Origin of the sequence: Sphingomonas populi, from assembly GCF_004208535.1 — a bacterium.
Classification (GTDB): domain Bacteria; phylum Pseudomonadota; class Alphaproteobacteria; order Sphingomonadales; family Sphingomonadaceae; genus Sphingomonas; species Sphingomonas populi.
Genome location: NZ_SGIS01000029.1, coordinates 1 through 56,306, shown reverse-complemented (window position 1 = coordinate 56,306; position 56,306 = coordinate 1). Strand labels below are relative to the sequence as shown.

Here is a 56,306-nt window from a genome sequence, read left to right as displayed (position 1 = left end):
GATGTCGGTGAAGGTGCCGCCGATGTCGGCGCCGATCCGGGCGCGGGGTCGCTCAGCCATAGATTTTGTGCGGGTTCATGGACAATTTCTCGTAAAAGCGCGCGAGATGATCGGCGACGCGCACGGGGGCGTAACGCGGCCCCTCGCCGACCAATTCGGGCAGCGGCGCGATCGTCACGCAACGATCGGGATTGGCGAAATACGGCACGGAAAAGCGCTCGACACCGCCACGATTGCGGACGCGGTGCAGGTTGGAGAGGAAGCGCCCATTGGACCACCACATCATCATATCGCCGACGTTGATGGTGAAGGCGCCCGGTATCGGCGGCGCCTCGATCCAGACTCCGTCGCGGCGTTTGACCTCAAGCCCACCGTTTGTATCCTGCGCGAGGATGGTGAACGGCCCCTCGTCGGTATGCGCGACCATATTCGACACGTCGTCCGCTGCGGCGTGCGGCAGTGCCGGATAATAGTTGAGGCTGAGCTGCGAAGGCGGATGGCGGAACCACGTATCGAAGCGGCTCTCCTCCAGCCCGAGGCCGAGCGCGAAGGCGCGTAACAGATCTCGCGACAGGGCGAGCATCGCGTCGAGATAAGCGTCGACCGCCGGCCGGAACGTCGGCAACGCGGCAGGCCAGCGGTTGGGATGGTCGAAGATCGCCGCATGCTCGGCATCCTCTGGATCGGCCGGCCATTCGGGTTGCAAGCGATATTGCTCAAACAAGCGCGTGTTGCGCGACAACGGCTGCGCCTCTGGCATGGGGATATAGCCGCGATACCAGTCCGCCGTCGCCATCGCCTCCGCCCGCGCATCGGCCGGCAGGCCGAAGAAGCCGCGCGCTGCGGCGAACACGTCGTCCACGCGGTCCTGGTCGATCCCGTGGCCGGCGAGATAGAAGAAACCGATCTCCTCGCAGGCCGCGGCGATCGCATCGCCAACCGCCCAACGGTCGGATGCGTCGCCGGTGCGGAACCGGGTGAAGTCGATGACCGGGACCGAGGTGAGCGCGACGCGCTCGGCTCTGGTCGTGTCGTCGGCGCTGCCGTCACTGCGGCTCATGTCGTGCACCTTTCCGGCGTGACGGAATTCACGCCTCTCCGTCAAGCCAATATCGCAACACCAAACGCCTTTCCGATGCTTTTTTCGCGTACACCCGTCGCCTAATCATCACCAAGGTTCGCGCCGCCGTCTGGTAGACGAGACCGCGAGGAGGACCGCACGAGCGTGATCGAAGGACGGACGGCATTGGTGACCGGAGGCACCCGCGGGCTAGGACTGGCATTGGCGCGCGCGCTGGTGGAAGCCGGCGCGTCGGTGGCGCTGGTGGGCCGCGATGCGGAAACCGCGCGCGCGGCTGCGGCTGCGCTCGGCCCGCGCACGCTCGGCTTGGCAGCCGACGTGACGGATGCAGCCGGGCTCGAGGCGGCGGCCGCCGCCACCCGCGATGCGTTCGGTGCGATCGACATACTGGTGTGCGCCGCCGGCATCGGCGCGCCCCGCGCGCCGGTCTGGGAAAGCGATCCGGATGCGTTCCGGGCCTGTTACGACACCAACGTACTTGGTGTGCTGCTGGCGATGAAAGCGGTGATGCCGGCGATGATTGCGGCGCGCACTGGCCGCGTCGTAGTGATCGGCGGCACCTACGGCCACAAGGGCGTTGCCGGTTTCGGCCTCTATGGATCGAGCAAATGGGCATTGCGGGGAATCGTGAAATCGGCGGCGCTTGATGCGGCACCCTACCGCGTCTCCGTCAACATGATCTCGCCCGGTGGCGTCGATGGCGAACGCCTGCAGCGGCTGTTTCGTGAGAGCGCCGCGCGCAATGGCGAGCCTGCCGACGCGCCGCTCACCCGGTTCACCGCCAGCACCGCGCTGCGTCGGCTGGTCGGGGAGGACGATATCGCCGCAACCCTGCGCCACCTGCTCGGCCCCGGCGGGCGTATGATCACCGGCCAGGACATCATCGTCGATTCGGGTACCATCCTCTAGGAGCCGCCGCTTGACCGCCGACCTTTCCACCTTCCACCGCGACACCCAGATCCTGCACGCCGGGCGCGATCCGGCGCGCCATCACGGCGTCGTCAACCCACCGGTCTATCACTGCTCGACGGTGCTGTTTTCGTCGGTCGACGAGCTGCTGGAAACCCGTCGCGATCGCGCGTCCGGCGCCTATGTCGGCTTCACCTACGGGCGCGAAGGCACGGAAACCACGCGCGCCTTCGAGGATGCGGTTACGCTGCTGGAGGGCGGTTACCGTGCCGTCACCACCTCATGCGGGCTTGGCGCGATCTGCGCGTCGCTCACCGCCTTCCTGTCAGCGGGCGACCATCTGCTGATCCTCGATAGCCTTTATGGACCGGCACGTGCGTTCTGCGAGGACTTCCTGCGCAAGTTCGGCGTCGAGATCACCTATTACCGTCCGTCGATCGGCGCCGAAATCGCCGAGCTTATTCAGCCAAACACGCGTGTCGTGTACCTCGAATCGCCCGGCTCGCTGACCTTCGAGATCACCGACGTGCCCGCGATCACCAAGCTCTGCCGCGCGCGCGGGATCGTCACGATCATGGACAATACCTGGGGCTCGCCGGTCTGCTTCCGACCGCTGGCGCACGGCGTCGATGTGTCGATCAATGCCGCCACCAAATATATCTCGGGCCATTCCGACTTGATGCTCGGCATCGCGGTCTGCACCGAAGCGGCGTTCATACCCGTCAAGAAAACCGCGTCCGGCTCGGGCTATTGTGGCGGCCCCGACGACATCTACATGGCGCTACGCGGTCTGCGGACGCTGTCGCTGCGCATGAAGCGCCATCAGGAATCGGCGCTACGCGTGGCGACGTGGCTGCAAGGGCGGCCCGAAGTTGCGCGCGTGATGTACCCCGCTCTCCCCGGTGACCCCAGTCACGCATTATGGCAGCGCGACTTCGACGGCGCGTCCGGGCTGTTCGGCATCGTGCTGAACGCCTGCAGCGATCGCCAGTTCGCGGCGATGCTCGACCATATGGACCTGTTCAAGCTCGGCTATTCCTGGGGTGGCTACGAGAGTCTGGTCGTGCCGACCTATCCGTCCGATCTGCGCTCTGCCGTCGAATGGGATGCGCCGGGGCCGTCGCTGCGCCTGCACGTCGGGCTGGAGGACGTGGATGATCTGATCGCCGATCTGGAGCGCGGTTTCGCGCGCCTCGCGGCCGCCGCCTGAGGATAAAGCATGACTCTGCTCGACATCACCGCTGGACCGTTCACGTTCGTGGCACGGCTTGAGGAAGACCTCGCGCCCGTCACCTGTGCGAGATTTCGCAGCCTCTTGCCTTACGAGGATTCGCTGATTCACGTGCGCTGGAGCGGCGAAGGCTGTTGGATACCGATGGGCGACACCCCTTTCGATTTGCCGTGGGAGAACCCAACGCGTCACCCGGCGCCCGGGCAGTTCATCTTCTATCCCGGCGGCTATAGCGAAACCGAAATCCTGCTCGCCTATGGCGCGGTCGCTTTCGCCAGCAAGCTCGGGCAACTCGCCGGCATCCATTTCCTGACGATCATCGAAGGACTGGAACAGCTTCCCGAACTCGGCCGCAGCACGCTTTGGAATGGCGCCCAACGGATTGCGTTCAAGGTGCGGGCATGACCCCGGCCGTCGCGCTCGCCGCCGCGCCACGCCAGTTGCTGATCGGCGGTCGTTGGGAGGACGCCGCCGCTGGCGGCACCTTCGAAAGCCGCAACCCCGCCACCGGTGACCTGCTCGCGACGCTCGCCGAAGGGCGCGCCGAAGACATCGACCGCGCGGTCGCCGCAGCGCGGGCGGCCTTCGAGGGCGGCCCGTGGCCGCGCTTCTCACCAAGCGACCGCCAGCGCGTGCTGCTACGCCTCGCCGACCTGCTCGAACGCGATGCCGAGATCTTCGCGACGCTCGACACGCTCGACATGGGCGCCCCGATCCGCCGCACGCGCGGCGGCGTCGCCATGCTGGTCGATCTGCTGCGGTATTACGCCGGCATGGCGCGCAGCATCCAGGGCGAAACGGCGACCCCGTCCGATCCGGCGATGTTCGCCTGCACCGTGCGCGAGCCGGTCGGCGTATGCGGCGCGATCATCCCGTGGAACGGACCGCTGTGGGCAACCGTCCTGAAGCTTGGTCCCGTGCTCGCCACCGGTTGCACGCTGGTGCTGAAGCCGGCGGAAGATGCCTCGCTAGCACCACTCGCGTTCGGCCGGCTGGTCGAGGAGGCGGGCGTGCCGCCGGGGGTGTTCAACATCGTCACCGGCCTCGGCCGCGTGGCGGGCGCCGCGCTCGCCGCGCATGCCGGCGTCGACAAGCTTGCCTTCACCGGATCGGATGCGACCGGGCGCACGATCGTGGCTGCCTCCGCCGGCAACCTCAAGCGCCTGTCGCTGGAGCTTGGCGGCAAATCGCCGCACATCGTCTTCGCCGACGCCGATATCGAAAAGGCAGCCGCGACCGCGGCGATCGCCGCGTTCGGCAACACCGGGCAGGTGTGCAGCGCTGGCACGCGGTTGTTCGTCGCGCGCGCGACCGAAGCCGACTTCGCACAGGCCGTCGCGGCAGCCGGCGCGAAACTGAAGATCGGCAACGGCCTCGACGAAACGACCGATCTTGGCCCGCTGGTTTCGGCGCGGCAGTTGGAACGGGTCTGCGGCCACATGGACGATGCGCGTGCCGCTGGCGCGACGCCGTTATCGGGTGGCGCACGGCTCGGCGGCGGCGACTATGACGCCGGCTTTTTCTTCCCGCCAACCGTGCTGGCGGGCGCGACCGACACGATGCGCGCGGTGCGCGAGGAGATTTTCGGCCCGGTCGTCGCCATCCTCCCGTTCGATGACGAGGCAGAGGTGATCGCCCGCGCCAACGACACGCCCTACGGCCTCGGTGCAGGGCTATGGACCCGGGATATCGGCCGCGCACACCGGCTCGGTCGCGCGCTCCAGGCGGGGTCGGTCTGGGTCAATTGCTATAACGCCATCGATCCGGCCGTGCCCTCGGGCGGGATCAAGACCAGCGGGTTCGGTCGCGAATATGGGCCGAACCATCTTGAGGAGCATCTTCAGGTCAAGTCGCTGTGGATCGCGACCGACTGATCACATCCATTTGGGGACGACGGGTTTGGTGAAGTGGCGCAGCCGATCGATCAGACACGACGGATCGGCCTCCACGACGATGCCGTCGCGATGCTGCTCGGGCAGGAAGCGGTTGGCGATCATCGTGTCCACAAAACCCATGAAGCTGTCATAGAACCCCGCGACGTTGAGCAACCCGACCGGCTTGTCGATGTCGCCAAGCTGGTTGAGCGTCCACGCTTCCATGAATTCCTCGGTCGTGCCGATGCCGCCGGGCAGCGCAATGCACGCATCGGCCAGCCCCAGCATCCGCGCCTTGCGCGCGCCCATCCCCTCGACCACTTCGTGCAGCGACAGACCGGGATGGAGGTGATCCTTGTCGAACAGCCGCTGCGTGATGACGCCGTGGACCATGCCACCCTCGGCGAGAGCGGCATCCGCCAGCACGCCCATCAGCCCCTTGTGCGTGCCGCCGTAAACGATGCCGATGCCGGCCTGCGCAAGCGCGCGACCGAGACCGGCGGCAGCATCGGTAAAGGTGCTGCCCGCGCCGGTGTTCGAACCGCAAAACACCGCGACGGCGCGGAGATGACGTTTGGTGGCAGGTTCGGTCATCGTGCGCTCCATGCTGGATGCGTGTCGCGATATCGCAAGGCGCCCGCAGCGGCAACGTCCGCCGCATCGCCGTGGCCGCAACGGCCGGCGCCGTTTTTGGCAACACCACAGCACCCCCCGCATCGCTAAAAGCAACATGGACGATGGTATTTTCCGCCCGGCGATACTCTTCGAAAAGGCCAAGATCGGATGACCCCGAAGCAGAACGACCAGATAACGCTCTCCGGCAAGGGGACGCCGCTCGGCGCCTTGCTCCGCACATACTGGCAGCCGATCGCGCTGGTCGGGGAACTGGATGGGCCGCGTGCGTTGAAGGCGGTGCAGGTGCTGGGCCAGCATCTCGTGCTGTTCCGCGACGAAGCCGGACGGCTCGGTCTGATCGATCGCGACTGCCCGCATCGGGGCGCGGATCTCGCCTTCGGACGGCTCGAGGACGGCGGGGTGCGGTGTCTGTTCCATGGCTGGCTGTTCGACGTCGATGGCAAATGCCTGGAGACGCCGGGCGAGCCGTCCGACAGCAAACTGTGCGCGCGCATCCGTCAGGGCGCGTATCCGGTCGAAACGGTGGGCGGCATCATCTTCGGCTATCTCGGCGACGGCCCCGCGCCCGCGCGCCCGGCGCTCGATTGCTTTCGGGCGCCCGACAGCCACGTCTTCGCGTTCAAGGGCTTCCTCGACTGCAACTGGCTGCAGGCGCTCGAAGTCGGCATCGATCCCGCGCATGCGAGCTTTCTTCACCGTTTCTTCGAGGACGAAGACGCCGCCGCCAATTACGGACGCCAGTTTCGCGCCACCTCGGCTGACAGCGATATGACGATGACGCAGGTGCTGCGTGAATATGAAAATCCGGAAATTCGCATCGATCCGACCGATCTTGGCTTCCGGCTGACCGCTTTGCGCCCGCTCGGCGAGGATGTGACGCATGTCCGCGTCACCAACCTGTTCTTCCCGCAGGCGTTCGTCATTCCGCTGTCCGAAACGATGACAATCACCCAATGGCACGTGCCGGTCGATGACCATAGCTGCTATTGGTATGCGATCTTCACCAGCTTCGACGAAGCGGTGGACAAGGCGGAGATGCGGCGCCAGCGGCTGCAACTCTACGCATTGCCCGATTACAAGCCGCGCCTCGGCCGCCACAATGATTACGGCTATGACGTGGTCGAGCAGCGCAGCCGGACCTATACCGGCATGGGCGAGGACATCAACGTCCACGACCAATGGGCGGTCGAAAGCCAGGGCCGCATCCAGGATCGTACCCGCGAGCATCTCGGCACCACCGACAAGGGCATCGTCGCCTATCGCAAGCTGTTGCTCAAGCAGATCAGCAAGGTCGAGGCCGGCGAACGCCCGCTGCTGCACCTGACGCCTGAGGAAGCCGGGGCGATCACCGGGCCGGCGACGATCGACGGCGTGACGGGGCCGGGCGAGGACATCGTGCACTATTGGCAGCGTGCCGACGCGCGCCGCCGAAACGCCGCAAGCTGGACGAAGGTCTCCGCCGGGAAGCCCGCGTGAGCGGCTTCATCGCCGCGCATGGGCTCTGGAGCGGTGCGCAGGCCGACGCCGCGCGCGGCGTGTCTGACCAGATCGCCGGCGACACGGTCGAAACGGTGCGCCTCTCCTTCCCTGACCTGCATGGGCTGCTGCGCGGCAAGGTGCTGGTGGCGGATGCGATGCCGGGCGTGTTCGAGGATGGCTGCGCGATAACCTCGACGTTGCTGCTCAAGGACACGGCGCATCGCACCGTCGCGCCGATCTTCGCCGCCGGCGCCGGCATCGGCGATCCCGATCTTCAAGGCGGTCGCGACATGGTGATGGTGCCGGACCCGCTGACCTTTCGCATGCTACCCTGGGCACCGGGCACCGGCTGGATGCTGTGCGACCTTTATTATACCGATGGCCGACCCGTGCCATCGGCGCCGCGCCGGCTCGCGCAGGACGCGATGGCACGGCTGGCGGCGCAAGGATTCGAGTACGTTAGCGGGCTTGAGGTGGAGTTCCACCTGATGCGGCTCGCCGATCCGCGGTTGATGCCCGAGGATGCCGGACAGCCCGGCACCCCGCCCGATGTGACGTTGCTGCATCAGGGTTACGCCTATCTCACCGAGCAGCGTTTCGACCGGATCGAGCCGATCGTCGAGATCCTGCGCCGCGAATGCGTTGCGCTGGATTTGCCGCTCCATTCATTGGAGATAGAATTCGGCCCGAGCCAGTGCGAATTCGTGTTCAAACCGCGCCGTGGCATCGCGCCCGCCGACGACATGATCCTGTTTCGCAACATGGTGAAGCAGGTCAGCCGTCGCCACGGCTACCACGCAACCTTCATGTGCCGCCCGCAGCTCCCGGACGCGATGTCGAGCGGATGGCATCTCCACCAGTCGCTCGCGTGCCGGGACGGCAGCGGAAACGCCTTCGCGCGCGCAGATGGCGCGCCCGGCCTGTCGGATATCGGCCGCTTCTTCCTTGCCGGCCTCCTCGACGCGGCGGCGGCATCGACGGCACTGACGACGCCGACGATCAACGGTTACAAGCGATACCGCGCCAACTCGCTCGCGCCGGACCGGATCGCCTGGGGCGAGGACAATCGCGGCGCGCTGCTGCGCGTGTTGGCGCGCGGTGCCCCCGGGGCGACCCGGATCGAAAACCGCGTCGGCGAACCTGCCGCCAATCCCTATCTCTACCTCGCGTCGCAGGTGGTGGCTGGCCTCGCCGGCATCGCTGCTGGTGCCGAGCCACCGCCGGCGGTGGATACGCCCTATGCCGCCGAAGCGCCGCTGCTTCCCACCAGCCTGGAAGCGGCACTGCCGCTGCTCGACGCAAGCACAGTGCTGCGCGACGGTTTCGGCGACGCATTCATCGATCATTTCCTGCTCATCAAACGCGCCGAGGTCGCCCGCTACAATGCGACCGTGACCGACTGGGAGCAGCGCGAATATTTCGATCTGTTCTGATGACCGGCGCGCGCTCGGTCAGAGCGTCGCGCCGCCATCGACAACGATTTCCTGGCCGGTGATATTGCGGCCGCCCGGCCCGATCAGGAACATTACTTGCGCGACCACGTCGGCCGGTTCGCTTGGCCGACCGAGTGGGATACCCATGTTGGCGACATAGCGCGCCAGCGCTTCTTCCTCGCCGATCCCGTCACGATCGGCATTGGCCCGCCAAGCGGCCTTCATCCGCGGCACCGCGACCGGGCCGGGCGCGACGTAATTGACCGTCACGTTATCGGGTCCGGCTTCAAGCGCAGCACTGCGCGTCAGCCCGCGCAGCCCCCATTTCGACGCACTGTAGCTCGATCGCCCGGCGCGCCCACGCATCCCGTGGTTGCCGCCGATATTGACGATACGCCCGCTCCTGGCGGCGCGCATAACCGGCAATAGCCGGCTGAGCACGATGAACGGCGCGCGTAGGTTGGTGGCGATCACATCGTCGAATGCCACGACGTCGAACCCGCCGATCGGCGGGGACAGCGGTCCGGTCGTGCCGGCGGCATTGACTACGACATCGACTCGCCCCCCCGACCAGCCGAGAAAAGCGTCCAGCGCGTTCTCGAGCGCTACGGCATCACGGACATCCGCCTCCAGAACTAGCGCTGGCGCGCCACCCTCGCGCAGTTCGGCCGCCAATGCGTCAAGCGCATCGCGGCGTCGCCCCAGCACCGCCACCGCATACCCCTCAGCCGCCAGCGCGCGGGCGATCTCGGTGCCCGTGCCCGCGCTCGCGCCGGTGAGGAAGGCGACCGGGCACCCTGCCGTCGTCTCGCTCACTGTGCGTCCGCGAAATACTTGATCTTCGCCGCCTGCTGGATCTTGTAAATCGAGCTTCCCGCCCGCGACGGGAACGGCAGCTTGATCGGATTCGGTTCGCACCGCACCTCGGAGGTCGAAGGCCCGGCGACGATGCGCGAATCATATTCGTCCCAATCGACCTTGTAGAACAACGGGAAAGCGTCGCTCGCCGCATATTCGTAGAACAGAATACGCCGCGCCGCGCCGGAGCGGTTGATGCTGGAGCCGTGGATGGTGAGCGGATGATGGAAGCTGACCGTTCCGGGCGGCCCTCCCAGAAGGGCCGCGCTGCCGACATCGAACGCCGCCGGATCGGTCGCGCCGACGAAGAAGCCCTCGTCGTCATGATGATCGAGCAACGGGCCGAGATGGCTGCCGGGGATCACCTGCATCGCGCCATTCTCCGCGCTCGCGCCGTCGATCATGATCGAGGCCACGATCGTGCCCATGTGGGTATGCGGCGCGAACGCCCAATCCTGGTGCCACTCCAGCGCGGCGCCGCCATTGGCCGCCTTCATATTGATCTTGGTATGGTTGAGCCGGATCGCCGGGCCGATCAGCCGCTCGGCCACCGCCAGAATCGCCGGATGCGCGGCAAGCGCGGCGTAAAACGGATCGATGCGGTTCGGCTTCTTGATGCGCTGGATGATGCGGTTGCCGGCAGTATCGGTGTCGAAGGCGAACACCTCGTCCTCTTGCGTGACATGCTCGGCGCGCGCCTCGACCGCGTTGGTCAAGTGCTGGAGCCGATCGAGTTCGCCGGCGGAGAGGAGGCCGGGCACCGTCACGTAACCGTTCGCGGTATAGTGTTCGATCAGGTCTTCGATGGTCATATGTCACCTGCTGGAAGCGGCAGATCGGTCACGATCATATGTGCCTTGTGATGGGTGATGCAGATCGGCAACTGCGCTTCGCGCGCCGCGATCTGGCCGGTCGCGCCGCACGGCCAGAACACCGGCAGTTCGCCGGGCTGCAAGCGCGTGAGGCCATGACCGCCGTAGCTTTCCGCGAGATCCGCGATACCGAGATCCGCCGGCAAGCCGAGCGACACAGGCGGGCCGTGGAATTGCGGATAGCGCGCGGAAACCAGCGTTGCGCGGATCGCATCGGCGGGCGTCAGCGCGCGCATCGACACGACCAGCTTGCCGCAGAACGGGCCGACCGGAACCGTATCGCGATCGGTCACGTACATCGCGGAGACATCGTTCTCGTCGAGATGGCGAAGCCGCACGCCGTTCGCCTGCAGGATCGCCTCGAACGAAAACGAGCAGCCGAGCACGAAGGCGACCAGATCGTCGCGCCAGACCGCACGCGCGTCGCGCGGTGTCTCGACCGGAACGCCGTCCCGGAACACGGTATAGCCGCCGGCATCGCGGGCGAGGTCGATATCTTCGGCGATCGCCGGGAGCGTCCGCTCGCCCGGTGCGCTGATGCCGAGAATCGGCAGTGCGGCGGCATTGGCGCGGCAATAGGCCTCGAATGCGGCGGCGTGCTCGGCCGGCACGGCAACGAGATTGCCTTGCACATATCCGCGCGCGACTTGGTTGGTGAAGCCGGTGAACCGCCCGTCGCGGATCGCGCGGCGCACCGCGCGGGGGTCATCGCGATCGAAATTGTCTGCGGGAACGGTCATGACCGCTCTTTAGCAGGGCGGCGTTGACGAAGCTGTGCCCTTTCGGCTGCCGGGCGTTGCAATCCCGTCATCGCGCGGGCGATGCGTCGGCGCGGCGCGGCGTCGGCAGCGCGACGAGACTGATGAGCGAGCCGCCGATCGCCAGCGCGACGAAGCCGGTCCAGCCGGAGATGGCGAAGTAGAGTGCCGGCGTGAGGAACGAAACGATCGAGATCGCCTGATTGACGAACCCCGCCAACGCACCGCCCTTGAGATCGCCCTGCGCGAGCGCCGGCATCATCGCCATGCACACGCCGCACTGGCCACCGAACGAAAAAAGCCACAACATCAGCCCCGCCACCGCAAGCGGCAGCGGACTCGCCGGGAGGTACAGCAGCACCTGCGCCACGATCCCGCTCACGATGACCGCGACGAAGAGGCGGCGCGGCGGAAGATTGCGGGCGAGCAACGCCCCGATCACGGTGCCGCCGAACACGATGGCGGCGATCTTTGCCGCCGCAACCGTGGTCGCGGACGCCGCCAACGAGACATTGTGCATCCGCGACAGATAGCCGACCGCGCTGAGGCTGGTGCCGTAGGAGATCATGTTGGGCATCGCCGTGGCCAGCGCCAGCCGCACCGCCGCCGGTTCCCGTACGGCACGGAACAGGCGCGACAGCCGCACCGCCGCGCTTTCCTGCGCGCCACTCTCCGGCTGCACCGCCATCGCCGGCAACAGCAGCCCCGCAGCCACCAGCACGACCGCGACGAGCCCGGCGTGGATCAGGAAGGCGATGCGCCAGTCGATCGCGCCGGTGAACGGCACCGCGAGCAACAGCCCGGCCGAAAATCCGGCCGGCGCGTGCGTCGACCAGAACGCCATCGCGCGGGCGCGGATCGCGCCGTCGAGCGTATTCATCAACGCCGCCGGCACCGCGACCACCAGCCCGACATAGCCGAACCCCGCGACCAGCATGGCGATATCGGTCAGCCAGATCGACGGACTCATCGCCAGCATCAGATCGGTGGCGACGAGAAGCAGGGGCGCGACCATCAGGACGCGCCGTGGCCCGATCCGGTCGATCACCGATCCGCCAAACGTCGCGATGATCGCGGGCGGCAGCGAAAACAGCGCGATGGTCAGCCCGATCGCCTCTTTTGGCGCGCCGAGCGCGGCGGTCACCCGCCCCGCGAGTGGCGACAGCACCCCGACGAGCGACATGCCGAGCAGGCCGAAGGCGTATAGCACCGCCACCATCGCCCAGGGCATTCGCGCCGCTCGCTCCATCGCCGAACCTTTCTATATGCCAGATCACTTTCCGTCACGAGGCCGACGGAAGCGAGTGCCATCATTGGCGCCGCGCCGTTCAAAAAAAGCAACGTGCGTGAGCGTTGCCCAAGCGGCAACGCCGGGGTGACGCCTTTACGGGTGCCCCGGATCGCGCGCGTCGATAGCCTGCGGTGCCATGAGACAGATCCTCGCCGCCCTGATGATCCTTCTGACCGCAGCCTCGGCAGCGCCGGGGCCGGTGGCGGAACAGGTCGATGGCGATGGCGGCACGTCGCCTTTCTATCGATGGACCGCGCCCGTTCCCGCAGCAGGACGCATGCTACGCGAGGAACCCGCCCCGGAGCAGGCGTTGCCGGAAGCGGCCCCGGTGCGCCGCATCCTCTACAGTTCGACCAGCGGCGTCGAACGCGGCGCGATCGCGGTATCGGGATTGCTCTATCTGCCCAAGGGACGCGCACCTGCCGGCGGTTGGCCGGTCGTCGCCTGGTCGCACGGCACCGTCGGCGTGGCGGACGTCTGCGCACCGTCATGGGCCGGACCTTCGACACGCGATGCCGCCTATCTCGGCCGCTGGCTGGGCGCGGGCTTCGCCGTCGTCGCGACCGATTACGAAGGCCTCGGCACGCCGGGCATGCACCCCTATCTGCTCTGGCGCTCGGAAGGCCGCTCGGTGCTCGACGCAGCGCGCGCGGCGATCGCCGCGCGGCCCGGCGCGATCGCCAATCGCGTGCTGATCGTCGGCCAGTCGCAGGGGTCCGGCGCCGCGATCGGCGCCACATATCTGGCGCCAAGCTATGCGCCCGACCTGCATGTTCTCGGCACCGTCGCGACCGGGCTGGTGATGACGATCGCCGAACGGAAGGGCACCGGCTATCTCGGCAAGGATGCCGCCCTCACCGATCCCACCAAAATGGACGGTGCCTTCGCGATGCTGCGGGTCGGCGGCATCGACCGCGCGCTGCACCCCGACATCGACCCCGCAACCATCGTCACGCCCAAGGGCCGGCCGATGCTGACCGCCGCGCGCACGGCTTGCCTGCACGACATGTTCGCGCTCGCCAAACAGCGGGGCATCACCGGCGCGAACAGCTTCACCGCTGGCGTGAAAGCATATGACGCGGATATGGAGCCGGCCTTTCAGATTCCCGCCGCCGCGCTCACCGTGCCGGTCCTCGCCGGCACTGGCCTTGCCGATTCGATGGCGGGCACCTCCGGGCAATATGATGCGGTGAAGGCGCTGTGCGCGGCCGGCAGCCGCATCCAGTGGCATACCTATCCGGGGCTAAGCCACGGCGGTGCGGTGAACGGGTCGCTGGTCGATTCGCTGCCGTTCGCCCGCGCGCTGCTTGCCGGCAGGCCGGTTGCGGATAGCTGCAAGACCCTCCAGCCCCCCGGCCCCGTCCAGACGCCGCGCGCGGGGGTGCCGTTCCAATGAACCAGGCCGAGGCTGCGCTGGCGCGGTTGCGCAGCCACGGCACGGTTCGCCTGAGCGTCGCCGCGCGTGGCGGCAAGACGGTAGTGCGCGAGGCGTATCAGCAAGGTTGCCTGCGCGCCCGGATGCCGCGCACCACGACCGGCCCGGCCGAGCTGATCCTCATGAACACGGCCGGCGGACTCGCTTGTGGCGACCGGCTCGATCAAACGCTGGGCTGGGAAGCGGAAGCACGCCTGACGGTGACCACCCAGGCCGCCGAGCGCGTCTACCGCGCGATCGGCGAACCCGCGACGATCGCAACCTCCCTGACGATCGGTCCGCGCGCCACCGCCGAGTGGCTGCCGCAGGAGACGATCCTGTTCGACGGCGCCCGGCTGAGGCGCACACTGGAGATCGACATGGCCGGCGACGCCCGGCTGCTCGTGCTGGAGGGCATCGTGCTCGGCCGCGCCGCGATGGGCGAGACGGTGGCGACGGGCGAATTCGACGATCGCTGGCGCGTTCGGCGCGACGGTCGCCTGATCTATGCCGATGCGCTGCGGCTCGACGGCGATATCGCCGCGCTGATGCGGCGCCCCGCACTTGGCGCCGGGCATGGCGCCTTCGCCACCATCCTGCATGTCGCACACGATGCGCGTGCGGCGCTCGACCCGGTCCGCACGGTGCTGCCGGCGGGTCGTGGCGCTGCCAGCGCGTGGGACGGGATGCTCGCGGTACGTCTCCTCGCCGGTGACGGCGCAATCCTGCGTGCCGATCTGCTGCGCGCACTGGCGGTGCTCCGGCAGACGCCAATGCCCCGCGTCTGGAGTTGCTGAGCTATGCGTCTGACCCCGCGCGAGAAGGACAAGCTGCTGATCGCCACTGCGGCGATGGTCGCGCGGCGGCGGCTGGAGCGCGGGGTGAAGCTCAATTACCCCGAAGCGATCGCGCTCATCAGCGATTTCGTCACGGAGGGTGCGCGCGACGGCCGTTCGGTCGCCGACCTGATGGAGGCGGGCGCGCATGTCATCACCCGCGCGCAAGTGATGGAGGGTATCGCCGAGATGATCCACGACGTCCAGGTCGAGACAACCTTCCCCGACGGCACCAAATTGGTGACCGTCCACCATCCCATCCGGTGAGCGAGGCTGCGCGCATGATTCCCGGCGAAATCCTCACCGCTCCCGGCGAGCACGTGCTGAACGCGGGTCTGCCCGTCACGACGCTCACCGTCGCCAACACCGGCGATCGGCCCGTCCAGGTCGGCAGCCACTATCATTTCGCCGAAGCCAATCCGGCGCTCGCGTTCGATCGGGCGCTGGCGCGTGGCCAGCGGCTCGACGTTCCGGCGGGCAGTGCGGTGCGCTTCGAACCCGGCCAGAGCCGCGAGGTCGCCCTCGTTCCGCTGCGCGGCGCGCGCATCGTGCAGGGTTTTCGCGGCGCGGTGATGGGAGCACTCGACTGATGGCTTACCGGATGCCACGCGCCGCCTATGCCGAGATGTTCGGCCCAACTGTCGGGGATCGCGTGCGGCTGGGCGATACCGCGCTGCTTATCGAGATCGAGCGCGACTCCACCATTTTGGGGGAGGAAGTGAAATTCGGCGGTGGCAAGGTGATCCGCGACGGCATGGGTCAGAGCCAGGCGAGCCGGGCCGAGGGCGCGGCCGATACCGTTATCACCAACGCCGTCATCCTCGATCATGCCGGCGTCTGGAAGGCCGACATCGCGATCACCGGCGGCCGCATATCCGGGATCGGCAAGGCCGGTAACCCAGACATCCAGCCGGGCGTCGAGATCGTCATCGGCCCGGGCACTGAGATCATCGCCGGCGAGGGCAAGATCGTCACCGCAGGCGGGATCGACGCGCATATCCATTTCATCTGCCCGCAGCAGGTGGAGGAAGCGTTCGCCTCTGGCATCACCACCATGATCGGCGGCGGCACTGGCCCTGCCACCGGCACCAACGCCACAACCTGCACGCCCGGCCCGTGGCATATCGAGCGCATGCTGATGGCGGCGGAGGGCCTTCCCGTGAACCTGGCCTTTGCCGGCAAGGGCAATGCCAGCCGGCCGGAGGCGCTGATCGAGCAAATCGTCGCGGGCGCGGCCTGCCTGAAACTGCACGAGGATTGGGGGACGACACCGGCCGCGATCGACTGCTGCCTGACCGTCGCCGACACGTATGACGTTCAGGTGATGATCCACACCGACACGCTAAACGAGAGCGGCTTTGTCGATGATACGATCGCCGCCTTCAAGGGCCGGACCATCCACGCCTTCCATACCGAGGGCGCGGGCGGCGGCCATGCGCCCGACATCATCAAGGTGGCGGGGCTGGCCAATGTCATCCCCTCCTCCACCAACCCGACGATGCCGTTCACGGTCAATACCGTCGACGAGCATCTCGACATGCTGATGGTGTGCCATCACCTCGACCCCGGCATCGCCGAGGATCTCGCCTTCGCGGACAGCCGCATCCGCAAGGAGACGATCGCAGCGGAAGACGTGTTGCACGATCTCGGCGCGCTTTCGATACTGTCTTCGGACAGCCAGGCGATGGGCCGCGTCGGCGAAGTCGTCACCCGCACCTGGCAGACCGCGCACAAGATGAAGCTGCAACGCGGGGCGTTGGCGGGCGAAACCGGCGACAACGACAATCTGCGCGCGCGCCGCTATGTCGCCAAATACACGATAAACCCCGCTATCGCTCACGGCATCGCGCATGAGGTCGGCTCGGTGGAGGTCGGCAAGCTCGCCGATCTCGTGCTGTGGGACCCCGCTTTCTTCGGCGCCAAGCCCGATCTGGTGGTCAAGGGCGGCATGATCGCGGTCGCGATGATGGGCGACCCCAATGCGTCGATCCCGACGCCGCAACCCGTCCATGCGCGCCCGATGTTCGGCGGATTCGGACTCGCCATGCCCGCATCGTGCATCACCTTCGTCTCACGCGCCGCCGCCGAGGCCGGAGTCGCCGAGCGGCTCGGGCTGCGTCGCACCGTTTTGCCGGTTAAGGGCACACGCGGCATCGGCAAGGCGGATATGAAGCTCAACGACGCGCTGCCCGTGATCGAGGTCGATCCCGAAACCTATGAAGTGCGGGCCGATGGAGAGTTGCTCACCTGCGAACCCGCGACTGAGTTGCCGCTGGCGCAGCGCTATTTCCTGTTTTGAACGAAAGGCCGGACATGGTTCGTATTGCAGCGGTCGAAGCTGGGCGCGGTAGCACCGCCGACGACAGTATCACGCTCGATTTCGATCATCGCAACCGACGGCGAATCGTCTTGCACAGCGACCGCGGCACGGCGATGCTGCTCGACATGCCGCGCGCGGTGCATCTGCGCGACGGCGAAATGTTACTGCTGGAAGATGGCGCGCGCGTGCGCGTCGTCGCTTCGGACGAAGCGCTGCTGGACATCGATGCCGCCGACGTGGGCGCGCTGGTGCGGATCGCCTGGCATCTCGGCAATCGCCATCTGCCGACGCAATTGCTGGCGGGCGCCAACGGCGGAACGCTGCGAATTCGCGCCGACCATGTCATCGAAGCGATGGTCGAGGGTCTCGGCGGCCGCTGCACCCCTATCGCAGCGCCGTTCGATCCCGAGGGCGGCGCCTATGCCGAGGGCACCGGCGGCGGCCACCATCATCATCACCATCATCACGAGCACGCGCATGGATGAGGCGCGGCTGTTCGATCTGCTGAGCTGGATGTCGCCGGCGTGGCCGGTCGGCGCGTTCGCGCATTCCGGCGGGCTGGAATGGGCCGTCGAGGCCGGCGACGTTCACGATCGCGACACGACCGTCGCGTGGATCACCGACCTCGTCGAACGCGGCGCGCTGTGGAACGACCTAGTCCTGTTCCGCCACGCCTTCGCCGCGCGCCGCGCGGGCGACGACGGCGCGCTCGCCGCGGTCGCGGACCTCACGACGGCGAGCGCGACCGGCGCCGAGCGCCGGCTGGAGACCGTCGCCCAAGGGGGTGCTTTCCGACGGATCGCGCGGACCACACTCGGCGGCGCGGCATTCGCCCCACTGGATGCGCTCGGCGACGATCACCTCGCCTATCCGGTCGCCGCAGCCTGCCTGATGGCACATGAGGCTATGCCGCTGGCCGCCGCGCTCGCGGGCTTCGCGCATGGCGTGGCAGCCAATTTGGTCTCGGCGGCACAACGGCTGGTGCCGCTCGGCCAAAGCGATGGTCAGCGCGCCCTGCACGGCCTGAAACCCGTGCTGCTTGCCGCCGCGACGCGCGCCGCCGCGCTGCCGCCGGAGGACGATCCCTTCACCCAGATCGGCGGCATGGCGCTCGCCTCGGAAATCGCCTGCATGGCGCACGAAACCCAATATACGAGGCTCTTCCGCACATGACTGTATCTTCGGCCCTGCGCGTCGGCATCGGTGGACCGGTCGGCTCCGGCAAGACCGCGTTGATGGACGGCCTGTGTCGCGCTTTCCGCCATACCCATCAGATCGCCGCGATCACCAACGACATCTACACGCGCGAGGACGCCGAGTTCCTGGTGCGGGCCGGATCGCTGGAGCCCGAGCGTATCCTCGGCGTGGAAACGGGCGGCTGCCCTCACACCGCGATCCGCGAGGATGCCTCGATGAACCTCGCCGCAGTAGACCGACTCAACGCCAGTTTCCCGGGGCTTGACCTGATCCTGATCGAGAGCGGCGGCGACAATCTCGCCGCGACGTTCAGCCCCGAACTCGCCGACCTGACCATCTACGTGATTGACGTCTCCGCCGGTGACAAGATTCCGCGCAAGGGCGGCCCCGGCATCACCCGATCGGATCTGCTCGTTATCAACAAGATCGATCTCGCGCCGATGGTCGGCGCGAGCCTTGAGGTGATGGACCGCGATTCGAAGCGGATGCGCGGCGAGCGCCCGTTCCTCTTCGCCAACGTGCGCGCCGGTGATGGTCCCCGCGCCGTCGCCGAGTTCATCGTCGCGCGCGGCGGCCTCACCCCCCTGCCAGTCTGAAAGGAAGTAGCATGCGTCTCCTGACTCGTTCGATCCCGGCCGCCGCGCTGGTACTGATCGCCACCCCGGCATTCGCGCATCCCGGGCACGGCGAGGACGCCGGCATGCTAGGCGGGCTGCTGCATCCCCTTACGGGGTATGATCATCTGGCGGCGATGCTGCTCGTTGGCGTATGGGCTGCCTTCGTTTTCCCGCGCGCACTGCTGGCGCTGCCGGTGGCGTTCCTGGGCGGCCTCTCGCTTGGTTTCGCGCTCGGCTATATGCTGCCAGGGGCGTCTGTAGAGGCGATCGTGCTGGTGTCGTCGCCGATGCTGTTGGCGGGCCTGCTGGCCGGTCGCCGCATGCCATTGCCGCTGGCGGCCGGGCTGACTGCAGTGTTCGCCACCGCCCACGGCTATGCCCATGCCAGCGAGGCGAGCGGGGATGCGTTCGCCTTCGCCGCCGGAATGCTGGTATCGACGGCGGCGCTCCACGGGCTGGGCCTGATCGCCGGGACGGCTCTGACACGCTGGACACGTGCATCCGGCGCACGACAGAGCGATTAAACCGCGCTGTCCCCGCCATCGACCACGATTTCGGTGCCGGTGACGTAGCATGCCGCCGGCGACGCGAGGAACCCGATCACGGCGGCGACCTCGCCCGCCTTGCCCTGGCGCCGCAGCGGGATACGGCGCTCGACAGCGCCGCGCGCCGCCGCCGGGTCCGCCTTCGTCTGCCAGAAGGCGTTGCTGAATGGGGTTTCGATCCAACCCGGTAGCACCGCGTTGACGCGGATTCCGGCTGGTCCGAGTTCGGCGGCAAGCCCGCGCACCAGCGCAGACAGCCCGGCCTTGCTGGCCTGATAGGGCGCGGTCTGCGGTTGCCCGCGCCGGGCCGCGGTCGATGAGACGAAGACGATGGCGGGGTTTGCCGAAGCGGCGAGATACGGTGCCGCTGCCTGTGCGACGAAGAACGGCAGCCGCAGGTTGACGGCGTGTACCGCGTCCCATGCCGTTTGCGTCCAATCGGCGAGCGTCGCCGCGTGCATTGCCCCGGCGGCCACGATGAGACTATCGATGCCGCCGTGCAGATCGGCGGCCAGCGCGATCGCTTCCCTGGGCATTGCGGGATCGTCGAAGTCGCGGGCGAGAATATGACAGCGCCCCGCCCCGTCCGCCAGTCCTAGCGCGGGGTCGGCATCGACGACCAGCACGTCGTCACCGCGCGCCCGGAACATCGCGACGCTTGCCTGCGCTATTCCGGTCGCGGCCGCGCCGATCAGAACGATACTCGCCATTTCAGATCATGGCCGCGTGACGCGCATCGGCAGCCGCGCAAGTCCGCGCAAGCCGGGCTCAAGCCGCAGTTCAGATGGCCCGGTCAGTTCGAGCCGTCCCACGGCCTTGGCGAGCGCACCAAAGAAGATCTCGCCTTCGAGCCGCGCCATCATCTGAGCGACACAGCCGTGGATACCAGTGCCATAACCGATCTGATGCGTCATGCGGCGGCGGATGTCGAATCGTCCTGGTTCCTCCCACCGCACCGGGTCGCGCCCGGCTGAGCCGATCAGCACCAGCACCTTGGCGTGCTTGCCAAGCCGCTGGCCCTCGAACGCGACGTCGCGGGTGGTGGTGCGGAACAGGCTCTGGCTGGAACTGTCATAGCGCGTCGCCTCCTCGAAGGCGTTGCGCGCAAGCCTGGGGTCCGCGCGCAGCAGCGCCCATTGGTCGGGGTGCTCGGCGAGCGCGCGCAGGCACAGCCCGATCGAATCGATCGTGGTGTCCACGCCCGCCGACAGCAGCGAGCGCACCAGCAGCTTCGCCTCGGCGTTGCTGATATCGCCAGCGTCGGCTGCCGCATAGATATCTGCGCCGATCCCGTCCGCCTTCAGCGCACTGCGCTCGCAATGCGCTTCGATCCAGGCACCGATCTCGACGGCCTGCTCCATCAGCCTGTCGTACCATGCAGTGCGCGGACCGAACGCGCCGAAGACGATGCCGCCGTAGATCAGCATCTTCTCGCGCTCCAGCGGCGGCATGCCGACAGCATCGGCAAAGGCGGTGAGCGGAAACGGCTGAACGAGATCGCCGACCGCCTCGATGTCCCGCGCGTCGAGCGCCGCCGCGATCAACCGCTGCGCAACGACCTCAAACCCTGGCTTCATCGCCTTGAGCGCGCTCGCGTTCATCACCTGTATCAGCACGCGGCGTGTGCGCTCATGCTCGGGCGGATCGACCTCTAGGATGATGCTGCGCGGCCGCCAATTCTCTTCGAGGAACAGGTTGGTCAGCCCACCACCAGCGGCATTGCTGAAAGTCTGCCAATCGTTCAGCACCGCACGCACCTGCGCATGATGCGACACCACCCAGATATTGTACCGCTCAAGCCACACTAGCGGCCCGAGCGCGCGAAGCTGGGCATAATTTGTGAACGGGTCGGCGCGAAACGCCGGCGAGAATGGATCGAGATCGGACGTCACGCGCGAGGCCGCGATGGCCGGCGCCGCGCCTGCTTTGATCGGAGCAACGCGGTCGCGAGCGGTCATATTGCCTCTGCTTGCCATTCGGAAAGCTGCGGTGAGGATAGATCTCACCGCAGCTTTCGCGTCGGGGTGGTCTCGATCAGTAGCGGAACTGCCCGGTCAGGCCGAAGGTGCGTGGCCGGAAGCTCTGATCGTAATAGAGCGACGAACCGGCACCGTCATGATTGCGCGCAAGCACATCATGGGAATCCGTCAGATTGTCGACAAACAGTGATATGTCGAGGCCCTTCACCCGCGCCCCGAGGCGCGCTGAGACGAAGTTCGTGCCGTTCAGCGCATAGAGACCCGAGTCATAACCGAACGTGCCGGAAATCGCCGACTGGATGTTCTTGCTCGCGAAGCTGTAATCAACGCGGGCATAGCCGTTGACGTTTTCGCTGATCGGGCGGTCGACCTGGCCGTACACAAGACCCGACCAGAGCGGACCTCCGATGCGTTGATCCTTGGCGCGCAGCAACAGGCCGTTGCCACCAAAGATGTTCTCATCGTAGGTCATCCGCGTGTAACCGACGTTGCCGCCGATCGTCACGCCGGGCACGGGCTGCACCGACACCGAAACCTCGGCGCCTTTGCCTGTCGCCGAACCGAGGTTACTGATGAAACTGAAACTACAGGTCGGCAATCGCAGCGACTGTTGGATGTTCTTCCACTTTATATAATAACCGTTCAAATCAAGATTTACCTTACCACCGAACAGTTTATTCTTCGAACCCGCCTCGTAGCTCCACAGTGAATCGGATTTATAGCCGGACGGACTTGTGGTCAGACCAAGCGTCTTAAGATCGTTCGCGCAGAATTCCGGGTTGACTTGCGGTTGCGCCCCACCGGGACGGAAACCCTTACTGGCGGTCGCATAAAGCAGGTTGTTCGCATCGAGTTGATAGGAAACGTTAAAGCGCGGCGTCCACGCCCCTTCGCTCTGCGATTGCGTCAACGTGGTGCGTACCCCCGAATTGGTCGGGCCATCCCTGGTATCGATGAAGGTGAAATCATTATGCGTGTAGCGCGCCGCCAGCGTGATCTTCAGCTTCGCGACCGGCTTGATATCGACGCTGGCATAGCCGGCGATCTGACGATCACGTGCGCTCAGAAGTTCGACGAAACTGTACTTGCCGGCATATTGTTTGAAGCCGTTCACCAGCATGCCGGGAATGCGCCCCGATGCGGTATAGTTGGTGAAATACTGGATCGTTCGCGCGTAGTAGACACCCGCGGTCCAGTCGATCAGCCGGTTGTCATACGATTGCAACCGCGCTTCCTGGACGAAATTACGCTGCCGCGTCTTGAGGAAATCATCTGCATTGCTGGCTTGCTTGTTGGCATATGTGCCGAACGGGCTTCCGGAGCGCAGGAACGAGAAATAGTTCAGGTAATTGAGCGTCTGGTTCTGCTGCCGATCAAAATAAGACGTGTTCGAGATGAACGATATGTGCCCGAAATCATATTGCGCCTTGAACGATGAAAGGGTGAAACCATCGCTCGTCGGCTCCGGTTGATAAACGCCAGTCTTATAGTCGGAATCCGACGCATTGCCGTATCCTTCCCAGTAATTGCTCCGAGCGTTGCTCTCGATCTTCTGGTAGTAGATCGCCGGTGTCAGCGACAGACCATCGATCGGCTTCCAGGTGAGGGCGACCTTGGTCGCGTAGGTCCGCTCGCTGTTGATGTCCTTGGCGATGACCGTGTTGGTCTGCGGCGTCACCTGGTCGATATAGCCGCCATCGCGTCGATACCAGCCGCTCGCGCGAATCGACAAGGTCGAGGTCACCGGCCCGCCGACGGCAAGACCGGCCTCGCCGCTCATCGCGCCGTTCTTGGTGGTCGAAACTTCCGCCCGGCTGTACATGTGGAAGGCGTCGGCGTCCGGCTGCGGCGTGATGAAGCGAACCGCGCCGCCTTCCGCGCCTGCGCCGAACAATGTCCCCTGCGGGCCGCGCAGCACTTCCACGCGCTCCAGGTCGAACACGCGCGGATAGGGATTGCCTCCGAAATAGCCGACGTTGCGAATCTGGATTGGCGTATCGTCGATATAGATCGCGGTAGTGGAAGACCCGACGTCGGAAGCAACGCCGCGCAGCACGATGTTCGAACTGTTGTTGCCGGTCACACCGCTCGTCTGAGTGAAGCGCAGCGCCGGAGTCAGGCGCGCGATGTCGTCGATGCGGCGGATACCCTCGCGGTCCATCAACTCGCGGGAGTAGGTGGCGATCGAAATCGGCACGCGACTGACCGACTCTTCGCGCCGCTGGGCCGTGACGACGATATCGCCGCCGGTGTCGTTGCTCGATGCGGCGGGCTGCGCCGGCGCTTCGGGCGTCGCAGGGGCGCTTTCGGCCAAAGCCGCATGTGCCGGCGATGCCAGCGCGGTCGCCGCCAGCAGGCCTGCCACCAAGTGCCACCGGCGCTTTGCCCGGTCATCCCCGAACGCTGTGTAGTCCGCCATCATATACCCCTTTGCCAAAGTCGTGTCGCATGATTAGCCGCTTGGGAAAGCGGGCCTTTGAGCTTCGCCGCCATCGGCTTTTACCAATTGGCGGACGCTGTTCGTCCTGGCGTATCGAACGCGACCGGCGTGGTCGCTGGTATGCGGCGTTGGTTTGTTTTTCTCGTTGCGCTTCCGGCGACGTCGCGCGTTTCGTGGCGTCTCCGGCTCGCTAACGGCATCCGTCCGAACCGAGGAAAAGTCTGAGACAATTTTCTTACGCCAGCCATTGCTCGTTGCGCGATGCCGTGTTGCCGAAACTGCGTAGCTGGTCCGGAGGTGCAACGGATGTAATCTCGCCTGCACGATGCACAGGGAGCAAAGCATGCAAATCATCCGGGCCGGAAGGCTGCTTCCCGCGCGGGCGGACGGCTATACTGGGGCGGTCTGCGTGACTGTGGGCGATGACGGACGGATCGCCGCGGTAGAGCGGATCGATCCCGGCACGCTCGAACCCTCGGAAGCACGGCTGTTGCTGATGCCGGCGCTCAGCGACGCGCACGATCATGGCCGGGGCTTGTCGCCGCTCGCATATGGCGCGGCAGACCAGCCACTGGAAAGCTGGGTAGTGGCGCTTAGCGCGCAACCGCAAGTCGATCCCTATCTCAATGCTTTGGTCGCCTTCGCGCGGTTGGCGGAAAGCGGCGTGTGCGCGGTCAACCACTGCCACAACACGCAGGACGGCACCGCGCTGCTGGCGGAGGCCGAGGCGGTGTCGCGGGCGGCGCGCGATGTCGGCATCCACGTCGCCTTCGCCTGGCCGTTCTTTGATCGCAACCCGCTGGTCTACGGCCCGCTATCACCGTTGCTCGAGCGACTACCCGAACCCTTGCGCGCGCGTTACGCAACACCCCGCGCGATGCGAAGCTGTGCTGAGAATATGGCATTGTTCGCGAAGGCGAAGGCGTTCGAACACGATCTGTTCTGCCTGCAATATCACCCCGTCGCTCCGCAATGGACCGAGGAGGCAACGCTAGGCGCAATCGCGCGCGCATCGGCCCGCGACGGTCGGCACATTCATACCCATCTGTTCGAGACAGAGCGCCAGCGCGAATGGGCCGATCACGCCTATCCAAACGGCCTCGTGCGTTTCCTGGACGATATCGGGCTGCTCTCGCCGCGACTGACGATCGCTCACGCAATATGGCTTCGGGACGATGAGATCGCGCTGTTGGCCGAGCGCGGAGTGACTGTTGCCACCAACGTCTCGTCGAACCTGCGACTTCGGTCGGGCATGCCGCCGCTCTCGCGGTTGATCGATAGTAATATCGGCATCTGCTTCGGCCTCGACGGCATGGCCCTAGACGACGATCAGGACATGCTGCGCGAGTTGCGGCTTGCCCGACTGAGCTTTGCCCGCGACCCGCGCTTGCTCGACGCGTTCGTCCTAAATGCGTCGTGGCGGACTGGACGACGAACGATAGTGGGGGAAGACGGTGGCGGCGACATCGCGGTCGGCGCACCAGCCGATCTTTTCACGATTGATTTCGGCACGCTTGCCAGCGACACTCTGCTTGAGGTTCCCCAAGTATTCCCACTCGTTCTGGCGCGGGCGCGGCGTCAACATGTAGTCGATATGTTCGTCCGAGGACGAGAAATCGTTTCAAACGGTCGATGCCGTACCGTCGATCTCCCAGCAGCGGAGCGATTGCTGGTGCAAAATGCACGCGCTGCCTACCGCGCGATGCCGGTCGCGTGCGACGAGATCGATGCGCTCCAACGAGCGATCGAAGACTATTACACATGTGGATGCCATTTTGCGGTATAGCCTGTGTATCGGCGTTGAGAGCAAGCCTATAAGGAGAGACATCTGTCGGGCTAATGGCTCCGGCTCCTTTAAGAACTGACTTCGTCGAACCGAGCAGGCTTTTCTCGATGTCTTCGATCGGCTTGTTCGGGGTCGGTTCCGGCTGAGGGCGAAATGACACCCTAGCGGAATGGCAATGTCTGGGTGGGAAGCTGCCGATCCGCTTCCTAGCTCACATGTTGGTGAGGACTCCGGTGGTATGCGACGCGCCGTTGGGAGGGAGCTGCCTGGGCCAGGCTGTTGCGATCCCCACGCCGGCGACCTACCGTACACTTCCGAATACCCTCTCGTAGGCGCTATTCTTGCCTGATCCGGGCGCAGGGTTGCTCGCCGGAGCGAGCATTGATATCTGACGTCCTGCGAAATCCAGACCCGCTCCCAATCGCAACGCGATCGGAGACGGAAAATGAAACTGATGACAGCTGCGATTCTCACGCTGTCCTGTGTGGCGAGAGTAGCGCACGCGCGCGAGACGCAAGTTCTGTCCTTTGCGGCGCCGACCAGTGTTTCGTCGGTCGTGGCCGAAGCGCGCCCAGGCGACGCACCGCCGACGACGATCGAACCGCAAGCGCTTGCGCAGACACCAACGGTCGATGTGCCAGGTGCCAATCCGATTAACGGGGTCACGAGCTATCCGACGGATCGCCTTTCGGTGCCGGTCTGGATGCGGCGCGGCGGGTCAGCACATACGTTCGCAGCCGTTCCGGCAGCGGCACCGATATCGACGACATGCGGGCGGGTTGCCTATCAGCCGTTGCCGAGGTTGAGCAGCGCGGTCGAGGCGCGACGGTCGGCCTATTTCTCATCGATGGCGGCTGCGGCGTGCGCGGCCGGGGTGCCGCTCGAGCTGTATGACGCGCTGATCCTTCAGGAGAGCCAGTATCGGCCGTTTGCGGTGAGTCCGACGGGCGCGGTGGGGATGTCGCAATTGATGCCGCAGACGGCGCGCGCTCTGAACGTATCGAACGTGTGGGATGCCGCTGAGAATTTGCGGGCGCGCGCGCGGTATCTCCGCGCGCAGATCGACGCGTTCGCGCGCTACGATCTCGCGCTGGGTGCGTACAATGCTGGGCCGGGGCGTATCCGCGAGTATCGCGGGCTTCCGCCTTTTCGGGAGACGCAGGCGTATGTTTCGCGGATCTTGAGCAGGTGGCGGCTTCATTTGGCGCTGCGCAATGGCGGCGGGTTCGACCCCGTTGGCGCTATCGCGGTCGCATCGAGCCCACGGCTGATGTCGGCGGTCACCAGCTTTTAAGAGCGGAGAGTAGCATACATAAAACGTACTTTCGTGTCGTGGGGGGTTCATGCCGGAACGCTGACGCGCTTACCCTTCGCCCGCTCTGGCCGGAGTGAGCCGATAGCCTGGCGGCGACCGAAGAGCGTGTGGCCGATGTTCAACTCGCCGCGTCGATCGCGGGCGATCATTCCCCGGAAATAGCTCTCGGGGGTGGCGCGTATCTCGCCGTTCGCCAGATGCTGCCCGGTAATCATCAACGCGATGGCGGCGCAATCGTCGCCCATCTGACGCTGGGCCTGCGACACGGCGGCGTCCGATACATGGAGCAGGCGGGCAAGCTGGTACGACCAGGCCCGGGCGTTGGGGCCATCCAGCGCGCCTATCATCTCGAGCCAGGGGAACAGGGCTGGGGCCTCGGCCCATGTGAAGCCGCTCCGCTCGATCCCATGCCTATCTTCAGAGCTGTCATCCTCCTTCCGGCCGGGGGCCGGGCAATCCCCATCCCCGCTACGCTGCCTCGGCAGACGAGTTACTTTCAACGAAGGCGATTCAGGGTCGGTATCTTGGTGGTGGACCAAACGGTCCACTCTACTGGACGATTTTTCAAAAAGGTCGCCCTTGTCGAAGGCCGTTGTCACCATGCGCGTGTGGATAAGTAGGCTCTCGGCGGCGTTGAGGATCGATTGCAGGGCTTCGGGTGGGCCTTTGCGATTGGCGTCGCGGTTTGCTCGGATTTCGGCGAGCTGGGCCACGATCGTATGTGCCCACTCGTAGTCGTCCTCGGCGAATGGCGCGATCAACGCGAAGATCTTGCGCGTTGCCTCGGTAATGGCGCGGGGGAGTTCGACGTGGAGGCGGCGAAGGTCGCGTTCCTGCCCGTCGACCAGCTCCAGGGCGTCGATCAGGGCGATCAGAGGGGCGAGCGACCATCCGGCGCCGGAGAGGGTGCCGTCGGCCTGTTCGCGGATGTAGCGGTGACCGTTATCCATCGGGTTGAGGATCGTGTCCGTCTCGGGGTTGTAAAACGCCTCAACGAACGCCCCGGTCAGATCGAAAATCACGCCGGTATGGCCCCGCGCGCGCATCTGTTTGACGATCTTGCGCAGGACGGTTGTCTTACCCGCGCCGGTCGTGCCGATGAGCATCGCATGGCTTTGTTCGAGCCGATGCGGAAAGGGTACGCTGGCGATCGTGTAGGGAACATGGATGCCAAGATCGACGCGCCGGCGTATCGGCAATCCTGCCACTTTTACCGGATCGAGCGGGGGCTTGAACGCCTCGCAATCCTTGCGAAATTCCCGGAGATTATGTGCGCGAATTTCGTCGATCAGCACATCGCGTTCGACCAACATCGCCCCGCGCTCATGCCGCTCTTTCAAGATGTTTTCGCCGCGCTTTCGCGAGATGCTGACGAACCAGATCGTGAGTGGAACAGAGAGGAATAGCGAACCCAAAAGCGCGGCCAGGACACAGCGGATTGCGACCGCGCAGGCTTGCTGGACGGAGGGCACGTATGGCACCGCAAACATCGGGATTCTGAGGATGCTATCGTCGGGCAAGGTCAGGTTGATGATCTTGCGTGGATCGAGCCCGATATACGTCCATATCGCCGAAAAAAGCCGCATCAGGACGAGCTGGGAATCGTGATCCTGCATACGGAAATTGAGGATGATCGAGAGCAAGATTGAGAAGGTCAGAAAGACCACGATCAGGGGCATCCGCACCCCCGCCCAGACCATCATCATTTCGTGAGAAATGAGCTGCGAGCCGCGCGTGAAATTGCCCGAGTTGCGCAGGACTTTCCCCCGCGCCGAGTGATGCTCGATCGTCGCGGCTTCGCGGCTGAAGCGGATGTCTCGCTTAGCCATGATGCCGCTCCAGTCGCTCGACGGCGATGTCATCGAGCCGAGCGTGGATGTCGGGATGTTCGCGCTCGACCAGGAGATCGAGCGCCGCGTGGATGTATTCGATGTGCCCGACCAGCCGCACTGGATCGACGCCCTGGCCTGCCTTTAGCAGACCGAGGCCCCAGACGATGGCGATTGCAGCGGTACGTGAGCGCGACAGACCTAGCCGCGCGCCGAGCGCGTCGATCTCTGCGGCAACGTCGGCGTGGAGGTGAACTCCAACCGTAAGATGATTCATGCCAGACTCCGAATAATTACCGGAGCTGGTTTGGATTTCGCGGAACGGGCTTTAGCCTTTCCTCGTAAGATTGTCTATCTACCAGGGCGCGCTTAAGGTTCCTTAAGGTGGTATTCTCCTGCTATTACCGAGGCTTAGGCCCTTATTTGTGGCACCCTAAGGAACCTTAAGGTTTGCGCTGTCGCCAGATTATGTTGAAATTTCCGTAACTTAGAACCCACGGCGGGCCGTATAGGGTGTGCAGCATTTAGAGGAACTGCTGCCCTGTTGTGCCTGCTTCAGTCTGTGCGTTAGACTGGCGGAAAACTGTGGTTTCCTGTGGCAGCTAATAGCCTGACGGGCGCCTGATAGCCAGTCATCAAATGCTCATTTTGGGTTCTGGCTATCAGATAGCCATCATCAATGGGCAAACTGGGGACCGTCGGCGGAGCCAATGTCGGCGATATGAAATAGCCGAAACAGGCAAACTGCCGCAGCCTTCGCAATGCTGTTTTGCTGAACATCGAGAATCCGCCGTTCGCTCGGAAAGGCTCAAATGTCGGTAATCCCGAACGCTGAAAATCTAGCGGATCGCGCAGGAAATCTGGATCGGCGCGGTGTAGCATTTTGCCCAATTTGTGACCAGAAAGCGCTGCGGCAAAACAGTCGCCGCCGCGTCGACGGGCCAATAACACCGATAGGCATCGCAGTAGAAAAAGCGCGAGGCGCGACACTCCACGTTCGTCTGATTCAGACGCCGATATCGAGGGATTCAAGTCCAGATCCCATGCGCCCAAAAGCGCCTTTTCGAGCGGCGCGCGCAACGTCGAAATTAATCTCAGAGGCAGCATCTTCCTTATGGTCCGTTGCGGAAAATTGGCCCGCGTCTTCCTCCAATCGTGATCGACGATTTCCCCCGAAATATCGTCAAAATGGCCGGTCCAATCGATTGTGAATTGCTGCCGTAGCGATGTTTTCCCGGCCACATCGAACCACCGTGAGCAGCCAATCAATGCACGTGGCAGGGGAAAACAGTTTTGGCATTTTACCGCCCTAATTGCATTTCCGCCCGGCCCGTGCGCCGGTCAGTAAGTCGCGGTATCGGACAGCAGGCGCGAGCCGTCATCCGCTCAGAATTTGCGACGAGGGCGGCGTTAGCCGTCCACCCCGCCATCGCCTTTTCTGCCGCCGATGGTCAGATGGTAGCGTGCGTATCGGCGCTCCCCTACTCGCTCCAACGCACCGAGTATGACAAGCTCCGCCAGATCGCGCGTTGCCGTCGCCGAAGTGGCATCGGTGATGGTGCGATAATTGCCGGCGCTGAGTCCCCCCACAAAGCCGTCCGGCCCTTCGGCCATCATGCGGATCAACGCCTTTTCCTGTCGCGCATTGATCCTGCCGCGCACGCGATCGAGCAACCTGGTCTTCTCGATCAGGAACCGGATGCTCTCGATGGTCCGCGCCTGCGCCTCCAGCACGATGTTGGCGAACCAACTTACCCAGGCATCGATCTGATTGGTTTGGCTGGCTTGATGCAGCTGAGCATAATAGGCTTTTCTGTGCCGGTTGATGGTTGTCGCCAGCGCCGTCAGCGTCGGAGCCTCAACGCTTTGCGCCAGCGCTTTTTCCGCAATGGCCCTGCCGAGCCGGCCATTGCCATCTTCGAAGGGATGGACCGTCTCGAACCAGAGATGCGTGATCGCCGTCCGTGCCATCGCCGGCATCGGCGCGCTTCCCTGAGGCGCGCTCTCGTTGAACCAAGTTATGAACCGCGCCATCTCCTCCGGCACCCGGTCTGACGGCGGCGCCTCGAAATGGACGCGCGGTGCATGCAGCGCGCCGGACACGATCTGCATGGGATCGGCATGGGTTCGCCAAGCGCCGATGTCGACCAAATCGCGCCGCCCGTTCATCAGCATCCGGTGCCAGTCGAACAGAAGCTGATCGGTCAGCGGCTCCGCATAGCGCCGATAAAGATCGACCATCAGTTCCGCAGCGCCGGCCTCGGCTGGACTGGACCGACGCTTGTCCGCTGCGAAACCAAGCTGGCGAGCGATCGAGGACTGCACGCTGTCGCGGTCCAGTATCTCGCCCTCGATAGCCGAGCTGTCGACCATCTCCTGCGAGATCACCTCAACCACGATCCTTTGACGGGCCGCCCCGTCGAGGTGATGCATCGACCCGACGACAATGCCCGCGCCCTTGAGGAAGTGTGCCTCAGCGTCGCGCAGGCCGGTCTCGTTGAACGTGAATTTGGTCCAGTCGGAGAGCTGCCAGTTCCAACGCATGATCAATAAGGTGCCTTTCTATCAATCAACTTTAGGCCGGTATTTGATTTATAGAAAGGTGATTATCGATGAATCGGGTGGTGGGCGGACCGACTGCTTTTAAGAACCATTCGGGTGGAAAGCGGATGGTCCGCTTTCGGGCGCCAAACAGCAGGTTCCGGTCATTCGTTGTGGCGCCTCTGGACTACAGCTACGCACCCTTGATGCAGGCGATGAGCGTGCCGTGGACCGCAGCGTCCCTTCATACTTGGATAGGCCTGGCCGACCGAAAGACTGGGTCGTCAAATGATTCTGGGCGGGCGCCGTTCATCGTAATCGGACGCCAGTGTGCGCTTCTAAATCTATTTAGCACGATTTTGATGAGGTCTACCTTATGCCGCTGGCTTCGGTTTGAGATATGCCTATGGTTGACCGCAGGTTGGCCCTGGCGACATAAGGTCTTGGGCGGATGGTTGATCGGGTTTGGGTGCGTACGTGACGGGGGACGATATAGGAACGTTTTACGCGCCGCGGCGGGAATGACAACTTCCCGCACGACCTTCCAGACCAGGGCTCGCACGATCGACCATCTGGGGCGTGGACAGATCGCCGACTGTCCAACGGCCGTCAGCGAGCTCTGGAAAAACGCTTACGACGCGTACGCCGACGCTGTGTCGCTCCACGTCTACGATGGTCCCCCCGCCATCGGAGCCATCTTCGATGACGGCGTAGGCATGTCCCGTGAGGATTTTCTCGAACGGTGGCTCGTCGTCGGGACCGACTCGAAGATCAGGGATCGCGATGATCGGGACGACGTCCCACGGGGGAAGGCCCCGCGTCCGAGGCAAGGCGAGAAGGGCATCGGTCGGCTTTCGGCTGCGTTCCTCGCTCCCGTGACCCTAATCCTTTCGAAGCGGACCGGCAGCGACTTTGCGGCGGTGATGGTCGATTGGCGACTCTTCGAAAACCCTTACCTCGCACTCGATGACATCGCGGTTGCAGTGGAATCCTTTCCCTCAAAGGAAACGATCCTCAGCGCATTGCCTGCGATGCGCGAGACGCTGACGTCAAATGTCAGTCCGGCGAAAGATGATCCACGACGCGATCGCCTGGTCGCGGCTTGGTCACGCTTCGATGAATACGAGCGCACCGCGGGCCTATCCGAGACGACGTCCGAGCGGATACGTTCATCGGCGAACGCTCTTCCCACGGAGCGTCATCTTCAGGACTGGCAGGTCTTTGTAGGAACGCGGGAGAGTGGAACTGCGATCCTGCTGCTGGACGTGCACCGCGAACTTGCGGTGCAGGTCGAAACCTCTGCCGCGGACGACGACCCCGAGGTCGAAGCGGTCCGGCTCGATCTCGTCAAGACGCTCACGGGCTTCACCGATCCTTACGCCGAGACCAGAGAGGCCTTCGATTACGACGTCATCGTCCATCAGGGCGGGCGGCGCAGATCCATCGTCCGCGCGGCGGACGTCTTCGGGCTTGAGGAATTCCGGTCGCTGGAGCACTCCGTCGAGGGGGGCTTTGACGAGCTTGGAGTGTTTCGGGGCAAGTTGCGGGTGTTCGGCAAGGACCGCGGCGAGATCACGCACGTGCCGCGTCGCCCCCCGCCGCGAGCGGGCCGCGAACGTTTAGGGCCATTTCTATTCTGCATCGGAACGTTCGAGCAGGATGCGGATGCCACTACGCAGGGCAAAGCTGTGCACGCGACGTTGCTGTCAAAAGCCGAAGACTACGGCGGGGTCTACGTCTACCGCGACAACCTGCGGATCATGCCATACGGAAATCCGGAAGCTGATCTGTACGGCATTGAAGAACGTCGATCCCGGCATGCGGGACGCTATTTCTGGGCGCATCGGCGGAGCTTCGGTCGCACCGCCTTCACCCGCGGCGAAAATCCAAATTTGCGGGATAAGGCAGGGCGGGAAGGCCTCGTTGACAATCGGGCTTTCCGCGAACTCAGGATCCTCGTTGAGGATTTACTCGTGACGGTGGGTAAGCGCTACTTCGGATCGGACTCCGACTTTCGCGTGGGAGAGCTGCCTGAAATCAAGGAGCGCAACAGGTCGGCGATGGATGCGGCCAAAAAGGCATCGCGCGTCCGGGCTTCGACCTTCAGGACCTTCCTGCGTGAGAATACCGAGCCGGTCCGGACGGCGGTGGCCAGAACCTCCGAACTGCGCCAACGTCTGACGGCTGCGGTTAGCGAGGAGGATGCCGGAGAGGTCGCCCTCGTATCGGAAGCACTCGACGCTATCCGTGACGAAAGTGATAGGCTCAGGATTCCTCAGGTCCCGGCAAAGCTCGGGGACCAGGAGGTCGCATATCGTCGGTATCGGGACGATTATCGCGCGCTGCGGGCGGCGATCGATTCGGTCGGTGGCGATCTGTCCACCGCGATCGAAACGATGAGGGTGGAGGCCCCCGAAGAGGTCGCCAATCGTAGATTGCAGAGCAACCAGTCGCGCCTGAGCGCGAGGGTCGATAGGTTCCGCAAGACGATCGATAGCCAGATCTCGGACTTGCGGGAGAAATGGCGGTCGCAGGCTGAGGCGGACTTCAAGCAATATTATCTCCGCGCTAGCCCGCTGCTCCAGGATCTTGATCGTGGGGTCCGGTTGGCGTCCGTCCTCAACGGGCTCGATGCTGTATCCGCGCAGCTCGAGGAGGACTTCACGGCTCGGTATGAGCCTTTCCTCAGAGCGCTCGAACAGCTGCGCGACGACATCGATCTGGAAGGCGCGCTGGCTGTTACCGAGAATGAGCGGACGCAGCTCGATCGGCGTGTCAACGATTTCAACGTGCTGGCCCAGATGGGGATCGCGATCGAGATTATCGGGCACGAGTTGGACACTATGGATGCCGAGGTTCGCAGGAACCTCACTCGCATGCCGGAAGACGTACGCAAGAGCGATGCGTTCCGGTTGGCCTTCGCGGCTCATAGCGCGATCACTGACAGGCTTCGGTTCCTCGCGCCTTTGCGGCTCGCGGGTTATCGATCGCGCGAGACGATCACCGGGGAGTCGATCGCCGAGTTTGTCCGGGACTTCTTCCGGAAGCGGCTTCACGACGAACGAATCGAGTTCCTCGCGACGCCAGCGTTCCGTTCGATGAAGGTCACGGACCTGCGGTCGCGATTGCTGCCGGTCTTCATCAACCTCGTGAACAACTCGCTTTACTGGGTGCGTTTCGTCGAGGATCGGAGGATCACGCTCGATCTGGTTGGAGAGCAGGTCTTCGTCGCGGACTCTGGGCCGGGCGTCGATCCGGACGATGTCGACAACCTCTTCGATCTGTTCTTCACCAGGCGGACAAACGGGAGGGGCGTGGGACTGCATCTGTGCAAACTGAACCTCGCAGTTTCACACCACACGATTCGCTACGCCGGTACCGATGATCTCAAGGTCCTCCCAGGTGCCAACTTTATCATCGAGTTCAGAGGCATGACGCATGGCTGATCCCACGACCTACGATGAGGCAGTCGTCGAGACCCTGAGGAAGCGCGCGGTTCAATCGGCGATCCTGATCGACGACAGCTTCCCCAGTTACAACGACCTGCTGGTGGCCAACGATCCCGCGGCTGTGCGAGCGGACTTTCCGGACGTCGACGAAGCGCGCCGCCTTTATGCCCTCATGCACAAGAATCGCATCGTCTGCGACATCGAGAACTCTGTCGACAGCGTGGACACCGATTTCATCGACAAGATCCGCAAGAGCGACCTTGTCGTCCTGGACTGGAACCTTAAGCGCGCGGATCCCAACGACAGTGAAGATGCCGTTCGTCTTCTTCATGGGCTCTCTACCAGCCCTCACTTCAATCTGGTGATCATCTACACTCGAGATGATCTGATGGAGGTCTGGACGCGTGCCGCGGTCAGGCTGCGGAGCGGCTGGCGGGAGAAGGAAGCCTGGCTAGACGGAGTGGATCTCGGTTCCGATCGCGACCCCGATGAGCTGATTGGCAAATTGGATCCAGACGGCCGTGTCGAACTGATCACCGATGAGATGCTGCGCCAATACGTGTTGGGCGGGATCAAGGGGGTCTCTGGCGAGCAGAAGCTGCAGTTGGGTCTGTTCAACGATCATGGCGTACCCCGCGCATCGACTCAGCGCGTGCTGGAGGCGATGATCCATCGCCGCGCGTTGCGCGCCCACGGGGCGCCCGAAGATGCTGGCGAACCGCGCGCGATTGAGGGTGAGGCGGAAGGTAGTCCGCCGTACCTGAACGCCGGTAGTGTATTCGTCTGTATGATGAAGAAGGCACAGGAGCCGATGGCCGACGAGGCGGGCATCCTCGAGTGCTTGGACAAGGCGCTTGTTGCGTGGAAGCCGAGCGTGCTGCAGCTTTTGGTTTCGGAGCTCCAGAACGAGTTAGAGCACCGCTCATATGCGTTCGATAGCACGTTGATGCCATCCAACCTCCTGAAGGCGGGTTGGATGTTTCACATGCTTCGGGAGTACGGGAACGGCGAGAAGGTTGCGGTCGACAGTCTTGTCGCGTCGCTGAACGCTCGCTTGGCGGAGTCCATAGAAGGTTCGATCCAGCTGCAGCTTGAGGATCCGAATTCTCGGATCATGAAATTCGGACGCGTCGCGGCACGGCTTTCCGTGGAGGCTATGGGAGACATCTCCAATGGGACCGAGATTGAGGTCGTCGAGGCTGCCGCGCGCGAGGCCGGATTGAAGTTCAATGACAAGCATGACATCGGAAGTGAAGTTCTTCACGCCCTCAACGAGTACCTGTCGTCCGATGTCTTCCGCGGAGGCCACATGACCACCGGGACGGTATTATGCTCGGAGGATGGGAAAGAATGGTGGATGTGCGTCACACCCGCGTGTGACATGGTCCCGCGCATGTCGTCGGACGGTTTTAGCTGGCATGCGGCCCTGCATCCGTTTCAGCCTGTGACCTTGCTGAAGCTCGAACCGAGCACGGCGAAGCAGTCGCTTCCCGAGGCGGAACGCGGCACGCAGGTGTTCGCGTCGACGGCCGGCAAGCAGCACTTCCTCCGTGCCACACACGCCAAGATGCGGCAGCCCAGACCCATCACCTGGATGCTCGAGCCTCAGCGCATTGAGGGCGGAAAGCCTTGGCAGCGGCACGGTTTCGTATTCAAGGAAATGGGGAAGGCGGCTGGTGTCCTTGCGATCGAGGAACGAAAGGTCTTCGCTGTAAGCCAGCTGCGGCCGCAATATGCTGCTCGTTTTCTCCATCTGCTCAGCAGCCATCAATCCCGGATCGGGGTGGATTACGCACGGTTTGGCAAACCCGCGGATGAAGGCACCGAGGATGGTGCAAAAGGCGATCGCGCAGCCGCCTGAGATTTCGTTTCTTGGGGTGAGCCATCATTCCTCGTGAACTGGCCCTAAATGCCAAGGCGATACGAGCCGTGACCATGGACGAGAGGTGGCTCTCGCGTGCAACGCGATCACCGTGATTACATGATTACGTGATTACAGCCGTAATGTAGCGAGTAAGAACTCCGCCTCTCAGTTCCAAAACTTGAGTGAGCCAGTCGATTGAGGTGGGATGTTTGACGTGTTGGATCGAAAGCAGGTGGTAGTCCGCGTTTTGCCGCCCTGTCGATCTCAGCTTTGAACGGATTGGACGAGATACGTCGCGAAGAACTGCGCAAGGCGCGGCGGAACCGCGTTGCCGATCATGCGTGCGACAGCTTCGATCTGCTCGACCGGATGGAAGACGTAGCAATCGGGGAAGGACTGCAGCGCGGCGGCTTCGCGAAGCGAAATCCCCCGGTTCTGGGAGGTGTCGTAGTGCCCGAAACGGCCGTTAGATATGCTGTGGCATTTCGTCGTGATGGTCGGCGACGGACCATCTGGGCGCATGCGGGTGTACACGTCGTTGAAGCCACGAGTTTTCAAGCGCGCGTTGACGCGGCGGTGACAGGCGAGGCTAAGATCGCCGTGCTCGGTGTCTTCGAGGTAGCGGTTGCTCTCACCCGGTTTGGCGGAGCTGATACGCTTGATGTTCAGATCCGTGAGCGAGCGCGTACGGTGGTTCGGGATGGCGGGATCGTGGTCACCGGCGCGGAGCGCTGGCAGATGCTTGATGGCCTGTTCCACCGTTAATGGGGTGGCCGCGCTGTCCGAGGTGGGAATCAGCATGTCTAACTGAAGAAGACCGTCTAGGCGGTCTTTGCGGACGCTTCCGCGCGCGGCGGCGACCAAGATAGACCGCTTGCGCCTCTGAGCGACGCCAAATTGCGAAACGCATACGGTTTCAGAACCTGTGGCAAAGTCCAGCTCGCGCAGCCCGTTCCTGAAATCCTCCCATATTCCGCCAAAGCGCTCGTCTTGAATGCCAGCGACGTTCTCGGACAGCACGAACTCAGGTTTGTGCTCCTTGACGAACTCGAGCGCGGCGCGAAGCAGGTTGCTGTCACGGCCTCGCTTGGCCGTGCGGCCATCGCTCAACTTCTTTTTTGATGAGAGTGTAGTGAACGGCTGGCAGGGCGCGCAGATGGCGAAAAGCAGCGGGACGCCCGGGAATGCGAGGCGCGCCTCGCTGATCATCTCACGAAGTTCGTCTGCGAGTTCGGCCTGTTCTCCCGCAGGATACTCAGCGCTTTTCGCAAAGATGTCCCGTTCTAAGAACCGAGGGGGTTCCAAATCCCAATACAAATTGCGATTGTTCTCTACGTAGGTGCGTCGGCACTTAGTTTCCTTGTCCACACCAGCGATGACGTATCCGCCAGCGTCGATTAAGCCGCGAGTGGTCCCCCCCGCGCCGCAGAAGAAATCAACCGCCAGGAATCGGGGTTGATCCGCAGGCTGGCCTGCGGCAGTCTCTTTCTCAACGAGCATGCTACGGTCGGTTCGTCGACGAAGTTGACGCGCGTGCCAGCGGGCGGGGCGCCGCGCGACGCGATCGGCTAATCTTGGTCGTCTCATCGTGCGTGCGCATTCCGTCCTCGCGGTGTGCTATTACACCATCGCAGCGACCATAGGTCAACCGGTGCGAACCGATTGTGCTCGGAATGAACCGCGCCGACCGGTGCCAATGGCTCCAGCCGTCGCGAACGAGGGCGCCAGCCTGCCGGCTGCCTGGCGGCTTTACTTCCGGAGATCTGGCTGGACGATCCCGAGCGCGGGAAAAGGCGAAGATACCCGACCAGGTCGTATTCCAGACCAAGCCGCAAATTGCGATTGATCAGATCCGCGTTGTACTCGCGGCCCAGACGCTGGTGGGCGTTGTCCTTGCCGATGCCGGTTACGGCGCGGATGGCGAGTTTCGCTGGCACTTGAGCGATCTCGGGCTGGTTTATTCGGTTGGCGTCCATCCGAGGTCAGTGCCTGGCGTCCCGGCGAAGGGCCGCTGCCACCCAGGACATGGACCGGGAGAGGGCGGCCGCCCAGGCTGATGCAGCGAAGCAAGGATCACAAACCGCTGTCCGCGAAGGCGCTGGCCGTGAGCTTGCCGGCCGAGGCGTGGAAGACGATCACCTAGCGCGAGGGGATCAATGTCGACCGGGCATCACGTTTTGCTGCCGTGCGTCTGCGCGTCGCCTCCAGAGACTATCATCTCCCTCGGCCCCGCGCCGAGGAATGGTTCATTGTCGAATGGCTCGAAGGCGACAAGGAACCGCTCAAATACTGGCTCTCCACACTGCCGGAAACGATGACACTCCAGGAACTCATAAACGTGACGAAAATGAGATGGCGGATCGAGCGTGACTACCGTGAACCGTTCGCGTGGTACGGCAAGTAACTATAATGCAACCGATTTCAAAGATGTGGGTGATTATCGAGTAATACGCCTTGCCATCAAGCATACCAAACAACATACTCGCGTCGGGAATTATTGATTCGAATAATTTACGCATTTCACAAGTCGTGCTACTAGGCTGGTGACGGGGCGTTCGGCAGGGGGCTGCGGGTATGTGGGAGAGAGGTCGTGGAATCCTGTGTTGCGTCACGATGCTTCTGGGCGGCTGCACGACCCTTTCCAGCGGTATTGCCGTGGCGCCTCCCGGCGTGGATCGAAATTCGTTCCAGGAGTGTCTGCTGACTGCGGGATTTTACTCACCCCATGCGCTTACCGGCGTCGCGCTTGACGACTGGACGGCGCACCATGCTCTCGAGCGCGACGGCAAGATACTTTATCCGGCGAAGCCGCTGCCAAGCCGCGATGAAATCCTGCGGCAAACGCCCGCAAAGTTCATCGTCACCGCCACCGCGATTATCGCCGATGGTATGATGCCGAGCGTGGAATATGTGGACCCGAATACGAAGCCGGGCGAGAAGACCTATGAGCAGGATTACGGTGCGAACCTGCCCTATGCGATCATGCGCGGCCCAGATCCCTACCCCGCACCGGACCGGACCGCTACGTCCCGACCCGGAAATCCCGGTACCGGCATGGAACCCGGTCCGGACTGGCGGCTGAACCGCTTTCTCGATTGTTATGTCGCCCCTGTCGGCCCCGCGTCTGCGGTTGCCGCGAAGCAGATCACGGCGGGAGATGCCGATACCGAGGGACGGCTGTTGCGCGGTCACATCCTGCTCGCCCTGCTCGCGCAATATGGCACGGAACTCATCGTCTCGCGGCCGAGTTCGAAACAGGTCACTCAGGCCGAATTGCTGCTAGGGCACGTTATCGACGCCGAGAGATCGCTGCGCGGCGCAAGCCTGGTCCTTAATCCTGAGACACGAGCCAAACTTCCCGCTTCGCTCATTTCGCAAGCTAATGAGACCGGGCTGCTCGTCTATGATGAGGGCGTCCTTGTCGAAACCGAGGCTGGGAAACCCAAAAAAGGCCCCGACGGGAAAACGATCCCCGCCAAGGGTGTGAAGATGCTGACGCTGACCGATCCCGCCGGGACGATCCAGCCGACGCTCGGCTGGTACGGTTTCACGACCCGGCTGTTGCGGGTTTTTCAGGTAGGCGTGGACGTCGAGCGGATTGATGCGCAGCAGACGCTCGACCGCGCCAGCAACCTGATCGCGGCATTCAGCGGTGCGATCCAGGGCTTCCTGCCGATCCTCAAGGACGGCCTGTCCGGTTTCGTCACGGTCCAGAAGACGCGCATCTACGGCGATGCCTATCTGCGGGACGCTCGTGCAACCCTGAACGTCGCACGCAACGCGACATTGGCCCGCCCGGATGCCGCCGCCATGACCTATGACGTCCCAAAAATTCAGAAGAGCTGGGCGCTCTGGGACAATGAGATCGACAGCGCCTGCAAGGTTCTCGCCACGGTCGCCAAGAAGGACGAGGCGAGCGGCAAGTGCATCCCGGACCCCAACCTGCCCGAGAAGAAGGCGTCCTGAGCCCGGCACGACGAGAGGGGAGACGAGAATGGCGCGCCGCCTGCAAGCGATGCTGTTGTCCGGAGGGGCGGCCTCGGGCGTATTGGTAATGGCGGGCATCAGCGCCACTGGCCCGAACCCGAAGCAGCCGACAAGTATCACCTGGGGCCAACCGACGAGCTTCGCCGGAGCGCCAATAAAGAGCCTGGTGCCGACACGTGTTCCGACCGGCCTTGTGCTGACGGCAGGCACCCAGCCGCTGGCGTATGTGGTGGCCAACGAGACATCTGTCTGTTGGAAACCGCGCCCTCCCTCCTCGCCGACGACGGGGTCGGTGGCATCGACCAGATTTTCGGTGATGATGTCGGTCGCGAACTTTGCGACCCTCGGCGACGGGGCGGTGGTGACGCTGAGATACCATATTAGCCGGGATCGCGGCTGGGTGAACGGCCTAATCAAGGCGCGTCTCAACGGCGCGTTGTGGACGCAGGAAAATCTTGGCGAGACCGATCAGGAAGCGGAAATGCGGCTTCCGATCACGATCGAAAAACTCCGGCAGGATCGCAGGCTGGATATCGAGGTCGCGCTGCTGACCTGTTCGCGCCGCGGCGGCGAAGGGACTCTCACTCTAGACACCGTGGAGATCGCACCATGAGCCTCCCGCCAAAGGACGACCCGTTCGCAACCGTCAAACTCGAGCCGCGGAAAGCTGCGAGCGACATCGCCTCCGGCGTCGATGCGCAAACGCCGCAGGCGCGGGTCTTGGCACAAGAACTGAACAGGCTGCGCGCCCGACGGACCGCGCTCGGCGCGGAACGTTTCCCCAGTGGCGAACACGGCCCGCGTGGACCGAGCGACACCGTCGGCATCGCGCTCTCCGGCGGCGGTATCCGCAGTGCGACGATCTCGCTCGGCATCCTGCGCGCGATGAGCCGGGCCGGGCTGATAAAATATGTCGATTATATCTCGTCGGTCTCCGGCGGAAGCTATATCGCGTCGTTTTTCTGCAGCCGCTACGTCCCGTCCGAATGGCGCGGCGACGTCGAGGAACAGACCGGCGAGGTATGCACGGGCGGCACAGGAGACCCGCTGTGCGGCACGGATGGGGAAAGGGCGCTCGATCATCTCCGGCAGAGCGGCCGACATCTGCTGCCGGGTCAGGTCGGCGACGCCATCCGCCTCGCGGTGATCGCAACGCGAAGCTGGCTCGCGGTCCATCTGGTGCTCGGCGTCACCCTGCTCGCTTTCTTCCTGCTGCTGAAGCTGCCGCAACTTCTGTGGCTGACCAACGACAACCTGGATATCGAGGCCGATTGGGCCGGCAAAGGCCTACCGGAGTTGTTCTGGCCGAGCCTGTGGATGCGCGGCTACAAGGTCTCGCACTGGTTCATCGCGAGTTGGCTCTGCCCGATCGCCATGGCGTTCATTTATATCGCAGCCGCCTTTTTCGGCGCCTATTTCCTAACGAGAGGCAGCCAGTCCACGCCCAAGAGCCGCGTCCAGCGCCTGCTCGGCGGGCCAGGCCTGTGGCTCGGTCTACTGGTAATCGTCGCGGCAATCACAATCCTGATCGGCCCGCATCTTCAAGCGCCCTTTATCAAGAACGATCACGATTCCGCGTTCTTCACCCAAGCCACTCGGATTTCCATCGCGCGCACGGCGGAGGCAGCGTGGATCGCCTTGTCGGTCGCGATCCTGGCGCTCGGTGCCTGTATCGCGGCTGAGGTGCTGGATGCGATGAAGACCGACGCGGAGACTCATAAAAGCGTGGACCTGATGGCCGCCCCCGACCCGGCGTCGCCGCGCGTGCAGGAAGATCGGGTACGCTACCGCCTCACCAACTGGTCGACCTGGTGCCTTTCGGCCGGGTTGTTCATCGGCGCGCTGGCGCTCTTCGACAGCATCGCCCAGACGATCTACGTGCGTGGCGGGGAGTTCGGTTCGGTCGCGAAGGTCACGGCACTGCTCATCGCGAGCATACCGGCGATCCGCAAGGCGGTCGCACAGGTCACCGGCTCGGCCAAGCCAGGCACGTCGCTCGGCAGGTTGCTCGCGAAATTCGGGCGGGTCCTCGCGCTGCTTCTGGGCCTCCTGCTCGCAGCGGCAGTCGGGATTTTCTGGGCGACCGTGGCGCAATGGCTGGCGTGGTGGGGCGGCCCGATCGGATCGCGCAGCTATGAGGGAAACCCGTGGCAGCAAGGTCTCTACGGCCTCTTCTATGAGACCATTGCCTGTGTGCTGATGAGCGGGGCGATCGCCTTTGCCTTTTCCTTCCTCAACCTTTCGACGTTCGCGAACTTCTACGCATCCAGCCTGCGGCGCGCCTATCTCGGCGCGAGCAACGTCAAGCGCTGGGCGAAGACACCGCCGACGCCCGCAAACCGCGACCATATCGACGACGATATCGCCCTTGATCGCTATTATGCGGATACGGTGCTGGCGCCGCTGCATCTGATCAACGTGACGATCAACGACACTGCCAGCGCCTCCTCAAACACTACCCAGCGGGATCGCAAGGGCAAGCCGCTCACGGTTTCTCCTTTCGGCTTTCTCTATCCCGGCAATGGCGTGAACAGCGAGCTGGAGGTCATCCCGCACGTCAATCCAGCCGGCCCGCACCCGGAGAAGCTGTCGCTATCGACCTGGGTCGGAATTTCGGGCGCAGCCGCATCGACCGGCATGGGGCATTACGGCAGCCTCGGCCTCTCGCTGCTTGCCGGCCTCGCCAATCTCCGGCTGGGCTATTGGTGGAACCCCGGCAAACGCGGCTGGAGGGGCCTGCGAGATGCAGTTCAATGGCGGCTGTTCGACGAACTCACCGGCAAATTCCCCGGCAGCGATGGCGGCCGCTGGTATCTGACCGACGGCGGCCATTTCGAGGATACCGGTGCATATGAGCTCGTCCGCCGGCGCGTCGGCCTTATCATCCTGTGCGATAACGGCGGGGACCCGGACTATAGTTTTGGCGACGTCGTTACCCTGACCCGCAGAATCCGGATCGACTTCGATGCAGACTTGAGCTTCGTCGATGATCCGCTGGAGCTCGACCGGATCTTCGGCGCCGATACGCCGCTACGCCATGCGTTCGGGACCGTCGCCGAACTCGGCATGACCTCCACATCGGCCCCCACCCCCAAGGTCTTCGGACCCTATGCCGCGATCGGCCGCATCCGGTACGACAATCCGGCGGGCGGTCTCAGCCCGCGCACCGACAGCACGCTGATCGTTATCAAGCCGCGGGTCTGCGGCCTCGAAGCCGCGGATCTCGTCGCTTATGCGCGCAGCAACCCGCCCTTCCCCCAGCAGACGACGCTGGACCAGACGTTCGACGAGGCACAGTGGGAAAGTTATTATCGGCTTGGGCAGATCATGGGCGACAGGCTGTTCGCTCCGATTCCCTCAGATACTTCCGGGACCTGGAACCCGCGGATGTTCACCGCGATAGACTGGACCGCCGTACAATCCGGGGCCGCATGGCAGGCATTCCCGGCTTGGGTCCGCAGAACGCTGCACATATAGTTCAGAACCACGTCACGATCCGGAAAATCGCAAGAACGTAGGCCATCAGCAAGAGCATACGAACGACCACTTCCTCGAACGGCTCGCTGGAATTCGGCGCGATCTCATAGCCGACGAAGACCAAAAGCCCGCCGATCAGCATCCACCAGAGCCAGGGGATCAACCCCAGAAAAGCCACGACCGGGTTCCTTGATGGGCGCACCAGCGCGGGGTCGAGGTTGGGGACGCTTCCGTCAGCGACGAATTCGGCGATGGCCGGCCAGACTGGCTCGGCGATCGCCGCGCCGTGCGATCCCCGCACGTAGCGGATCTGCGTGATCCGGTCCGACTGCTCGGAGAAACCATCGTGGCCCGCCCCGCCCAGCCGCTGGATCGGCACATCCTGAAAGAGCTTAGGAAAGATCGCGACCACCCAATCTGCGGTCGCGACGAAGTTCAGCACCGAGCCAACCGCTCCATGCGATCGCCCTCCTTCCTGGCCATCGGTGAGATAGTTGCTCCAGTCATATCGCGCTCGCAGCACGCTGCCCGCGAGCACGACCCGCTCGAACCGGCAACAGCTATAAAGGCGCAGCGCCTCCCCCAGACAATAGGTCCCGTTGCTGTGCCCGACGAAATGAAAGCGGACCGCGTTCGGATAGGTCGCGACCATGGTCGCATATTTGTCCATCAGCCATTCGACCTTCTCGCGACGGCTCTTCGAGAAGAGGAACGGCAGCATCGGGAAATAGCCATAGGTCGATGTTTCCGTGGCGACCGTGTGGGCGTCCTCGCGCATCTTCTTGCGGATCGCGCGGGCGATCTTGCTGGTCCAATAGCCCTCGTCGCGAATGCCGTGGACGACGAAGACCACGGTCTTCACCTCGGCATTCGGGCTGGGAATCTCGTCGGAATCGTCGGGGACCACCGATATCGCGCGCAACGCTTCGGGACTGAGCGTGACGGCGGCGGCAAGGGCTTCGCTCCGCAGTGCGCCACGCGTCCGCGACTGGCCGGGCGGCACCGTCGCGTCGCGCATTTCGAGAATGCTTCTGTGCCCGGAAAACGGAACGTCGAGATAGACGAAGTCCCCGCCCGCGACCAGATCGACATTGTCCTTGGACGAGACGTAATCGTCGATCGAGCCGAGCAATTGCACGGTGAGGCATTTCCCCGCCACATCGTCCCGCGCGGCACGCTGGCGCATCCGCAGCCACTGGATGCGGAGCTGCGTGACGAAGGCGGCGCCACGATGGACCTGAAAGATCAGCAGCGACTTGCCGGTCAGGAGTTCCACGATCCGGCCGAAGACGCTCCCCAGCCACCAATTGAGCGCACGGAACACGTTGAGATGGTGCGAAACGCGCCATCCGCGATTCATGCCCGCGAGCAGGATCATGCGATCGACCCGCGACGCCCAGTCGCGCGGCCGGGTGGATACGACCTCGGCCTCGAAAGGCGCGTCGCCGGTGCTACCGCAAGCGATGATATAGGTTTTGCGCGCGATCAGCGACCCGACGCTGTGACCGACGATGAGAATCCTGTCAAACGCGTGCTTGGACCGTTCAGCTTCCTTCCATCGCGCGTCGATTTTCTCGACCAGATCGCAGGCGATCCGGGTGGGCGACATGGTGGAGAGACGCGACATCGGCAAGTGCGGGGTAAAGACCTCGAACCAATCGCTCCCCGCATTCCGGTAAATCTCGGCGGAAACCGCTGCCATCCTAGCTGGCGAGCCTGTAAAACCATGGATGAGGACGACAAGAACCCGCTGCGGATCTGTACGCTTCATGACTCCGGTCTCCCCTGACTATCCCAGAGTGCAGCGCGGAAATGAAACCCGCAAGACAAGGCATGCTCTTTCGGAGCGTCCTATATCCTGCCAACGCCTACCTAGGGTCAGGACTCGTTGATCAGAGCCAGAAGATAATGGTGGCGGCCAGGGCGATGGCGGAGAAGAAGACCGTCGGGCACCTGTCGTAGCGGGTGGCGACGCGGCGCCAGTCCTTCAGTCGTCCGAACATGATCTCGATGCGGTTGCGGTGTCGGCACCGGCGCTTGTTGTATTTGATGGGCTGGAGCAGAGATTTCCGACTTGGGATGCAGGTTCAATACCTTCGCCTCCAAGGCATCCCTGAGCCGGTCGGCGTCAAAGCCACGGTCGCCCAGCAGCCATCGCGGCTTTGGTAGGTCGTCCAGCAGCGCTGCCGCGCCGGTATAATCGCGGACCTGACCAGCGGTCATAAAGAAGCTGAGTGGGCGCCCGTTTGCATCGGTGACAGCATGAAGCTTGGTGTTCATGCCGCCTTTGGTGCGGCCGATCAGCCGCCCAAGATCCCCTTTCTTTCCCGTAGGCTCGCATCACGATTGCGCGCGTTTGCATATGTCCACCGCTAACGAGATCGCCAACTTTCATCCGCACGCGGTCGCAGCCACGGAACTTGCTGTCGATCGCGGGCTCGAACGGTGCGTAATCACGCAAGCGGCGGTGCTGATTCAGGTAGAATCGAATTTCCCAAACGTATGGCTCGCCCCGTTTGCAAGAGGATTTTCACGAACCCTACTCTCTGACATATCGTCGGAAATCTCGTGTCGTTCGTTCGCCAGGCAACTCCATCAGCTTGCTGATCAATCGACCAATACGCTCGTTATCCTCAATAGCGGCATCGTCCGACAAATGCGCGTAGCGTGCCGTCATTTTCACGCTCGAATGCCCCAGCAGCTTGCTGATCATCGGCAGCGTCTCGGACATGGCGGCGGCATGGCTCGCGAAGCTGTGGCGAAGATCATGCATGCGGACATGCGCCAGACCTGCCGCCAACCGGGCGCGCCGAAAGGCGCCGTCAAGGCGCGCCACCGTCAACGGCTTGTCCGCGATCCAGAACACCGAAGAAAGGTTCGCATGGCGGGGCATCCGCTCCAGCAGCTCAGCCGCTGCCTTCCCCAGCCACACCGTGCGAGGCCCGGTTTTCGCGTCGTGGAGCAGAAGGCGGCGCCCCCTCACCTCGCTCCAGTCCAGGCCGCAGATTTCGCCTTTGCGGCACCCGGTCAGCGCGATCAGCCGAATGGCATCTGCCTCCATCGGCGCCGACACCCGTAGGTCAGCCAGCGCAGAGCCGAACCGCGAAAACTCTGCGTCGGACAGCATACACTCATGTTTGCGCGTTGGGTTGCGCCTGATCTGGGTGCAGGGATTCGAATTCGCCGGGATGACACCCCACGCATCGGCTTTGTTGAACACCTCACCGAGCAACTGAAGCGAGCGGTTGGCCGCAGCAGGCCCCGACCTCGCCGAGAGCCCGGCGAACCAGTGCGAAACATCCGCAGGCTCGATCTTGTCGAGGAAGCGCCGGGCGAACCCCCGTTCGAGGTGCCTGCGATAGTAGATGTTGCGATCGAGCGTCGACGGCTTCCAGCGCGGGGACACCTTGTCCCAGAATTCGGAGAGGAACGCGTCGAAGCGCGGGACCCGACGGGTGCTCATAAGCGTGTCGGCAGGGTTCTCGCCGATCTGGGCGCGCACAAGGACCCGCCGCGCTACATCGAGGGCCTGTACGCGCGAGATCACGCGCGCATCGCCGATCGTGACGGTTCGGGTGCGAGCGTCCATCCGTGCTTGGACGACATAGATCCGGCGCCCGCTCGCATAGGAACGCACGCCGAATCCGGGCAACTCACTGGCCCATTGTGTCAGCCGGCCGGCATGCGCGGGCCGCGCATCAGCAGCCGGTAGGTTTGCCGTGGCGAGTTCCAGAGCGACGATATCGCTGAGCGTGCGCGCGTTCACAACGCTGGCTCCATCTTGTCGGCAATCGACGCGCACACCCGCGCTGCGGACTCGGACACCACGTCATCCGCCAGATGGGCGTAGCGCGCGGTGGATTCAGGAAGGGCGTGGCCAAGGAGCTTGCCGACCACCGAGAGGGACACGCCATCCCGGATCGCAAGCGACGCGAAACTGTGTCGCAGATCATGCAACCGCACGTCCATCAATCCGGCGCGCGCGCGAAGCTTGAACCATGCGGGGTCCGGGTTGAGCGGGACACTCAAATTCCGCCCGCCGGGGAAAACCAGGCCCGAGATCTGTTCGCCGCGAAGGCCGTCGAGGATCTTGCGGGCCGGTGCGTTGAGATAGATCACTTTCGCGCCGGTCTTGCTGTCGGGCAGGAAAATACGCGGCGGCTTGATCCACTCCCATCGCAAACCCGCGATCTCCTGCCGCCGTGCGCCCGTGTAGATCAACAGCCGGATGATGGTCACCGCCCCCGGCAGCTCGGCCTCTGCCGCCTTCAACACTGAAGCCAATGCGCGATACTCCGATCCGCTGAGATAGCGCTCCGGGAGCTTGCGCTTGTAGCGGGCAATGCCCTTGCAGGGATTGGAGCCGCCCGGCCGGTAGCCGAGCGTTTCTGCCATCTTGAAGATGGACGCCAGCACCGGCACTGACCGGTTGAATGCGGCAGGCTTCTGACCCATCGCGTCGCGCCATTTTACGATGTCGGCTCGGCTCATTTGCGCAACCGGAAGCGAACCGAAAGCGGGCAGAATATGCGCCTTGATAGCCGATGCGTTTCGGGTCGCGGTACTGGCCTTCCAGCCCGCCACGCACTCCATGAATTCCGGAAAAAACTGCTCGAACGTCAGCCCGACGCTGGGCTTCGCGGCGGGCTTTTGGGGCAGTCCGTCGAGTGCGGCCGATCGAAGAATTTTGAGGGCTTCGCGACGGGCTTGCCGGACATCCATCGTGGCTGTCGACCCCAACGTTTCGAACCTGGCATTGCCCCGTTCTCGATGCTGTAATACCCAAGTTTTCCGTCCGGTGGTTCGACACCGCAGCCCGAATCCGGGAAGGTCCGTGTCCCAGTAGATCATCGGATTTTTCGGGGGTCGGCGACGAGCGATGTTGCCGTCGAGTCGGACGATTTGGTTGCCCGTGGACCTCACCGCAGAAGGCGGCGAGTCGGCTATCAGATAGCCATCTGGAGCCTCCGAATCGCTGTCTATTGCTCCGTTTCTATCCTTCTGATACCTCATCATAAGTACCTACTCTCAACGGTTTAGCCGTGTAGGGTGTGCAATTCTAGGTACTGTCCCCTCCCCTGTGCCTTGTTCTGCTCGCCTCGCTTCGGGTTGTCGGGCGTAGACCGGAGGGGGCAAATTCGGACGACAGGCCGGGGTCTCCCGCCTGTCGAAATCGGCGCCGCGTAGCGTCCGTTTAGGCCCGCTTTCCGCCCGCTTGGACGCTGTGAAACATGCGCCAAATGGTGCTCATAATTGGGGAATGAAGATCGGGTTTCCTCGGCGGAAAAGTGGCGATATCCTGATGTGCGTCGTACCCCTGTACGGCTCCAATTCGGGAGGAAATCATGGCATCGAAACTCGACCGGGAACGTAAGAAAATCGAAGAGGACGAGGCAAAGCTTCGGGATCGAAAAAGGGCACTCATCGAGGCATATCGCGCCGAGGTTATGGACAAGATTCAGAAGCTCACCGCGCGCCTTGATACCGAGACTCTCAGTGAGATTTTCGATCGCATCCAGGCGCTCGGTCCAACGGAGACATTGAGGCGTCTCGGGGTTGAGAATGCCCAGCATTCCGGCAGCGAGCAGAAGGCAGATTCCCGGAACGGTGCCGGGTCGAAAGTTGCTCCAGCGCTGGCGGGTTCGGAGGCATAAATTGCGCCGCGTTGGTGTCTCTAGCGATACCCAAATGGGAGCGTTACAATAGGCTGATGCTCAATAGGCGCGAAGCGGGTTCGATGCCCGCTTCACGCCTTCTTCAACCTCGGCCAGATGCACGATATGGGCGGCGCTTCGCAGCGCCGCCCAGCGGATCAGAGGAAGTGAATTTCCTCGGCAATGATCTCGACGCCGTAGCGCTCGACATCGTTCTGGTCGGTCCATTTCGAGTAGTGGAGCCAGCCCCGAATCCCGAGTGGATCGCCCTTCTGTTTCTGCTCACGAACCGCGACGCCGAGTGCGCCGAAGACCGTGATCCGGTGAAATTCGGTGTCGTAGACAGTTCGGTTCTGAGCGTCCTTCACTACCTTGCCGTCGCGGACGCGCGCCCGATCGGTTGCAAGCCGAAGTTCCGTGATCTTTTTGTTGCCGGTATCGCGCGTCTCAGGGTCTTTGGTCAGGCGACCCGCGAGGTTGACGTTGTTCACGATCGCATTCCTTTCGCTGTTCGGCGAACCGTTTCGCCGGTGCCAGCGATCGGCGATCGAGCGGGTGGCCACGCACCGGAGCGAAGCGATGGGGAACCGGAAAATCTGGCTGGCGCGGGCAGACGCGCAGCGGCAACTCGGGCCTGATTTTCCGGTTGCGTGGTTGGCCGCGCTTATCGCGCTTCGCGCGATGGACGAGCTGCCAGCGCATCTGCGCCGCGGCGTCGATAACGGCATCGACAAACGCGCGTTCAGCGAACTCATCACGCATCTCGCCTTCTACGCCGGTTTTCCCGCCGCGATCTCAGCGTCCGTCTGCGCCGCGCAGACGCTGGGACCACTCGCGGACGACTGATCCAGGCCGGCTCCCTCGGTCGAGGTTGATCGGCCACCACGGTTTCATCTCAACCCTTCAGTGCAACACGAAAGGATCTCATCATGAAGGTACTCACGGACACCATCCTATCGAAGTCGGCGTTTTCGGCGGACATCGATGTTCCGATCGAGAAGATCGACATCGCCGATTGGCTGTTCAACCTCGCGGAAGCGGAATATCAGCGCTGCTGCCCGCCTGACCACATCGCAACCGCGACCACCCACACGGACGATGGCCGGCTCATGTCGATCAATGTTGAGATGATCGGCACCGGTTTGGTCGTTCAGCACTATGTCGCGGAAGAAGCGACCCCGACGTATTGCCGTATGAACTCGATCTCGGACGTTTTCACAGCGAACGGCCGCACGCAGGTCAACGTGATCTGGGAACTCAAGGCCGAGAGCATTGAAGGTGGTCGTACCCGCTATACCAATGCCGTGACCGCGCACCCGACGGATGCCTTCATGGACTTCATTGCCGCCCACGGGATCTCCTACGAGGACGCGGCGAAGGCTCGCCAGGACGCCGGCGGCGATCACAACAGTCGCGAGACACCATTGTTCGCCGCGAGCATCGGGCGCCGCGCGCTCGCGAACGACAAGATGGCGGCCTAAATCGTCTTCGAAAAACGGCGTCGGGCATGTTTCGGCGCCGTTTCTTTCAATCGGCTTCCTTTCTCCACTGTTGCCAGTCGCGAGAGGTGTGCCGCTCGCGTTCGCAGGATAGCCGGTCCCCTTTCCGCCATTTGGCGGGATCGATCCATTGGCCCATCATGGCGCCGGCCTTGGCCTCCTGCGCAGCGGCGAACGCCGCCAGATATCGTGCGCGCCGATCCGGATCATGATCGAGAAATCCGGGGCGCGGCACAGCATAGCCGGCGCGGATCATCGCTTCGCCGAGGTCTCGACCGGCTACCTCGGCGATCGCAACCGGACGCCCGTAGCTGGACTGACCCGTGAGGCGCAGCATGGCAGGTCCGCGCGCGAGAAATCGCGCAGCGAAATCCTGTGCGGCCTTGCCGCATGGCGCGCAGCCTGAGGCCATTTCGCACCATTGTTTCCGCTCGAATGCGTCAGCGCCCAACAGGCGGAAGTCGATCGCAACGGTGTCGCCGTCGATCGCCCGCGCCTTACCCTCGATGCCGGTGGTATCAGGCTCAGCGATCGATGGGCTGCAAGCGCCAAGCAGCGCAGCGAGAAAGGCGAGATTAAGTCCGTTCAGTGGAGACATCGACAAGCTCCTTGTCGTCATCATTCGACGCCTGCTCGGCCTTCGCCTTGTTGATCCGGGCGTAGATCGCCTGGCGCGATACGCCGGTCAGCTTCGCCGCGCGGGATACGCCGTTTTTCGGGTCTTCCGCGATAATGCGCAGGGCTTCGGCCCATTGGTCATCGGTCAACTTCGGTGGTCGGCCGAGCTGGACGCCGGCGCGGCGTGCGGCATCGATCCCGGCGCGTGTCCGGTCGATGATGATGTCGCGCTCAAATTCTGCGAGCGAGCCAATCAGGTGGAATAGCAAGCGCCCGGCTGGCGACCCCGTTTCGATCCGTTCGTGCAGCGAACAGAAGTCGGCTCCCCTGCCCTTCAGATCTTCAAGCGCTGCGATCAACGTCGAGAGCGAGCGCGACATCCTATCCAGCCGCCAGACCACCACCTCGTCACCGGCGCGGAGCTGGGCGAGCATATTGGTATATTCCGGTTTGAGGACCGCCCCGCCCGAGACCCCCTCGTCTCGGTAGATCTTCTCGCAGCCATAGGCTTTGAGTTCCTGGACCTGCATCCGCAAGTTCTGCTCGCCGGTCGATACGCGGGCGTAGCCGATCTTCATGGTTGCTTTCCGCTCTGCGGGGTTGGCTCCCAGGGGTTGATGATCCTGACCTTGCTGTGCTGGAAGTCGGCGACGTTTCGCGTGACCACAGCGAGGTCATGGACCATCGCCGTTGCCGCGATCCACGCATCACGCTCGCTGGCGGGATCGGGAACATGAAGCGCGGCGCACTGCAAGGCGACGGCGGTATCACAGGGCAGGATTCGCCCTTCAAAGGCAGGTAGGATGTAGGTGTGCAGCCATGCTTCCAGAAGCCGGGCCTGGGCGACATCACCGCGATGAGCGATCCGGTGGATGCCCATCTGCATCTCCATCACTGAGACAGCGGAAATTACGAAACTGTCGGCGCTCGCGGCGTTGACCCACGCTGTCACATTGGAGTCTGCGCGCGCCGTCCCGAGCTTGCGGAGTTCAGAAATGACATTGGTATCCAGAAGGTACATCAACCGAGATCCGGCACGCGCGCGGCGAATTGGCTTCGTGGCGGATCGAAATCGATCTCGGCAATACCTTCCAGTTCGGGGCCAGGTGCCAGCAACTCGCCAAGGCTCTTCCTGCCGGCAGTGAGGCGACGGTATTCTTCGATATTCATCAGTACGTGAGCTGGTCGCTCGCGGTTGGTGATGAACACTGGCCCATCATCGGCTGCCTTCTTCGCGCTGCTCGGATCGCGACTGAAATCGCGGCTGGAAACATAATGCACCGTCATCGCTCACCTCTAACGTTTGTCAGGTACGTTACCGACATAAGTCGGGCGGAGCAAGCGGTAGTGTCAAACTATGATACTTCGAGTTGCATTAATTTGACAGGCTTGGATTTTGCCAGTTTTGAACAACGGATTGTAAATGCGCACGGTATGTGGCGGCCTTCCGATCGCGCTAATTGTCGTCGCGCCAGCGCCGCCATTCTCACTGAGGATCGAGAAATGGGAATGGTGCCTTAACGCTGCTGGGTGGGTGAAGCTGCCGTATTGTCGCTCATGGCCTTGATCAGCTCAACGCGTCGATGGTGCCGCAACTTGAACGTGTCGGGGCCAACCCGCCGAAGCTCTCTGTAACCCAGCGACCGCCAGAACCTCTCCGCCGCCTCATTCGCCTCAAGGACAGCGAGGCGTATTTGCTGCGCTCCGTGAGCCGCCACCCACTGCTCGATCGAGGCATAGATCGATCGGCCGATGCCTTGCCCTCTGACGGCGGGATCAACGACCATGAAGCCGAGATACCAAACACCATCGCTTGGGTAGTCACGCAAGACGGCGGCCACGGCTATCAGCCCACTTTCACCCCGCCAGCCCATAATAGTCTGATCGGCCGAACTCTTTTCGTCTGGAACATCACGAAACAAATCCAGCGCATCCGCCAGCGTCGCCGGCTCCCCGTCCTGCAACATGAAGTAGTCGGCGCAGCGGGCATATAGGTCAGCGACTTCGCCAACATCATGCTCGGTCAGGATCAACGGCAACTTATTGGTGGCAGCATCGAGCAGGGGCATCATCCATGTCTAACCTGCCTTTGGAGCGGATACGACCTATCCCGATTGGGGAAGAGCGATCGAGACGGCCGGTGTCGTTCTCAAATCCGATCGAGAAATGGGAAAGCCGGTATTCCACACCCGCTTGGATCTATCGGTGCCGTCCCACCGTCTCTAATTTTTGTAGATGATGCTAACCGTCGTCATCGCCTTTTCGCGCGCGATGGTGACCATCCCGCCATTGCTCCCGCCATCATTCCCGACGGTCCGAACCGCCACTTCGGCGGTATCCGGCATGGCGGGGCGCTTTTTTCCGGCTGCGGTCAGCGCGGCATCCTGAAATGCCACGACTTTGGCGAGTGCATCGGGGCTGGTGTAGGAAATACTTCCACCCGGCGCGGACGAGGTATCTATCAGGACCGACACGATCTTGGCGCCCGGATATATCTTCACCCAGGCAGGCAGGCTCTTTGGCAGAGCGGCGGCGTTGTCCGAGCCGTACACGGTGGTCGTCCGGCCCTGCGCGTCCGTAGTCGTGCCGATTGCCGAAGTCCCATCGGGGACGGGCGTATTCGTCTGCCCGTCGCCAGACGATGGACTGCACCCGATCAGCAGCGCGACAGGCAGGATCAGGGTAGGACGCATCAGATTTCTCCCTTTACCGATGAGCTGCCTTTACACTCGGGCAGCGATCCGTCGTCCAGGAAAATCCGGTGTGATCGGGGGCAGGCACCTTGCCGAAATCGAAGGATGATCGAGAAGGCGATGGCGCTCTCGGAATGGATGGTATTTCGGGAATCACGCCGCCAGCAGGAACGGCAAAAAGTGGGTGGAAAGCAGTCATTCTGCTGTTGACGAGCATGGGCGGTTGCGGACGGCGGTCTATGGTTTAGTCTGCTGATATGGCCGATCATTCGATGCTGACCGAACTGGATGCGTCGATGCTGGCAGAGGCGTTTCCGCGAGAACATCTATCTGTTGCAACCTTAGCGGCACAGTCCGTCGCACGCGTTCTTGCTCCCGCACAATGGACCGAGCGATTTACCGTCCGGTCGGAGCAGCAGGCCGTGTTCATCCCTGCGCGGTTGCGCTTCACTTCCGAACGGCTGCGATTGACTGATGGCGATGCGCCCTTCCCGTTCGCTCGCGCCCTACAAACTCGCAGCAATGATGGGTTCGAACGCCAACGTGCCGCTCGCGACCTGATGAGAGACTTACAGCCTTGGGGCGCTCCATTCGTCGTGGCGCTTATTGGCGAGTATATTGTCGAGATACTGGATGACATTGCCGCCGCGCTGACACCTGATAGCACCCGCACGCTCGGCGATTTCATCACCGACAACGCGGCTTACTGGCAAACTACCAAACAACGCGTGGCGAGCTATTGGAACGTCTATTATCGCGCAAATGCGAGTAGCGAGCAGCGCCGCCCATACGGGCGCAACGAATACGTGGGCTTCAAGTTGGTGGAGCATATCGAGGCGGCGGTTCCTAGGCATCGTCAAGCCGGAGAGGAATGACCGCAACTGGGGCGGCAACGGTAGGGCCGCTTTTCCGCCCGAAACCTTCCGGTCGGCTTTTGGGCGGTTTCGGACATGACAACCAAAGGCAATGCCGGCAGCCTTCCCTGCGGCTCTTGATCGTGTCGTCGATCGGATCAACTAAGACGATGCTTCGTCGTTAGGCGCTACGTCCCTATTCGATGCGGAAGCGGCCTTCGCGCGGTGCAAGGCGGTGACCCGCTTGACCTGTGCGATGCTGCATCCGGCTAACTCGGCCGTTTTTGCAATGCTCATGCCCGCGTCACGAAGGCCGACGATACGGCGATGGTGCGCAAGGTCGGGTTTGCGACCGCTGTACCGCCCCGCCCGTCTGGCAATCTCGATCCCTTCGCGCTGACGTTCGCGGCGTGTCTCATAGTCGTCGCGCGCAGTCTGAAGTGCCACACGCAGCAGCATATCTTGGACCGCCTCAAGCACGATCCGGGCGACGCCGGAGCTGTCGGCGACGAGATCGGACAGATCAACAATCCCGGGGACCGAGAGCCGAGCCCCCTTCCCTCTAATTGTCGCCACCAGCAATTCTGCCTCCGGCAGCGGGAGACGACTGATCCGGTCGATCTTTTCCGCAACGACCACCTCACCGGGTTGAAGGTCTGCGACCATGCGTAACAGCTCCGGTCTGTCCGGCCGGGCGCCTGATGCCTTCTCCCGGTAAACCGCCGCCACATAGAAGCCAGCCGCTCTCGCTCCTGCGACAATCGCTTCCTGTCGCGCGAGATCCTGTTCCTCGGTGCTGACCCGTAGGTACACCCTGGCTGCCTTGACCACGTTCCGGTTTTCGTTCTGGCTCACTTGGTCTTGGCTCCCTTGGGTATACCCGTAATAGCCGCTCCAAGGACATCTAGCTACAAATATCAACGCGCGGTCCTGCGTAGCCTAGCCAACCTAGCCAGCTTCTTTGAGCTAG

At 63.5% G+C, this 56,306-nt stretch carries 53 protein-coding genes and 3 pseudogenes (1 of these 56 running past the window's edge); 28 read left to right on the top strand and 28 right to left on the bottom strand.

Annotated elements, in window-relative coordinates:
* Positions 1-60: the 5' portion of a hydantoinase/oxoprolinase family protein gene (locus EWE75_RS17190; RefSeq protein ID WP_130159335.1), read on the bottom strand. The gene continues 2,019 nt to the left of window position 1, outside the view; the window shows 60 of its 2,079 coding nt (coding positions 1-60); its start codon is at positions 58-60; the stop codon falls past the left edge of the window.
* Entirely contained in the window at positions 53-1,060 is a 1,008-nt protein-coding gene (locus tag EWE75_RS17185; protein ID WP_130159334.1) for an isopenicillin N synthase family dioxygenase, read from the bottom strand. The genes EWE75_RS17190 and EWE75_RS17185 overlap by 8 nt, the downstream gene beginning before the upstream one ends.
* A gap of 189 nt (positions 1,061-1,249) precedes the next feature.
* Between EWE75_RS17185 and EWE75_RS17180 the strand changes: the two genes are divergently transcribed.
* From EWE75_RS17180 to EWE75_RS17165, 4 genes are read left to right on the top strand one after another with little or no spacing between them, the layout of a single operon-like run.
* Positions 1,250-1,990 (top strand): SDR family NAD(P)-dependent oxidoreductase, encoded by a 741-nt coding sequence (locus EWE75_RS17180; protein WP_231708419.1) that lies wholly within the window; start codon positions 1,250-1,252, stop codon positions 1,988-1,990.
* 10 nt (positions 1,991-2,000) lie between these two features.
* Positions 2,001-3,200 (top strand): cystathionine beta-lyase, encoded by a 1,200-nt coding sequence (metC, locus tag EWE75_RS17175; protein WP_130159332.1) that lies wholly within the window; start codon positions 2,001-2,003, stop codon positions 3,198-3,200.
* 9 nt (positions 3,201-3,209) lie between these two features.
* Entirely contained in the window at positions 3,210-3,626 is a 417-nt protein-coding gene (locus EWE75_RS17170; RefSeq protein WP_130159331.1) for a DUF3830 family protein, read from the top strand.
* Positions 3,623-5,095 carry an aldehyde dehydrogenase family protein gene (locus EWE75_RS17165; protein ID WP_130159330.1) on the top strand — a complete coding sequence of 491 codons (1,473 nt, stop codon included), beginning with the start codon at positions 3,623-3,625 and terminating at the stop codon, positions 5,093-5,095. Before EWE75_RS17170 ends, EWE75_RS17165 begins: the two co-directional genes overlap by 4 nt.
* Here the strand turns inward: EWE75_RS17165 and EWE75_RS17160 are convergent, their stop codons facing one another.
* Positions 5,096-5,689, bottom strand: coding sequence for an LOG family protein (locus EWE75_RS17160; RefSeq protein ID WP_130159329.1), 594 nt, complete (start codon positions 5,687-5,689; stop codon positions 5,096-5,098).
* A gap of 189 nt (positions 5,690-5,878) precedes the next feature.
* Here EWE75_RS17160 and EWE75_RS17155 point away from each other — a divergent pair, with 189 nt between their 5' ends.
* On the top strand, positions 5,879-7,207 hold the full coding sequence (locus tag EWE75_RS17155) for an aromatic ring-hydroxylating oxygenase subunit alpha (protein ID WP_130159328.1): 1,329 nt from the start codon (positions 5,879-5,881) through the stop codon (positions 7,205-7,207).
* Positions 7,204-8,643, top strand: a complete 1,440-nt coding sequence (locus EWE75_RS17150) for a glutamine synthetase family protein (protein WP_130159327.1) — start codon at positions 7,204-7,206, stop codon at positions 8,641-8,643. The genes EWE75_RS17155 and EWE75_RS17150 overlap by 4 nt, the downstream gene beginning before the upstream one ends.
* A gap of 18 nt (positions 8,644-8,661) precedes the next feature.
* On the opposite strand, the gene EWE75_RS17145 is transcribed toward EWE75_RS17150, so the two are convergent.
* The 4 genes from EWE75_RS17145 to EWE75_RS17130 form a co-directional block, all read right to left on the bottom strand.
* Positions 8,662-9,459: an SDR family NAD(P)-dependent oxidoreductase gene (locus tag EWE75_RS17145; protein ID WP_130159326.1), complete on the bottom strand. Its 798-nt coding sequence runs from the start codon at positions 9,457-9,459 to the stop codon at positions 8,662-8,664.
* Entirely contained in the window at positions 9,456-10,313 is an 858-nt protein-coding gene (locus EWE75_RS17140) for a phytanoyl-CoA dioxygenase family protein (protein ID WP_130159325.1), read from the bottom strand. Before EWE75_RS17140 ends, EWE75_RS17145 begins: the two co-directional genes overlap by 4 nt.
* On the bottom strand, positions 10,310-11,113 hold the full coding sequence (locus tag EWE75_RS17135; protein ID WP_130159324.1) for a D-glutamate cyclase family protein: 804 nt from the start codon (positions 11,111-11,113) through the stop codon (positions 10,310-10,312). Before EWE75_RS17135 ends, EWE75_RS17140 begins: the two co-directional genes overlap by 4 nt.
* A 67-nt stretch (positions 11,114-11,180) precedes the next feature.
* Complete coding sequence (locus EWE75_RS17130) at positions 11,181-12,362, bottom strand: MFS transporter (RefSeq protein WP_165388430.1); 1,182 nt, start codon at positions 12,360-12,362, stop codon at positions 11,181-11,183.
* Positions 12,363-12,558: 196 nt separating this feature from the next.
* On the opposite strand from EWE75_RS17130, the gene EWE75_RS17125 reads away from it, so the two are divergent.
* The 9 genes from EWE75_RS17125 to EWE75_RS17085 are packed head-to-tail and all read left to right on the top strand — an operon-like array spanning position 12,559 to position 19,330.
* Positions 12,559-13,818, top strand: coding sequence for a lipase family protein (locus EWE75_RS17125; protein WP_206364798.1), 1,260 nt, complete (start codon positions 12,559-12,561; stop codon positions 13,816-13,818).
* Positions 13,815-14,633, top strand: a complete 819-nt coding sequence (locus EWE75_RS17120; protein WP_130159322.1) for an urease accessory protein UreD — start codon at positions 13,815-13,817, stop codon at positions 14,631-14,633. The genes EWE75_RS17125 and EWE75_RS17120 overlap by 4 nt, the downstream gene beginning before the upstream one ends.
* A gap of 3 nt (positions 14,634-14,636) precedes the next feature.
* On the top strand, positions 14,637-14,939 hold the full coding sequence (locus EWE75_RS17115) for an urease subunit gamma (protein ID WP_130159321.1): 303 nt from the start codon (positions 14,637-14,639) through the stop codon (positions 14,937-14,939).
* 14 nt (positions 14,940-14,953) lie between these two features.
* Positions 14,954-15,262 (top strand): urease subunit beta, encoded by a 309-nt coding sequence (locus EWE75_RS17110; protein ID WP_130159320.1) that lies wholly within the window; start codon positions 14,954-14,956, stop codon positions 15,260-15,262.
* Complete coding sequence (gene ureC / locus EWE75_RS17105) at positions 15,262-16,971, top strand: urease subunit alpha (RefSeq protein ID WP_130159319.1); 1,710 nt, start codon at positions 15,262-15,264, stop codon at positions 16,969-16,971. Before EWE75_RS17110 ends, ureC begins: the two co-directional genes overlap by 1 nt.
* A 14-nt stretch (positions 16,972-16,985) precedes the next feature.
* Positions 16,986-17,477, top strand: coding sequence for an urease accessory protein UreE (locus EWE75_RS17100; RefSeq protein WP_130159318.1), 492 nt, complete (start codon positions 16,986-16,988; stop codon positions 17,475-17,477).
* A complete protein-coding gene (locus EWE75_RS17095) occupies positions 17,413-18,165 on the top strand; it encodes an urease accessory protein UreF (RefSeq protein WP_231708418.1) in 753 nt (250 codons plus the stop codon). The genes EWE75_RS17100 and EWE75_RS17095 overlap by 65 nt, the downstream gene beginning before the upstream one ends.
* Positions 18,162-18,785, top strand: a complete 624-nt coding sequence (gene ureG / locus EWE75_RS17090; RefSeq protein WP_130159317.1) for an urease accessory protein UreG — start codon at positions 18,162-18,164, stop codon at positions 18,783-18,785. The genes EWE75_RS17095 and ureG overlap by 4 nt, the downstream gene beginning before the upstream one ends.
* 11 nt (positions 18,786-18,796) lie before the next feature.
* Positions 18,797-19,330 (top strand): HupE/UreJ family protein, encoded by a 534-nt coding sequence (locus EWE75_RS17085; RefSeq protein WP_130159316.1) that lies wholly within the window; start codon positions 18,797-18,799, stop codon positions 19,328-19,330.
* On the opposite strand, the gene EWE75_RS17080 is transcribed toward EWE75_RS17085, so the two are convergent.
* The 3 genes from EWE75_RS17080 to EWE75_RS17070 form a co-directional block, all read right to left on the bottom strand.
* Positions 19,327-20,061 carry an SDR family NAD(P)-dependent oxidoreductase gene (locus EWE75_RS17080; protein WP_130159315.1) on the bottom strand — a complete coding sequence of 245 codons (735 nt, stop codon included), beginning with the start codon at positions 20,059-20,061 and terminating at the stop codon, positions 19,327-19,329. The two genes, EWE75_RS17085 and EWE75_RS17080, sit on opposite strands and share 4 nt — an antisense overlap.
* 6 nt (positions 20,062-20,067) lie before the next feature.
* On the bottom strand, positions 20,068-21,309 hold the full coding sequence (locus EWE75_RS17075) for a cytochrome P450 (RefSeq protein ID WP_130159314.1): 1,242 nt from the start codon (positions 21,307-21,309) through the stop codon (positions 20,068-20,070).
* Positions 21,310-21,385: 76 nt separating this feature from the next.
* The gene (locus EWE75_RS17070) at positions 21,386-23,749 is read right to left on the bottom strand and encodes a TonB-dependent receptor (RefSeq protein WP_130159313.1); all 2,364 of its coding nucleotides are present in this window, start codon (positions 23,747-23,749) and stop codon (positions 21,386-21,388) included.
* 364 nt (positions 23,750-24,113) lie between these two features.
* Between EWE75_RS17070 and EWE75_RS17065 the strand changes: the two genes are divergently transcribed.
* On the top strand, positions 24,114-25,556 hold the full coding sequence (locus tag EWE75_RS17065) for an amidohydrolase family protein (protein ID WP_165388429.1): 1,443 nt from the start codon (positions 24,114-24,116) through the stop codon (positions 25,554-25,556).
* A 445-nt stretch (positions 25,557-26,001) separates the two neighbouring features.
* A complete protein-coding gene (locus EWE75_RS25635) occupies positions 26,002-26,850 on the top strand; it encodes a lytic transglycosylase domain-containing protein (RefSeq protein WP_231708417.1) in 849 nt (282 codons plus the stop codon).
* Between the two features lie 47 nt (positions 26,851-26,897).
* Here EWE75_RS25635 and repC read toward each other — a convergent pair whose 3' ends face one another.
* From repC to EWE75_RS17040, 4 genes are all read right to left on the bottom strand, one after another.
* Positions 26,898-28,700, bottom strand: coding sequence for a replication initiation protein RepC (gene repC / locus EWE75_RS17055; RefSeq protein WP_165388428.1), 1,803 nt, complete (start codon positions 28,698-28,700; stop codon positions 26,898-26,900).
* Positions 28,693-28,977, bottom strand: coding sequence for a hypothetical protein (locus tag EWE75_RS17050; protein WP_130159310.1), 285 nt, complete (start codon positions 28,975-28,977; stop codon positions 28,693-28,695). The genes repC and EWE75_RS17050 overlap by 8 nt, the downstream gene beginning before the upstream one ends.
* A 290-nt stretch (positions 28,978-29,267) precedes the next feature.
* Positions 29,268-29,942 carry a hypothetical protein gene (locus tag EWE75_RS17045; protein WP_130159309.1) on the bottom strand — a complete coding sequence of 225 codons (675 nt, stop codon included), beginning with the start codon at positions 29,940-29,942 and terminating at the stop codon, positions 29,268-29,270.
* 168 nt (positions 29,943-30,110) lie between these two features.
* A complete protein-coding gene (locus EWE75_RS17040; RefSeq protein WP_130159345.1) occupies positions 30,111-31,244 on the bottom strand; it encodes a Fic family protein in 1,134 nt (377 codons plus the stop codon).
* 518 nt (positions 31,245-31,762) lie between these two features.
* On the opposite strand from EWE75_RS17040, the gene EWE75_RS17035 reads away from it, so the two are divergent.
* Positions 31,763-34,687, top strand: a complete 2,925-nt coding sequence (locus tag EWE75_RS17035) for an ATP-binding protein (RefSeq protein ID WP_165388427.1) — start codon at positions 31,763-31,765, stop codon at positions 34,685-34,687.
* On the top strand, positions 34,680-36,551 hold the full coding sequence (locus EWE75_RS17030; protein ID WP_130159307.1) for a response regulator receiver domain: 1,872 nt from the start codon (positions 34,680-34,682) through the stop codon (positions 36,549-36,551). Before EWE75_RS17035 ends, EWE75_RS17030 begins: the two co-directional genes overlap by 8 nt.
* Positions 36,552-36,818: 267 nt before the next feature.
* Here EWE75_RS17030 and EWE75_RS17025 read toward each other — a convergent pair whose 3' ends face one another.
* Positions 36,819-38,054 (bottom strand): DNA cytosine methyltransferase, encoded by a 1,236-nt coding sequence (locus tag EWE75_RS17025; RefSeq protein WP_165388426.1) that lies wholly within the window; start codon positions 38,052-38,054, stop codon positions 36,819-36,821.
* Positions 38,055-38,227: 173 nt separating this feature from the next.
* On the opposite strand from EWE75_RS17025, the pseudogene EWE75_RS26285 reads away from it, so the two are divergent.
* The 5 genes and pseudogenes from EWE75_RS26285 to EWE75_RS16995 all read left to right on the top strand — a co-directional run bounded on the left by EWE75_RS26285 (position 38,228) and on the right by EWE75_RS16995 (position 44,018).
* A pseudogene (locus EWE75_RS26285) lies at positions 38,228-38,697 on the top strand (transposase).
* Positions 38,698-38,739: 42 nt separating this feature from the next.
* Positions 38,740-38,958 (top strand): hypothetical protein, encoded by a 219-nt coding sequence (locus EWE75_RS17010; protein ID WP_130159304.1) that lies wholly within the window; start codon positions 38,740-38,742, stop codon positions 38,956-38,958.
* A 209-nt stretch (positions 38,959-39,167) separates the two neighbouring features.
* Entirely contained in the window at positions 39,168-40,520 is a 1,353-nt protein-coding gene (locus tag EWE75_RS17005) for a hypothetical protein (RefSeq protein ID WP_130159303.1), read from the top strand.
* Positions 40,521-40,548: 28 nt separating this feature from the next.
* Positions 40,549-41,154: a hypothetical protein gene (locus tag EWE75_RS17000; protein WP_130159302.1), complete on the top strand. Its 606-nt coding sequence runs from the start codon at positions 40,549-40,551 to the stop codon at positions 41,152-41,154.
* On the top strand, positions 41,151-44,018 hold the full coding sequence (locus EWE75_RS16995) for a patatin-like phospholipase family protein (RefSeq protein WP_130159301.1): 2,868 nt from the start codon (positions 41,151-41,153) through the stop codon (positions 44,016-44,018). The genes EWE75_RS17000 and EWE75_RS16995 overlap by 4 nt, the downstream gene beginning before the upstream one ends.
* 1 nt (position 44,019) lies before the next feature.
* Here the strand turns inward: EWE75_RS16995 and EWE75_RS16990 are convergent, their stop codons facing one another.
* The 5 genes and pseudogenes from EWE75_RS16990 to EWE75_RS16970 all read right to left on the bottom strand — a co-directional run bounded on the left by EWE75_RS16990 (position 44,020) and on the right by EWE75_RS16970 (position 48,869).
* Positions 44,020-45,789, bottom strand: a complete 1,770-nt coding sequence (locus tag EWE75_RS16990) for an esterase/lipase family protein (RefSeq protein ID WP_130159300.1) — start codon at positions 45,787-45,789, stop codon at positions 44,020-44,022.
* A 121-nt stretch (positions 45,790-45,910) separates the two neighbouring features.
* Positions 45,911-46,357 (bottom strand): annotated as a pseudogene (locus EWE75_RS16985) (IS5 family transposase); the annotation flags it as partial.
* Positions 46,354-46,518: pseudogene (locus EWE75_RS26280) on the bottom strand (integrase); the annotation flags it as partial. The pseudogenes EWE75_RS26280 and EWE75_RS16985, both read right to left, overlap by 4 nt.
* 39 nt (positions 46,519-46,557) lie before the next feature.
* Positions 46,558-47,784 carry a tyrosine-type recombinase/integrase gene (locus EWE75_RS16975; protein WP_130159299.1) on the bottom strand — a complete coding sequence of 409 codons (1,227 nt, stop codon included), beginning with the start codon at positions 47,782-47,784 and terminating at the stop codon, positions 46,558-46,560.
* The gene (locus EWE75_RS16970; RefSeq protein ID WP_130159298.1) at positions 47,781-48,869 is read right to left on the bottom strand and encodes a site-specific integrase; all 1,089 of its coding nucleotides are present in this window, start codon (positions 48,867-48,869) and stop codon (positions 47,781-47,783) included. Before EWE75_RS16970 ends, EWE75_RS16975 begins: the two co-directional genes overlap by 4 nt.
* 494 nt (positions 48,870-49,363) lie before the next feature.
* Here EWE75_RS16970 and EWE75_RS16965 point away from each other — a divergent pair, with 494 nt between their 5' ends.
* The gene (locus EWE75_RS16965) at positions 49,364-49,672 is read left to right on the top strand and encodes a hypothetical protein (RefSeq protein WP_130159297.1); all 309 of its coding nucleotides are present in this window, start codon (positions 49,364-49,366) and stop codon (positions 49,670-49,672) included.
* A 158-nt stretch (positions 49,673-49,830) separates the two neighbouring features.
* Here EWE75_RS16965 and EWE75_RS16960 read toward each other — a convergent pair whose 3' ends face one another.
* Positions 49,831-50,163 carry a single-stranded DNA-binding protein gene (locus EWE75_RS16960; protein ID WP_231708415.1) on the bottom strand — a complete coding sequence of 111 codons (333 nt, stop codon included), beginning with the start codon at positions 50,161-50,163 and terminating at the stop codon, positions 49,831-49,833.
* A gap of 88 nt (positions 50,164-50,251) precedes the next feature.
* Here EWE75_RS16960 and EWE75_RS16955 point away from each other — a divergent pair, with 88 nt between their 5' ends.
* Both EWE75_RS16955 and EWE75_RS16950 read left to right on the top strand, forming a co-directional pair.
* Positions 50,252-50,518 carry a carboxymuconolactone decarboxylase family protein gene (locus tag EWE75_RS16955; RefSeq protein WP_130159296.1) on the top strand — a complete coding sequence of 89 codons (267 nt, stop codon included), beginning with the start codon at positions 50,252-50,254 and terminating at the stop codon, positions 50,516-50,518.
* 83 nt (positions 50,519-50,601) lie between these two features.
* Positions 50,602-51,153 carry a hypothetical protein gene (locus EWE75_RS16950; RefSeq protein ID WP_130159295.1) on the top strand — a complete coding sequence of 184 codons (552 nt, stop codon included), beginning with the start codon at positions 50,602-50,604 and terminating at the stop codon, positions 51,151-51,153.
* Positions 51,154-51,199: 46 nt separating this feature from the next.
* Here the strand turns inward: EWE75_RS16950 and EWE75_RS16945 are convergent, their stop codons facing one another.
* The 6 genes from EWE75_RS16945 to EWE75_RS16920 form a co-directional block, all read right to left on the bottom strand.
* Positions 51,200-51,769 carry a thermonuclease family protein gene (locus EWE75_RS16945; protein ID WP_130159294.1) on the bottom strand — a complete coding sequence of 190 codons (570 nt, stop codon included), beginning with the start codon at positions 51,767-51,769 and terminating at the stop codon, positions 51,200-51,202.
* The gene (locus EWE75_RS16940; RefSeq protein ID WP_130159293.1) at positions 51,747-52,367 is read right to left on the bottom strand and encodes a recombinase family protein; all 621 of its coding nucleotides are present in this window, start codon (positions 52,365-52,367) and stop codon (positions 51,747-51,749) included. The genes EWE75_RS16945 and EWE75_RS16940 overlap by 23 nt, the downstream gene beginning before the upstream one ends.
* Positions 52,364-52,810, bottom strand: coding sequence for a type II toxin-antitoxin system VapC family toxin (locus tag EWE75_RS16935; RefSeq protein ID WP_130159292.1), 447 nt, complete (start codon positions 52,808-52,810; stop codon positions 52,364-52,366). Before EWE75_RS16935 ends, EWE75_RS16940 begins: the two co-directional genes overlap by 4 nt.
* Positions 52,810-53,076 (bottom strand): type II toxin-antitoxin system Phd/YefM family antitoxin, encoded by a 267-nt coding sequence (locus EWE75_RS16930; RefSeq protein ID WP_130159291.1) that lies wholly within the window; start codon positions 53,074-53,076, stop codon positions 52,810-52,812. The genes EWE75_RS16935 and EWE75_RS16930 overlap by 1 nt, the downstream gene beginning before the upstream one ends.
* A gap of 230 nt (positions 53,077-53,306) precedes the next feature.
* Positions 53,307-53,858: a GNAT family N-acetyltransferase gene (locus tag EWE75_RS16925; protein ID WP_130159290.1), complete on the bottom strand. Its 552-nt coding sequence runs from the start codon at positions 53,856-53,858 to the stop codon at positions 53,307-53,309.
* A gap of 153 nt (positions 53,859-54,011) precedes the next feature.
* Positions 54,012-54,482 (bottom strand): hypothetical protein, encoded by a 471-nt coding sequence (locus tag EWE75_RS16920; RefSeq protein WP_130159289.1) that lies wholly within the window; start codon positions 54,480-54,482, stop codon positions 54,012-54,014.
* 272 nt (positions 54,483-54,754) lie between these two features.
* Here EWE75_RS16920 and EWE75_RS16915 point away from each other — a divergent pair, with 272 nt between their 5' ends.
* A complete protein-coding gene (locus EWE75_RS16915) occupies positions 54,755-55,357 on the top strand; it encodes a hypothetical protein (protein ID WP_165388425.1) in 603 nt (200 codons plus the stop codon).
* A gap of 141 nt (positions 55,358-55,498) precedes the next feature.
* Here EWE75_RS16915 and EWE75_RS16910 read toward each other — a convergent pair whose 3' ends face one another.
* Positions 55,499-56,191, bottom strand: coding sequence for a recombinase family protein (locus EWE75_RS16910; protein WP_206364796.1), 693 nt, complete (start codon positions 56,189-56,191; stop codon positions 55,499-55,501).
* Positions 56,192-56,306 lie beyond the last annotated feature (115 nt).

What these genes read in the sequence shown, in the direction of transcription:
- EWE75_RS17185 (WP_130159334.1), bottom strand. Translation starts at nt 1,060, where the DNA reads ATGAGCCGCAGTGACGGCAGCGCCGACGACACGACCAGAGCCGAGCGC.
- EWE75_RS17170 (WP_130159331.1), top strand. Translation starts at nt 3,210, where the DNA reads ATGACTCTGCTCGACATCACCGCTGGACCGTTCACGTTCGTGGCACGG.
- EWE75_RS17165 (WP_130159330.1), top strand. Translation starts at nt 3,623, where the DNA reads ATGACCCCGGCCGTCGCGCTCGCCGCCGCGCCACGCCAGTTGCTGATC.
- EWE75_RS17160 (WP_130159329.1), bottom strand. Translation starts at nt 5,689, where the DNA reads ATGACCGAACCTGCCACCAAACGTCATCTCCGCGCCGTCGCGGTGTTT.
- EWE75_RS17155 (WP_130159328.1), top strand. Translation starts at nt 5,879, where the DNA reads ATGACCCCGAAGCAGAACGACCAGATAACGCTCTCCGGCAAGGGGACG.
- EWE75_RS17140 (WP_130159325.1), bottom strand. Translation starts at nt 10,313, where the DNA reads ATGACCATCGAAGACCTGATCGAACACTATACCGCGAACGGTTACGTG.
- EWE75_RS17135 (WP_130159324.1), bottom strand. Translation starts at nt 11,113, where the DNA reads ATGACCGTTCCCGCAGACAATTTCGATCGCGATGACCCCCGCGCGGTG.
- EWE75_RS17130 (WP_165388430.1), bottom strand. Translation starts at nt 12,362, where the DNA reads ATGCCCTGGGCGATGGTGGCGGTGCTATACGCCTTCGGCCTGCTCGGC.
- EWE75_RS17125 (WP_206364798.1), top strand. Translation starts at nt 12,559, where the DNA reads ATGAGACAGATCCTCGCCGCCCTGATGATCCTTCTGACCGCAGCCTCG.
- EWE75_RS17120 (WP_130159322.1), top strand. Translation starts at nt 13,815, where the DNA reads ATGAACCAGGCCGAGGCTGCGCTGGCGCGGTTGCGCAGCCACGGCACG.
- EWE75_RS17115 (WP_130159321.1), top strand. Translation starts at nt 14,637, where the DNA reads ATGCGTCTGACCCCGCGCGAGAAGGACAAGCTGCTGATCGCCACTGCG.
- EWE75_RS17110 (WP_130159320.1), top strand. Translation starts at nt 14,954, where the DNA reads ATGATTCCCGGCGAAATCCTCACCGCTCCCGGCGAGCACGTGCTGAAC.
- ureC (WP_130159319.1), top strand. Translation starts at nt 15,262, where the DNA reads ATGGCTTACCGGATGCCACGCGCCGCCTATGCCGAGATGTTCGGCCCA.
- EWE75_RS17100 (WP_130159318.1), top strand. Translation starts at nt 16,986, where the DNA reads ATGGTTCGTATTGCAGCGGTCGAAGCTGGGCGCGGTAGCACCGCCGAC.
- EWE75_RS17095 (WP_231708418.1), top strand. Translation starts at nt 17,413, where the DNA reads ATGCCGAGGGCACCGGCGGCGGCCACCATCATCATCACCATCATCACG.
- ureG (WP_130159317.1), top strand. Translation starts at nt 18,162, where the DNA reads ATGACTGTATCTTCGGCCCTGCGCGTCGGCATCGGTGGACCGGTCGGC.
- EWE75_RS17085 (WP_130159316.1), top strand. Translation starts at nt 18,797, where the DNA reads ATGCGTCTCCTGACTCGTTCGATCCCGGCCGCCGCGCTGGTACTGATC.
- EWE75_RS17080 (WP_130159315.1), bottom strand. Translation starts at nt 20,061, where the DNA reads ATGGCGAGTATCGTTCTGATCGGCGCGGCCGCGACCGGAATAGCGCAG.
- EWE75_RS17075 (WP_130159314.1), bottom strand. Translation starts at nt 21,309, where the DNA reads ATGACCGCTCGCGACCGCGTTGCTCCGATCAAAGCAGGCGCGGCGCCG.
- EWE75_RS17070 (WP_130159313.1), bottom strand. Translation starts at nt 23,749, where the DNA reads ATGGCGGACTACACAGCGTTCGGGGATGACCGGGCAAAGCGCCGGTGG.
- EWE75_RS17065 (WP_165388429.1), top strand. Translation starts at nt 24,114, where the DNA reads ATGCAAATCATCCGGGCCGGAAGGCTGCTTCCCGCGCGGGCGGACGGC.
- EWE75_RS25635 (WP_231708417.1), top strand. Translation starts at nt 26,002, where the DNA reads ATGAAACTGATGACAGCTGCGATTCTCACGCTGTCCTGTGTGGCGAGA.
- repC (WP_165388428.1), bottom strand. Translation starts at nt 28,700, where the DNA reads ATGGCTAAGCGAGACATCCGCTTCAGCCGCGAAGCCGCGACGATCGAG.
- EWE75_RS17050 (WP_130159310.1), bottom strand. Translation starts at nt 28,977, where the DNA reads ATGAATCATCTTACGGTTGGAGTTCACCTCCACGCCGACGTTGCCGCA.
- EWE75_RS17040 (WP_130159345.1), bottom strand. Translation starts at nt 31,244, where the DNA reads ATGCGTTGGAACTGGCAGCTCTCCGACTGGACCAAATTCACGTTCAAC.
- EWE75_RS17035 (WP_165388427.1), top strand. Translation starts at nt 31,763, where the DNA reads ATGACAACTTCCCGCACGACCTTCCAGACCAGGGCTCGCACGATCGAC.
- EWE75_RS17030 (WP_130159307.1), top strand. Translation starts at nt 34,680, where the DNA reads ATGGCTGATCCCACGACCTACGATGAGGCAGTCGTCGAGACCCTGAGG.
- EWE75_RS17025 (WP_165388426.1), bottom strand. Translation starts at nt 38,054, where the DNA reads ATGCTCGTTGAGAAAGAGACTGCCGCAGGCCAGCCTGCGGATCAACCC.
- EWE75_RS17005 (WP_130159303.1), top strand. Translation starts at nt 39,168, where the DNA reads ATGCTTCTGGGCGGCTGCACGACCCTTTCCAGCGGTATTGCCGTGGCG.
- EWE75_RS17000 (WP_130159302.1), top strand. Translation starts at nt 40,549, where the DNA reads ATGGCGCGCCGCCTGCAAGCGATGCTGTTGTCCGGAGGGGCGGCCTCG.
- EWE75_RS16995 (WP_130159301.1), top strand. Translation starts at nt 41,151, where the DNA reads ATGAGCCTCCCGCCAAAGGACGACCCGTTCGCAACCGTCAAACTCGAG.
- EWE75_RS16990 (WP_130159300.1), bottom strand. Translation starts at nt 45,789, where the DNA reads ATGAAGCGTACAGATCCGCAGCGGGTTCTTGTCGTCCTCATCCATGGT.
- EWE75_RS16970 (WP_130159298.1), bottom strand. Translation starts at nt 48,869, where the DNA reads ATGATCTACTGGGACACGGACCTTCCCGGATTCGGGCTGCGGTGTCGA.
- EWE75_RS16965 (WP_130159297.1), top strand. Translation starts at nt 49,364, where the DNA reads ATGGCATCGAAACTCGACCGGGAACGTAAGAAAATCGAAGAGGACGAG.
- EWE75_RS16955 (WP_130159296.1), top strand. Translation starts at nt 50,252, where the DNA reads ATGGGGAACCGGAAAATCTGGCTGGCGCGGGCAGACGCGCAGCGGCAA.
- EWE75_RS16950 (WP_130159295.1), top strand. Translation starts at nt 50,602, where the DNA reads ATGAAGGTACTCACGGACACCATCCTATCGAAGTCGGCGTTTTCGGCG.
- EWE75_RS16945 (WP_130159294.1), bottom strand. Translation starts at nt 51,769, where the DNA reads ATGTCTCCACTGAACGGACTTAATCTCGCCTTTCTCGCTGCGCTGCTT.
- EWE75_RS16940 (WP_130159293.1), bottom strand. Translation starts at nt 52,367, where the DNA reads ATGAAGATCGGCTACGCCCGCGTATCGACCGGCGAGCAGAACTTGCGG.
- EWE75_RS16935 (WP_130159292.1), bottom strand. Translation starts at nt 52,810, where the DNA reads ATGTACCTTCTGGATACCAATGTCATTTCTGAACTCCGCAAGCTCGGG.
- EWE75_RS16930 (WP_130159291.1), bottom strand. Translation starts at nt 53,076, where the DNA reads ATGACGGTGCATTATGTTTCCAGCCGCGATTTCAGTCGCGATCCGAGC.
- EWE75_RS16925 (WP_130159290.1), bottom strand. Translation starts at nt 53,858, where the DNA reads ATGCCCCTGCTCGATGCTGCCACCAATAAGTTGCCGTTGATCCTGACC.
- EWE75_RS16920 (WP_130159289.1), bottom strand. Translation starts at nt 54,482, where the DNA reads ATGCGTCCTACCCTGATCCTGCCTGTCGCGCTGCTGATCGGGTGCAGT.
- EWE75_RS16915 (WP_165388425.1), top strand. Translation starts at nt 54,755, where the DNA reads ATGCTGACCGAACTGGATGCGTCGATGCTGGCAGAGGCGTTTCCGCGA.